This window comes from Pseudoalteromonas phenolica, assembly GCF_005886345.1.
Classification (GTDB): Bacteria; Pseudomonadota; Gammaproteobacteria; order Enterobacterales; family Alteromonadaceae; genus Pseudoalteromonas; species Pseudoalteromonas phenolica_A.
This window is the reverse complement of sequence record NZ_PNEC01000031.1, coordinates 1-57,671: the sequence shown is the minus strand read 5'-3', so window position 1 is coordinate 57,671 and position 57,671 is coordinate 1. Positions and strand designations below refer to the sequence as shown.

55 protein-coding genes (1 of these 55 running past the window's edge) are annotated in these 57,671 nt (G+C 38.4%); 23 read left to right on the top strand and 32 right to left on the bottom strand.

Annotation, left to right across the window (positions count from 1 at the left end):
• Both CWB72_RS12195 and CWB72_RS12190 read right to left on the bottom strand, forming a co-directional pair.
• A protein-coding gene (locus tag CWB72_RS12195; protein ID WP_138631722.1) for a TonB-dependent receptor crosses the window boundary here: on the bottom strand, positions 1–100 show its start. 2,144 nt of this gene lie to the left of the window's left edge; 100 of the gene's 2,244 nt are visible here — the first part of the coding sequence; its start codon is at positions 98–100; the stop codon falls past the left edge of the window.
• A gap of 124 nt (positions 101–224) precedes the next feature.
• Positions 225–821: a hypothetical protein gene (locus CWB72_RS12190; protein WP_130257174.1), complete on the bottom strand. Its 597-nt coding sequence runs from the start codon at positions 819–821 to the stop codon at positions 225–227.
• Positions 822–995: 174 nt separating this feature from the next.
• Between CWB72_RS12190 and CWB72_RS12185 the strand changes: the two genes are divergently transcribed.
• Positions 996–1,826 carry a transporter substrate-binding domain-containing protein gene (locus CWB72_RS12185; protein ID WP_138631720.1) on the top strand — a complete coding sequence of 277 codons (831 nt, stop codon included), beginning with the start codon at positions 996–998 and terminating at the stop codon, positions 1,824–1,826.
• Between the two features lie 44 nt (positions 1,827–1,870).
• Here CWB72_RS12185 and ccoG read toward each other — a convergent pair whose 3' ends face one another.
• Positions 1,871–3,253, bottom strand: coding sequence for a cytochrome c oxidase accessory protein CcoG (ccoG, locus tag CWB72_RS12180; protein WP_138631718.1), 1,383 nt, complete (start codon positions 3,251–3,253; stop codon positions 1,871–1,873).
• Between the two features lie 134 nt (positions 3,254–3,387).
• Positions 3,388–4,824 (bottom strand): sigma-54 interaction domain-containing protein, encoded by a 1,437-nt coding sequence (locus CWB72_RS12175; RefSeq protein WP_138631716.1) that lies wholly within the window; start codon positions 4,822–4,824, stop codon positions 3,388–3,390.
• A 111-nt stretch (positions 4,825–4,935) separates the two neighbouring features.
• Between CWB72_RS12175 and soxR the strand changes: the two genes are divergently transcribed.
• Both soxR and CWB72_RS12165 read left to right on the top strand, forming a co-directional pair.
• Positions 4,936–5,439, top strand: a complete 504-nt coding sequence (soxR, locus tag CWB72_RS12170) for a redox-sensitive transcriptional activator SoxR (RefSeq protein WP_171037289.1) — start codon at positions 4,936–4,938, stop codon at positions 5,437–5,439.
• Positions 5,440–5,451: 12 nt separating this feature from the next.
• Positions 5,452–7,224 (top strand): DUF885 domain-containing protein, encoded by a 1,773-nt coding sequence (locus CWB72_RS12165; RefSeq protein WP_138631714.1) that lies wholly within the window; start codon positions 5,452–5,454, stop codon positions 7,222–7,224.
• A 60-nt stretch (positions 7,225–7,284) separates the two neighbouring features.
• Here CWB72_RS12165 and CWB72_RS12160 read toward each other — a convergent pair whose 3' ends face one another.
• The 6 genes from CWB72_RS12160 to pssA all read right to left on the bottom strand — a co-directional run bounded on the left by CWB72_RS12160 (position 7,285) and on the right by pssA (position 15,266).
• Complete coding sequence (locus CWB72_RS12160) at positions 7,285–8,094, bottom strand: methyltransferase domain-containing protein (RefSeq protein ID WP_138631712.1); 810 nt, start codon at positions 8,092–8,094, stop codon at positions 7,285–7,287.
• 9 nt (positions 8,095–8,103) lie between these two features.
• Positions 8,104–8,859 carry a Nif3-like dinuclear metal center hexameric protein gene (locus tag CWB72_RS12155; RefSeq protein WP_138631711.1) on the bottom strand — a complete coding sequence of 252 codons (756 nt, stop codon included), beginning with the start codon at positions 8,857–8,859 and terminating at the stop codon, positions 8,104–8,106.
• Positions 8,860–8,947: 88 nt separating this feature from the next.
• Positions 8,948–9,289 carry a DUF1294 domain-containing protein gene (locus tag CWB72_RS21145; RefSeq protein WP_354384666.1) on the bottom strand — a complete coding sequence of 114 codons (342 nt, stop codon included), beginning with the start codon at positions 9,287–9,289 and terminating at the stop codon, positions 8,948–8,950.
• A 33-nt stretch (positions 9,290–9,322) separates the two neighbouring features.
• Complete coding sequence (locus CWB72_RS12145) at positions 9,323–12,607, bottom strand: response regulator (protein ID WP_171037288.1); 3,285 nt, start codon at positions 12,605–12,607, stop codon at positions 9,323–9,325.
• Between the two features lie 21 nt (positions 12,608–12,628).
• Complete coding sequence (locus tag CWB72_RS12140) at positions 12,629–13,834, bottom strand: ABC transporter substrate-binding protein (protein ID WP_252371546.1); 1,206 nt, start codon at positions 13,832–13,834, stop codon at positions 12,629–12,631.
• A gap of 106 nt (positions 13,835–13,940) precedes the next feature.
• Complete coding sequence (pssA, locus tag CWB72_RS12135) at positions 13,941–15,266, bottom strand: CDP-diacylglycerol--serine O-phosphatidyltransferase (protein ID WP_138631707.1); 1,326 nt, start codon at positions 15,264–15,266, stop codon at positions 13,941–13,943.
• Between the two features lie 252 nt (positions 15,267–15,518).
• Here pssA and trxB point away from each other — a divergent pair, with 252 nt between their 5' ends.
• The 4 genes from trxB (at position 15,519) to infA (ending at position 18,283) form a co-directional block, all read left to right on the top strand.
• A complete protein-coding gene (gene trxB, locus CWB72_RS12130; RefSeq protein ID WP_138567435.1) occupies positions 15,519–16,469 on the top strand; it encodes a thioredoxin-disulfide reductase in 951 nt (316 codons plus the stop codon).
• 79 nt (positions 16,470–16,548) lie between these two features.
• On the top strand, positions 16,549–17,268 hold the full coding sequence (aat, locus tag CWB72_RS12125; protein WP_138631705.1) for a leucyl/phenylalanyl-tRNA--protein transferase: 720 nt from the start codon (positions 16,549–16,551) through the stop codon (positions 17,266–17,268).
• A complete protein-coding gene (locus tag CWB72_RS12120) occupies positions 17,261–17,968 on the top strand; it encodes an arginyltransferase (protein WP_138631703.1) in 708 nt (235 codons plus the stop codon). The genes aat and CWB72_RS12120 overlap by 8 nt, the downstream gene beginning before the upstream one ends.
• A gap of 96 nt (positions 17,969–18,064) precedes the next feature.
• A complete protein-coding gene (gene infA / locus CWB72_RS12115) occupies positions 18,065–18,283 on the top strand; it encodes a translation initiation factor IF-1 (RefSeq protein WP_058029687.1) in 219 nt (72 codons plus the stop codon).
• A 151-nt stretch (positions 18,284–18,434) separates the two neighbouring features.
• Here infA and clpA read toward each other — a convergent pair whose 3' ends face one another.
• Both clpA and clpS read right to left on the bottom strand, forming a co-directional pair.
• The gene (gene clpA / locus CWB72_RS12110; RefSeq protein ID WP_138631701.1) at positions 18,435–20,702 is read right to left on the bottom strand and encodes an ATP-dependent Clp protease ATP-binding subunit ClpA; all 2,268 of its coding nucleotides are present in this window, start codon (positions 20,700–20,702) and stop codon (positions 18,435–18,437) included.
• Positions 20,703–20,731: 29 nt separating this feature from the next.
• Positions 20,732–21,049: an ATP-dependent Clp protease adapter ClpS gene (gene clpS / locus CWB72_RS12105; RefSeq protein WP_130257159.1), complete on the bottom strand. Its 318-nt coding sequence runs from the start codon at positions 21,047–21,049 to the stop codon at positions 20,732–20,734.
• A gap of 201 nt (positions 21,050–21,250) precedes the next feature.
• On the opposite strand from clpS, the gene cspD reads away from it, so the two are divergent.
• The 8 genes from cspD (at position 21,251) to CWB72_RS12065 (ending at position 29,721) form a co-directional block, all read left to right on the top strand.
• A complete protein-coding gene (gene cspD, locus CWB72_RS12100) occupies positions 21,251–21,469 on the top strand; it encodes a cold shock domain-containing protein CspD (protein ID WP_138567431.1) in 219 nt (72 codons plus the stop codon).
• Between the two features lie 311 nt (positions 21,470–21,780).
• Positions 21,781–24,003 (top strand): NADP-dependent isocitrate dehydrogenase, encoded by a 2,223-nt coding sequence (locus tag CWB72_RS12095; protein WP_138631699.1) that lies wholly within the window; start codon positions 21,781–21,783, stop codon positions 24,001–24,003.
• 117 nt (positions 24,004–24,120) lie between these two features.
• Complete coding sequence (locus tag CWB72_RS12090; protein WP_138631697.1) at positions 24,121–24,762, top strand: pseudouridine synthase; 642 nt, start codon at positions 24,121–24,123, stop codon at positions 24,760–24,762.
• Positions 24,763–24,849: 87 nt separating this feature from the next.
• Positions 24,850–25,950, top strand: coding sequence for a tRNA 2-thiouridine(34) synthase MnmA (mnmA, locus tag CWB72_RS12085; RefSeq protein WP_138631695.1), 1,101 nt, complete (start codon positions 24,850–24,852; stop codon positions 25,948–25,950).
• The gene (gene hflD / locus CWB72_RS12080) at positions 25,950–26,552 is read left to right on the top strand and encodes a high frequency lysogenization protein HflD (RefSeq protein WP_138631693.1); all 603 of its coding nucleotides are present in this window, start codon (positions 25,950–25,952) and stop codon (positions 26,550–26,552) included. The genes mnmA and hflD overlap by 1 nt, the downstream gene beginning before the upstream one ends.
• A 39-nt stretch (positions 26,553–26,591) precedes the next feature.
• Complete coding sequence (gene purB, locus CWB72_RS12075) at positions 26,592–27,962, top strand: adenylosuccinate lyase (protein ID WP_138631691.1); 1,371 nt, start codon at positions 26,592–26,594, stop codon at positions 27,960–27,962.
• 61 nt (positions 27,963–28,023) lie between these two features.
• Positions 28,024–29,175, top strand: a complete 1,152-nt coding sequence (locus CWB72_RS12070; RefSeq protein WP_138631689.1) for a cupin domain-containing protein — start codon at positions 28,024–28,026, stop codon at positions 29,173–29,175.
• An 87-nt stretch (positions 29,176–29,262) separates the two neighbouring features.
• Entirely contained in the window at positions 29,263–29,721 is a 459-nt protein-coding gene (locus CWB72_RS12065) for a GNAT family N-acetyltransferase (RefSeq protein WP_130257152.1), read from the top strand.
• Here the strand turns inward: CWB72_RS12065 and CWB72_RS12060 are convergent.
• The 4 genes from CWB72_RS12060 to CWB72_RS12045 form a co-directional block, all read right to left on the bottom strand.
• A complete protein-coding gene (locus CWB72_RS12060; RefSeq protein WP_138631687.1) occupies positions 29,705–30,136 on the bottom strand; it encodes a DUF4826 family protein in 432 nt (143 codons plus the stop codon). The two genes, CWB72_RS12065 and CWB72_RS12060, sit on opposite strands and share 17 nt — an antisense overlap.
• A gap of 208 nt (positions 30,137–30,344) precedes the next feature.
• On the bottom strand, positions 30,345–31,571 hold the full coding sequence (locus tag CWB72_RS12055; RefSeq protein WP_138631685.1) for a lipoprotein-releasing ABC transporter permease subunit: 1,227 nt from the start codon (positions 31,569–31,571) through the stop codon (positions 30,345–30,347).
• Positions 31,564–32,253, bottom strand: a complete 690-nt coding sequence (lolD, locus tag CWB72_RS12050; RefSeq protein ID WP_138631683.1) for a lipoprotein-releasing ABC transporter ATP-binding protein LolD — start codon at positions 32,251–32,253, stop codon at positions 31,564–31,566. The genes CWB72_RS12055 and lolD overlap by 8 nt, the downstream gene beginning before the upstream one ends.
• Entirely contained in the window at positions 32,246–33,457 is a 1,212-nt protein-coding gene (locus CWB72_RS12045; protein ID WP_138631681.1) for a lipoprotein-releasing ABC transporter permease subunit, read from the bottom strand. Before CWB72_RS12045 ends, lolD begins: the two co-directional genes overlap by 8 nt.
• A 156-nt stretch (positions 33,458–33,613) precedes the next feature.
• On the opposite strand from CWB72_RS12045, the gene CWB72_RS12040 reads away from it, so the two are divergent.
• The gene (locus CWB72_RS12040) at positions 33,614–35,266 is read left to right on the top strand and encodes a SulP family inorganic anion transporter (protein WP_138631679.1); all 1,653 of its coding nucleotides are present in this window, start codon (positions 33,614–33,616) and stop codon (positions 35,264–35,266) included.
• A gap of 306 nt (positions 35,267–35,572) precedes the next feature.
• Complete coding sequence (locus tag CWB72_RS12035; RefSeq protein ID WP_138631677.1) at positions 35,573–36,772, top strand: DUF642 domain-containing protein; 1,200 nt, start codon at positions 35,573–35,575, stop codon at positions 36,770–36,772.
• Positions 36,773–36,834: 62 nt separating this feature from the next.
• On the opposite strand, the gene CWB72_RS12030 is transcribed toward CWB72_RS12035, so the two are convergent.
• Complete coding sequence (locus CWB72_RS12030; RefSeq protein WP_138631675.1) at positions 36,835–37,674, bottom strand: delta-class carbonic anhydrase; 840 nt, start codon at positions 37,672–37,674, stop codon at positions 36,835–36,837.
• 222 nt (positions 37,675–37,896) lie between these two features.
• On the opposite strand from CWB72_RS12030, the gene CWB72_RS12025 reads away from it, so the two are divergent.
• Positions 37,897–38,649 carry a substrate-binding periplasmic protein gene (locus CWB72_RS12025; protein ID WP_138631673.1) on the top strand — a complete coding sequence of 251 codons (753 nt, stop codon included), beginning with the start codon at positions 37,897–37,899 and terminating at the stop codon, positions 38,647–38,649.
• 22 nt (positions 38,650–38,671) lie between these two features.
• Here the strand turns inward: CWB72_RS12025 and CWB72_RS12020 are convergent, their stop codons facing one another.
• On the bottom strand, positions 38,672–39,721 hold the full coding sequence (locus tag CWB72_RS12020) for a hypothetical protein (protein ID WP_138631671.1): 1,050 nt from the start codon (positions 39,719–39,721) through the stop codon (positions 38,672–38,674).
• A gap of 65 nt (positions 39,722–39,786) precedes the next feature.
• A complete protein-coding gene (locus CWB72_RS12015) occupies positions 39,787–40,848 on the bottom strand; it encodes a hypothetical protein (protein WP_138631669.1) in 1,062 nt (353 codons plus the stop codon).
• 286 nt (positions 40,849–41,134) lie between these two features.
• On the opposite strand from CWB72_RS12015, the gene CWB72_RS12010 reads away from it, so the two are divergent.
• The gene (locus tag CWB72_RS12010) at positions 41,135–41,386 is read left to right on the top strand and encodes a TIGR03643 family protein (protein ID WP_138631667.1); all 252 of its coding nucleotides are present in this window, start codon (positions 41,135–41,137) and stop codon (positions 41,384–41,386) included.
• 45 nt (positions 41,387–41,431) lie between these two features.
• Here the strand turns inward: CWB72_RS12010 and CWB72_RS12005 are convergent, their stop codons facing one another.
• From CWB72_RS12005 to CWB72_RS11975, 9 genes are all read right to left on the bottom strand, one after another.
• Positions 41,432–41,776, bottom strand: a complete 345-nt coding sequence (locus CWB72_RS12005; protein ID WP_138631665.1) for a 5-carboxymethyl-2-hydroxymuconate Delta-isomerase — start codon at positions 41,774–41,776, stop codon at positions 41,432–41,434.
• Positions 41,777–41,836: 60 nt separating this feature from the next.
• The gene (locus CWB72_RS12000) at positions 41,837–43,186 is read right to left on the bottom strand and encodes a leucine-rich repeat-containing protein kinase family protein (RefSeq protein ID WP_252371545.1); all 1,350 of its coding nucleotides are present in this window, start codon (positions 43,184–43,186) and stop codon (positions 41,837–41,839) included.
• A gap of 143 nt (positions 43,187–43,329) precedes the next feature.
• Complete coding sequence (locus tag CWB72_RS11995; protein ID WP_138631663.1) at positions 43,330–43,866, bottom strand: DUF924 family protein; 537 nt, start codon at positions 43,864–43,866, stop codon at positions 43,330–43,332.
• Positions 43,867–43,900: 34 nt separating this feature from the next.
• On the bottom strand, positions 43,901–44,152 hold the full coding sequence (locus CWB72_RS20890) for a hypothetical protein (protein ID WP_252371544.1): 252 nt from the start codon (positions 44,150–44,152) through the stop codon (positions 43,901–43,903).
• An 81-nt stretch (positions 44,153–44,233) separates the two neighbouring features.
• Complete coding sequence (locus tag CWB72_RS20885) at positions 44,234–44,596, bottom strand: class I SAM-dependent methyltransferase (RefSeq protein ID WP_252371543.1); 363 nt, start codon at positions 44,594–44,596, stop codon at positions 44,234–44,236.
• 141 nt (positions 44,597–44,737) lie between these two features.
• Positions 44,738–45,076 carry a MerR family transcriptional regulator gene (locus CWB72_RS20880; RefSeq protein WP_252371542.1) on the bottom strand — a complete coding sequence of 113 codons (339 nt, stop codon included), beginning with the start codon at positions 45,074–45,076 and terminating at the stop codon, positions 44,738–44,740.
• Positions 45,077–45,214: 138 nt separating this feature from the next.
• Positions 45,215–47,182 carry a pre-peptidase C-terminal domain-containing protein gene (locus tag CWB72_RS11985; protein ID WP_138631661.1) on the bottom strand — a complete coding sequence of 656 codons (1,968 nt, stop codon included), beginning with the start codon at positions 47,180–47,182 and terminating at the stop codon, positions 45,215–45,217.
• Between the two features lie 99 nt (positions 47,183–47,281).
• Positions 47,282–47,932, bottom strand: coding sequence for an Lcl domain-containing protein (locus CWB72_RS11980; protein ID WP_252371541.1), 651 nt, complete (start codon positions 47,930–47,932; stop codon positions 47,282–47,284).
• Positions 47,929–49,398 carry an ethylbenzene dehydrogenase-related protein gene (locus CWB72_RS11975; RefSeq protein ID WP_252371540.1) on the bottom strand — a complete coding sequence of 490 codons (1,470 nt, stop codon included), beginning with the start codon at positions 49,396–49,398 and terminating at the stop codon, positions 47,929–47,931. Before CWB72_RS11975 ends, CWB72_RS11980 begins: the two co-directional genes overlap by 4 nt.
• A 337-nt stretch (positions 49,399–49,735) precedes the next feature.
• Between CWB72_RS11975 and CWB72_RS11970 the strand changes: the two genes are divergently transcribed.
• Positions 49,736–51,688 (top strand): methyl-accepting chemotaxis protein, encoded by a 1,953-nt coding sequence (locus CWB72_RS11970; protein ID WP_138631659.1) that lies wholly within the window; start codon positions 49,736–49,738, stop codon positions 51,686–51,688.
• 191 nt (positions 51,689–51,879) lie between these two features.
• Here CWB72_RS11970 and CWB72_RS11965 read toward each other — a convergent pair whose 3' ends face one another.
• Complete coding sequence (locus CWB72_RS11965; RefSeq protein ID WP_289508450.1) at positions 51,880–52,305, bottom strand: FMN-dependent NADH-azoreductase; 426 nt, start codon at positions 52,303–52,305, stop codon at positions 51,880–51,882.
• Positions 52,306–52,690: 385 nt separating this feature from the next.
• Here CWB72_RS11965 and CWB72_RS11960 point away from each other — a divergent pair, with 385 nt between their 5' ends.
• Positions 52,691–53,542, top strand: a complete 852-nt coding sequence (locus tag CWB72_RS11960; RefSeq protein WP_138631657.1) for a pirin family protein — start codon at positions 52,691–52,693, stop codon at positions 53,540–53,542.
• 45 nt (positions 53,543–53,587) lie between these two features.
• On the opposite strand, the gene CWB72_RS11955 is transcribed toward CWB72_RS11960, so the two are convergent.
• Both CWB72_RS11955 and CWB72_RS11950 read right to left on the bottom strand, forming a co-directional pair.
• The gene (locus CWB72_RS11955; protein WP_138631655.1) at positions 53,588–54,640 is read right to left on the bottom strand and encodes a fatty acid desaturase family protein; all 1,053 of its coding nucleotides are present in this window, start codon (positions 54,638–54,640) and stop codon (positions 53,588–53,590) included.
• The gene (locus CWB72_RS11950) at positions 54,637–55,680 is read right to left on the bottom strand and encodes a flavin reductase family protein (protein WP_138631653.1); all 1,044 of its coding nucleotides are present in this window, start codon (positions 55,678–55,680) and stop codon (positions 54,637–54,639) included. Before CWB72_RS11950 ends, CWB72_RS11955 begins: the two co-directional genes overlap by 4 nt.
• A 245-nt stretch (positions 55,681–55,925) precedes the next feature.
• Between CWB72_RS11950 and CWB72_RS11945 the strand changes: the two genes are divergently transcribed.
• On the top strand, positions 55,926–56,285 hold the full coding sequence (locus CWB72_RS11945) for a hypothetical protein (RefSeq protein WP_138569107.1): 360 nt from the start codon (positions 55,926–55,928) through the stop codon (positions 56,283–56,285).
• Here the strand turns inward: CWB72_RS11945 and CWB72_RS11940 are convergent.
• Positions 56,282–57,022: an amino acid ABC transporter substrate-binding protein gene (locus tag CWB72_RS11940; protein ID WP_138631651.1), complete on the bottom strand. Its 741-nt coding sequence runs from the start codon at positions 57,020–57,022 to the stop codon at positions 56,282–56,284. The two genes, CWB72_RS11945 and CWB72_RS11940, sit on opposite strands and share 4 nt — an antisense overlap.
• A gap of 176 nt (positions 57,023–57,198) precedes the next feature.
• Between CWB72_RS11940 and CWB72_RS11935 the strand changes: the two genes are divergently transcribed.
• Entirely contained in the window at positions 57,199–57,525 is a 327-nt protein-coding gene (locus tag CWB72_RS11935; RefSeq protein ID WP_171037286.1) for a hypothetical protein, read from the top strand.
• Positions 57,526–57,671 lie beyond the last annotated feature (146 nt).

Genomic DNA, 57,671 nt, shown 5'->3' with positions numbered 1-57,671 from the left:
CAATAACTTCTATTTCAGATGCGGTTGCATTTGACCAAATTTGTGATGATGAAAGCGCTAGCAATGCAGGTAGAAATTTTTTTATAGATAATTTAGACATGTTCCATACTCTCGAAGCAGCTCAAGATGTGCTAATCAAAAGTATAGTTTATAAGATGTTTGTGACCAAAGCTCTTATTTAACTAAGTTTTTCAGTAAGCTACTTGTAAAATATAAAAATTGCACTACGCAAGGGATGAATTAGTGTGTTTATCAGTCAAATTTACCAATATTTGCTGTTCCAGCTGGCAAATTTGGCTGTAATGCTGGTATGCGTCGTGATTATAGCCCTCTGACATTTGATTCATAAAGCCATGGTAATAACGAGATTTTACTACTGACAAACAAGGGATTGTTTTTAAAATCGAAATAACTGGATTTAATTCGAAGTGTTTTTCATATTCAGGAAAATAAATATCTACATGGCAATTAGGATTTAAGTCGGTGAAATTCCTAATTTGGCCCGGATAAAAAGCGATCATTTTTTGAACTCTTTTAAGTGGCGTTCTTGCAAGGGCTCGCCATGATGCTGTTGCCCCTGCACTAAAAGAGATAATAAACTCAGGACTAAAACGAATCAAAGATTCTTGGACCTTATCAGCATAAGCATCATGGCCTAAGTGTTGTATAAAATAATCATAAGCATGCTGCTCTTGAAGACTTTGCTTATATTCTCCATCATCATATGGAGATACAATTTCAATCTCTCCATCAAATTGATTACTAAATTCAATTAAGCTTTTTGTACAGCCAAAAATATCAGTCACTATCAATGTACGCATACACATGGTCCTTGCCAGACTCTTATTGATAAATTTACAAAATCTAGTTCACACTTTCTACCGAGCTAGATTTCAATTTACCACTGGATAATAAATTGTAAACAATTTGTTTTAAACAAATTTGTTATTTATGATTTGCTACACTTGTTTTAATCAGCGGCAACAAGTTTTTTTATGTTCAAATCTATTACTACAACCATGATGCTCACTTTCAGTTGTACGCTTTACGCGAATAGCATTACTTGGCTTCAAGTAGATTTTGCGCCTTACTACATACTTCAAGGGGATAACAAGGGACAAGGTAGAGATGAAGGTGTAATTAATTTATTAAAAAATGTCATGCCAAATTATCAATTTAATATTCAGCATGTTCCTTCAAGTCGCGCATTACACGAACTTAAAATCAATGATGCACCAACTTGCATGCTGTCATTGTATAAAACTGAACAAAGAAAAAAAGATTATTTTTTCTCATCAAATAGTTCCACAGTAGGTTTGGCACCTACAATTGCGCTACATTCTGAAGTTACTCAATCACTTAATGTTGGTTCAAATAATTCAATTTATTTGAAAGATTTAGTTTTTAAACATCAATTAATGCTAGGCAAGTCAATGAGGCGATCTTATGGAGAGCAAGTTGATGGTATTATTAACAACATCCCTTCAGACAGAATCATTGTCAGAGCAGGTAAAGATTCCTTAAAAAGTTTAACCTATATGCTTGTTAAACGACGCATCGATCTTATTATTGGCTACCCCGGTGAGCATGTTTATCTTCAGTCTAAATTTCCAAATGCACATAACTTAATTCAATTACAAATTAAAGAAGCTTCTAAAACAGTCAAAGGCTATATAGGCTGCAATAAAATAGATGGCACAGGCGTTTTCCTAGAGCATGCCGATGAGGCATTAATGAAGATTAAGCAATCAGAAGATTACCAATCTCTGATGTTAAGGTGGGTACCTGAGAACTTAAAAGCCGCATTAATTGAAAGGATTAAGTAATTCCAATTAATGAAGGAAGTCATACTTCCCTCATTTAATTAAAGTTAATTTTTATAAAAGTAACTTTCTTTCGTTATTTTTATGTCTGCTCTTTGCTTAGACTCAATTGTAAAACTAATGGGGGTTGCTTTAAGCTTTAGATCATAACCGTCTTTAATAACAGTAACAGGTATTTGCAACATTTCTCCCCCTTCAATTTCAATCATATCAGGGACACTCAGCTCAGCATCTTCTAACCCCTCAAGACTAATCGTGTAACTCATGGTGTTTTGCGTTTTATTGATCACGCTTAATGTATAAGGGTTTTCAACTAAACCTTCATAGTTAACACGATATAATGTATTGCGATCTCGGATAACCGATGCTTCAATTGGCGTACGATTAAATGCCCACACCACCATAGTTAAAATAATCAACGCTGTAAGGGTTGCATAGCCAACTAGCTTTAGTCTAAACGGATTGGTTTTTTTACCAGATGTTTCGTGTTCACTTTGATATTTAATGAGCCCTTTGGCATAACCGAACTTATCCATGGTGTCATCACAGGCATCAATACACAAACCACAGTTTATACATTCATATTGCAGACCATTTCGAATATCAATACCTGCTGGGCAAACTTCTACACACAAGTTACAGTCTACGCAGTCGCCAAGTCCGAGCTCTTTTGGATCCTGTTTACGTTTACGTTTACCTCGTGATTCGCCGCGTTGTGCATCGTAGGTGACTAATAATGTGTCTTTATCAAACATCACTGATTGAAAACGTGAATATGGGCAAGCAACCGTACACATTTTTTCTCTTAAAAACCCTGCATTCCCATAGGTACAGAAAGCAAATAAGAAGACCCAAAAACTCACTAGGCCTGACCATTCTAGTGTGAACATGTCGATATATAATTTTTGTGCAGGTATAAAATAAGCCATAAATGACGTAGCAGTGAAGAGAGAGATAGCTAACCAAGCACTGTGCTTTGCTGTTTTTAATGCAATTTTCTTTGCATCCCAAGGGTTTTTATCTAACTTTATGCGTTTATTGCGACTGCCTTCAATACGGTGCTCAACCCATGTAAACATCAGCATCCAAATAGTTTGTGGACAAACATAACCACACCATACACGGCCCAGCCAATTGGTCACAAAGAAAAGCGCAAATGCCCCCGCCATAAATACCCAAGCCAGGATCATAAAGTCTTGTGGCAAAAATGTGAGGCTGAAAATTCTAAAATGTTGGCTGCCTACATCAAACAATACAGCCTGCTGGCCGTTATATTGCAGCCAAGGAATAGCAATAAAGGTCAGCATTAATAACCAACCCAAGTTACGGCGGATTTTTTGGAAAAAACCTTTTTGCTCGCGCACATAAATCGGGCCCTCCGATTTATGCGGCTTAATGATCATGTCTTCTTCTTTAATATCAAACTTCATATTACTTGCTCTACTAACATTGGTTAATATCTACAGAGCAAGTTTCAGTCCAATCTGAAAGTTTATAACATTCTGTTTTTATTGCATTTTAAATAATAGCAAAAACCAATACTCATGAAATATCGCGAAGCTCGTTATATGTCGCGATTTTTAGTTATTTTCAGCTTTTTCATTTTAGAGCGTAGTGTGCTCTCGGGAAGCCCTAATTTAACTGCAGCACCTTTTGGACCTGCTATTCGCCAGTTAGTTAGCTCAAGTACATGCTCAATATGATGTTTCTCAGCCTCATCAAGCCTTAAACTTTGACCTTCAAGCATTTGTTCATCAGTCATATTCAGTGGCTGAGTAATTGACACTAATCGCCCTTTAGACAAGATAGCTTCTCGCTCTAATATATTTTGTAACTCTCTGATGTTGCCTGGCCAATCATAAGCTTGAAGCTTGTCTATCGCTGACTTTGTCAGCCCCATTAAGTGTTTACCTAGCCTTTTATTCAGCTGATTAATGAGGTTTATGCACAATAATGGAATGTCTTCTTTTCGCTCTTTTAGGCTCGGTACTCTGATAGGAAAGACATTAAGGCGATAATAAAGGTCCATCCTAAACTCACCTTTTCCAACCATTTGCCACAAATCTTTATTGGTTGCCGCTATAATACGAATATCCACTTTTAGCGTTTTACTGCCGCCTACACGTTCAAACTCTTGCTCTTGGAGAACGCGCAAAAGTTTACTTTGTGCCTCAAGTGATAGCTCCGCAATTTCATCTAAAAATAGAGTGCCTGTATCGGCGAGTTCAAAGCGCCCTTTTCGTCTCTCATTGGCGCCTGTGAATGCCCCCTTTTCATGCCCAAATAATTCCGACTCTAATAAACTAGGCGTAAAAGCTGCACAATTTACTTTCACAAATGGTTTCGTATTTCGATTACTCAATCTATGTAGGTTTCTGGCAACAAGTTCTTTACCCGTACCATTTTCTCCCAAGATCAATACAGTACTACTTGTTTTTGCAACAAGATTGATTTGTTCAAGCATGGCTTTAAATATATGACTTTGCCCGACTAGCCCAGAACCTTGCCAATCTGCATTTAGTTCTTCCAACAAGTAAGAGTTTTCTTCTTTTAATTGCTCAGTTAAAGTTTGGACTTGCTCTAGTGCGGCTCTTAGTGCACTTTCTGCTTCGTGCTGCTTTGTTACGTCGCGAAATATCGCGACCGCTCCGATAATTTGTCCATCTTTGAATACTGGCGTAGAGGTATATTCCACAGGGAAACTACTGCCATCTTTTCTCCAGAACACTTCATCGGATATTTGCCTTACTTTGCCATCAAACATAGTGCAGTAGATGTTGCATTCATCTGCGGGATACGGTGAACCGTCAGCATGGCTATGGTGATGGTATTGATGTATTTTTTTACCTATTAACTCTTCGGCTTTCCAACCTGTCATACGTTCAGCTGCGGGGTTTATAAATACTGCATTACCTAATAAATCGAAACCGTAAATGCCTTCGCCAACAGAGTTGAGTAGTAGTTCAGGGTCATTTAGCAAGCGTTTAAGTAAATGAGACATAGCATTCCTCGTGAAATATCACGAAAACTGTAACATATTGACACGTTATACTATTAGCAAATTCTGACATATGTGTTTAAAGTCACTAAAACATGTTTTTATGAGATTATAATGAGCAAACCACTTCAAGACGCTACCTTGTCTGTCGGATATATTGCCAAACGTGCCGGCGTAAAAGTCTCAACCCTGCATTTTTATGAAACCAAAGGGCTGATCAGAAGTTGGCGAAATCAAGGAAATCAACGTCGATATAAACCCGATGTGCTCAGGCGAATTGCCGTGATCAAAGCAGCACAGCATATGGGCGTCACATTACAAGACATCAAAGAGACTCTTGATGCGTTGCCTGATAATAGAACCCCAACTAAAAAAGATTGGGCAAATTTATCTCAGCGATGGCGCACTCAACTGACCAAGCAAATTGAGTATTTAGAGCAGATCAGAGACAAAGTCGATGGCTGTATTGGCTGTGGCTGTTTATCTATGACGCAATGCCCTATGTATAACCCAGATGATATCTGTGGCAAATCGCAATCCGGCGCAGCTTTTTTGCCTTCTAACCCTGATGCACAATTAAATCATGAAAAAACTGATAAAATAGGCGAGAATCACTAACAAGGAACACCCATGAAAAAAACTGCACTCTCGCTCGCACTTATCGCAGCGCTTGGATTGACTGCTTGTTCGCAAACAGTTACCCAACAAACTGAAAATAACAGCGTTCAAGTACAACAAAATTTCGCTAACTTCTCTGAACAGTTTATCCATGATTATTGGAAACAGTTCCCTGAGCATTCTGCATGGGCAGGCTATGGTGAATACGATGATATTATCAGTATTCCAAATCAAGTCTATCGTGACACTACATTGGCTTTTGCTAACGCAAAATTAAACGAACTAGAAAAATTCGATTTAGCCTCATTGCCAACAGCACAAAAAACAGATTATTACCTGATCGAAAATGCTTTAAAACGGACCATTTGGCACTTAGAAACCTTCAAAAGCTGGCAATGGAACCCATCTAACTACAATGTTTCTGGCGGCTTTGCGACAATTTTAAATAGCCGTTTTAAAACTGATGACGAAAAGTTTGCTACTGTTTTAAAACGTCTTCAATACGTGCCTGCATATTACGATGCTGCAAAAGCAAACATTGATAACCCAACTTTAGAATATACCCAGCTTGCAATCGGCCAAAACAAAGGCGCTTTTAGTGTGCTAAAAGATGAGCTATTAACGCAAGTTGAAGCTTCAAATTTATCTTCAAGTGATAAAGTACTTTTTGTTAAGCGTTTCAATGCTGCAAAAGACGCAATCAATGGCTACATCGACTTTCTAACTGAACTTGAAAAGTCTCTTGTAGAAAATGATAACGCCCGTTCATTTAGAATTGGCGAAAAGCTTTATGAAGAGAAGTTCGCACTAGATATTCAATCGGGTTATAGCGCAAAAGAGATGTATCACAAAGCAGTTGCTGACAAAGATCGTGTAACAGCTGAGATGGTAAAGATCACACATGAACTGTGGCCTATGTATTTCCCTAACACTAAGCGTCCATCTAAAGACAGAGATGCTGTAGCGAAACTCATCAAGCACCTTTCGGTCAAACATGTTGCTCGTGACGAATTCGTGCCTGAAATTAAGCGCCAAATTCCAGATTTAGAAGCATTCGTCAGAGAAAAAGATCTGATCACGCTTGATCCTGAAAAGCCGCTAGTTGTTCGTGAAACACCAGAGTATATGCGTGGTTTTGCTGGTGCATCTATTAGTGCACCCGGCCCATACGATAAAAAAGAAAACACTTATTATAATGTAACGCCATTAGATAACATGTCTGTTGAGCAAGCTGAGTCATATTTAAGAGAATATAACCACTGGATTTTACAGATCTTAAATATTCATGAAGCGATCCCTGGCCACTATACGCAATTAGTTTACTCAAACGAGTCTCCTTCTTTAATTAAAAGTATTTTTGCGAATGGCGCGATGATTGAAGGTTGGGCTGTGTATACTGAACGTATGATGCTAGAAGAAGGCTATGGTGATTTTGAGCCAGAGATGTGGCTTATGTACTATAAGTGGAATCTTCGTGTCATCTGTAACACTATTCTAGATTATGCTATTCAAGTAAAAGGGATCAGCAAAGAAGAAGGCCTAGATCTATTAATGAACGGTGCTTTCCAAGAAAAAACGGAAGCTGAAGGTAAATGGCGTCGTGCGACATTGAGCCAAGTCCAGTTAACTAGTTACTACAGCGGCTATAGAGAGATTTATGATTTTAGAGAGTCGTTAAAAGCCACTCAAGGTGATGACTTTAACTTAAAAGCGTTCCATGAGGAGTTTTTAAGCTATGGCAGTACCCCGGTAAAATACGTCAAGGCGTTAATGACTGATAAATAGAATCAAAATAAATTGAAAAAGCCCTTGTTTAAGGGCTTATTATTTTGGTTAAGAGAATCACTAATTTGCTTGCAGCAATAAATGCGTATAGCGACCGAGTGACGCATAAGGCTCTTGTTGGTTATATTTAAGCTCTAATGCAAGTAAGTCATCAAATTGCGCTTTACCTTTTTCAAGCTCTCGCAAATAATCATGAAAACAACGTACACCCGTTTTACAGAGACGCTCAAAATTTTCGCAACTTAAAGCATTATATACAACTTCAGGTTCTACAGGATGATTAGGACTTAAACCAACCTTCTGTTTCACATGCAAACCTTGATTTATATAATCAAAGTTTCCATAGACCATATTTGCAAATAAATGCGCATCTTTATTGAAGTACATTAAAGACAAATAACCCGAATCGTTGACGAGCTTTGTCAAAACTGTAATCGCCTCAACTTGGTCAACTAACCATTCAAGTACAGCATGACATAGAACAAAATCAAAAGTACCTAACTTTAATTCAGGCAATGCCTGTAATGGCGCGTGAATAAATTCAAATTGAGAACTTAAGTCCGCTTGCTCCACGTGCTCTTTTGCAAGTTTTAGCATCTCTTCCGATATGTCCACCAGCGTGATGTGATGGCCTAAACTTGCTAAATAAACAGCTAACTGACCTTGCCCACCGCCAATATCGATTATTCGTTTTGGTGCAGTGGCATTATCTAGCCATGGAATATGCTGAGAAAAGTCACGCTTTAAAACAGCTTCTCGTATTTTGCCTTTGGGTGTGCCGTAAATATTTTTCTTAAATTTTTGCGAGATAGCATTAAAGCTTCTATCTCGCGCTAATTTATCTTTATAGCTTTTGCCTTTTTTACTCATATTCAACGGTTAAACCGGATTATTGATATCAATAAACTCAACGTCTAAATCATAAGTTGTAGCAAGGTATTCACCTAAAGCTTTGGCACCATAACGTTCAGTAGCATGATGGCCTGCTGCTATAAAGTGAATGTTTTGTTCATTTGAGCTATGGATTGTCTGCTCAGAAGCCTCACCTGTTAAGTAGGCATCAATGCCTTGGCTTGCGGCCATATCGATAAAACTTTGGCCTCCACCAGTACACCAAGCGATGGTTTTAATTAGGTGATCTCCCGCTTGATTTACTAATGGTTTTCTATCAAGTTTCTGTTCTATCAATTGCGAAAATGCATCTAAGCTCATTGGTGTTTTGAGTTTGCCTTTCACTGCCACACAGTTTTTATTCCAAGGCTCCAGAGGCCTTTCGTAAGTTATATCGAGTAACTCAGCCAATTGCGCATTGTTGCCAAGTTCAGGATGAACATCTAGAGGCAAATGATATGCAAGTAAATTGATGTTGTTTTCTAATAAAGCTTTAATACGCCTTTGCTTCATGCCCGTAATAGTTTGGTCTTCACCTTTCCAGAAGAAACCATGATGAACCAAAATCGTGTCTGCTCCAGCTTCTATGGCAGCATCGATCAGCGCCTGACTGGCAGTAACACCCGTCACAATTTTTTTAACTTCTTCAGCCCCTTCAACTTGTAAACCATTCGGGCAATAATCACTAATAGAAAATGGTTTTAAGAGTTCGGTTAATTGATTAACAAGTTTTGTTCTTTTCATTTGATTTCTCGGCCCTTTAAATTTAGGGCGTATTTTAACAGCTTAGTCATGATGATAAAGCACAACAATAAACGGTGCTTTAGATCTTTTAAAAGGTTTGAAGAGAAAAATAAAAGAGTAGAAGTATGTTTTGAATTACAAATGTAATAAAAAGCTTACCGTTGAACTGCCATTTTATGGTCTTATGACGTATTAACTCTTGCATCAATAAAGTTGAAAAGTTGAACGATAGCAGTGCCGTGACACTTAAACATAACTCACTGATCCTTTGCCCATCCACTTTTGCCCGCTTTTTATCAAGTAAGAATAAAAAACAAAAGATCGAATTGGTTATGAATAAATAGGTTAAAACAAGCGGTAAAAGTTTGTCATTAGTGACGATAAAAATCGTGACTAAAAAAAGGGTTAGTATAAGCAGGGAGTGGTTCACACTTCGAAAAAATAAGTTCAAGCTCTTTTAATCTCAGGAGTCTATTTCTTTGAATGGCAGCCATTGCAACAAACGTTCAAATAAAACTTCGGGTTTTATTGGTTTAGAAATATAGTCATCCATACCAGCTTCTATGCATTTATCTTTATCACCAACCATCGCATTTGCCGTCATCGCAATGATCGGAATATCTTTATTAAGCTCCCCTGCTTTTCCATTTCTAACGGCTTGTGAAGCTTCATACCCATCCATTTCTGGCATTTGGCAATCCATAAGAATGGCTGTGTATTTAGTCTCTCTTGTTGTATTTAATAAGTTTTGAATGACTTCTTCACCATTTGCCACTATATCGATATGCGTTAAGTTAAGCTTTGCCAACATACTTTGTGCAACAATTTGATTTACTCTATTATCTTCGGCTAAAAGAATACGAATACCTTCTCCCCAGCTTATCTCTTCAGGTTTTAAAGCTGATTGAGCTTTAAGCGACTTTATGTAATGAGTCGTCACTAAAGGCTTAGCGCCTTTGAGAGCTTCTCCGTCTTCTGCGACGATCGAAAGCGCAGCAAATAAATCGAATGTTGTAGCTGGCTTGGGAAAATATCCATCAAACCCCAAGTTGGCAAAAAACTTAGCATCGCCTTTGTCGCACATCGAAGTCATCATAATTAGCTTCATATCTTTTAGATGTTCATGTGCTTTTATGTGCTCACCCAATTGTGCACCGTCCATGACAGGCATTTGCATATCTAAAAGCGCAATATCAAAACATACATTATACTTGTTATAATAAGCTTCGCATACTGTCAGTGCTTCAATACCCGAACGGGCTTCAGTCACGTTAGCCCCCCAATGCTCCAACTGTGCTTTGAGCACTTCTCGATTGGTTTTATTATCATCGACTATAAGTAAATTTAAATCATCCATTCTAACGTCTGGAATGACATGGAATGAAGATTTGCTTTTACCTAATAACACAGTAAAACTAAAGCAAGCCCCCTCTCCCTCTTTACTAGATACCGACACCTCACCTTGCATCAAACGACAAAGCTTTTGTACTATCGCAAGACCAAGACCAGAGCCACCATATTTCCTTGTTGTAGAAGCATCAACCTGGCTAAATGACTTAAATAATTTTTCTTGCTGCTTAGCTGAGATACCTATACCGGTGTCTTTTATATGGCAAATCAATTGCCAATTATCATGATTATAATCTTGCAAGCTTGCTTCGATTAATACTTCTCCATCTTTTGTAAATTTTATAGCGTTTCCGACCAAATTATTGAGTATTTGTCTAAATCTTCCTGGGTCACCAATAACAACAGATTCGTCAATGTTCGCCACATCAAGGATCAACTCAATATTTTTATTATGAGCTTGAATGGCTGAAGATTCAGCAAAGTCACCTAATAATCCTCTTAAATCAAATTCCAAAAATTCTAATTCAAGCTTTCCAGCATCTACTTTAGAAAAGTCCAATATATCATTGATTAAATTAAGTAATGCATTTGCACTACTCATGGCAACATTAATACGATGTAACTGCTCTGAACTCAAATTACTATTAAGTAAGAGATTAAGCATACCCAGAACCCCATTCATTGGCGTTCTGATCTCATGACTCATAGATGCTAAAAACTCACTTTTAGCTTGGCTTGCTTGTTCAGCCATTTTTGTTGCTTTTTTTAAGGCTTTTTCAGACTCAACTCTATCGGTAATGTCTTGTTGTATTCCAACAAAAGCCGTTAGCTTACCTTTGTCATTGTGCACTGGAAATATTTGCAAACTGTTCCAAAATGATTGTCCATTTTTTTTATAATTTAGAAGCTCTACTTTAACAACTTCTTGAGCGTGTAAGCCTTCTATAATTTGCGTAATTGTTTCTTTGGAAGTACCTTCACCCTGTAGGAATTTGCAATTGCTTCCTAACACTTCTTCACCATACCCCGTAATATTCGTAAATGCTTGATTAATATATATTAAGGGTAAATTAGGCTCTTCTACTGAACTAATTGTCACACCTAAATTACTTGCATCAACTGAAAGGGCGAGTAAGTCATTTTCTTCTTTAGCTTTTTTCAGTGCTTTTTGTGATGCTATTTGTTCTGTCACATCAGTCATTGAACCAGCCATTCTTATTGCTTTATTTTGCTGATCAAAAAGTGCTTCCCCTTTCACTCTAAAAACTCTGAATTCGCCGGTTTTGGTCTGAAACCTATGTTTTACGTCATAAATTGAATCTTTTTGCAGGTGAGCTTTTAGGCTACTTTTCACAAAATCTCTATCGTCGACATGTACCATTCTTTCTAATACCGTGTACTCAATAGGGAAATCATCTCCCTCTTGATAGCCTAAAAGCTCTTTAAAACGTTCAGAGCAAAACACTTTTCCGGTTGAAATATCCCAGTCCCAAATGCCATCTAAACTTCCGTTGATTGCAAGTTTGAACCTTTCTTCGCTTATTTTTGTTGCTTTTTGCGATTGCTCCAACTTTCTATAAGGGTTTAGCAGTAATTTCTGCCCAACTACCAATAAAAATAAAGAAGAAAGAAATAAACTAACAATTATTGAGCTTGCTATGTTAAGTATCACTTTATCGACTTGACTGGTGACTATTGTAGGTTCAATGAGATATTGCAGCTTCACACCTGTATTACCTAGGTGTGCCTTTAAGATTGGTTCGTGTTCTTTAACTGAGTTAAAACTGGAATAGCTTAACCAAGGACCTGTTAGCTTGATACCATGTGCCTGAGACTGAATCACTTCAGACAGCAAGAACGCCATTGTAGCCTGAAATTTCACGACTAAGGCACCTTCTGTGAAGCCATTATATGTAATTGGGACTGCTAGTTTAAAAAAGTATTGGCCTTCAAGCTCTTCAATTAAGACTATGTGCTGAATTTCTCCATTTAAAAGTCTTTCGAGCCACTTACTTGGTGTTTTTTGAGTCGCTTCTTGCGTAGTATTTTTATAAACATAATCACCTAAGACATTATAAATCCATAACTTTTCTTTAATCCCTAAGATTTTAAACTCTGATAAATAGTCATTTAAAGAAGCTTCTGAAGCAGATGCCCCCATCACACCATTTGTGATTAAAGGTTGACTAGCAAGATCTTTAAGCAGCAATATTCTTGTTTCTAGAAAGTTCTCAATGTATCTAGCACTTAATTTTGCCTCAGTTTTAGATGCTTGTTGCGTATAACTATTTAAAACAGCTGAAGCTTCTCTGCCAACCAGCAGCACACTTATCATTACAGATAAGAGTAAGCTCATAATAACAAAAACAACAAATGCTTTATTTGCATCTAATTGCATTCGCAACATGTGAGATTTCACTTAGACTCCTTCGTTAAGAATTATCTCTATAGCGCCATTATTTTTATAAGTCGCCATACAAAAATCACTTAAGCCTAATGCTTCATGCGCATCTACACCTTCTCTTTTAAAAGGTCTGCTATACACTTTAATTAGGCCTTCAATAGGTAATTCTATATTCTCTAATGCATCTCTTAGCCTTGAACGTACAATTTTAATTTCTCTGTCCATTTTTATTTGTGTCATTGCTTGGGCAAATAACAAACCAAGGTCATAACCATGAATGAAACCTGCAGGAGCCTGAAGAGTTGCCAAGTCAAATTCTGTTTTAAATAATCTATTTGCTGATTTTATGGCCTTTTTGGCAACTTTGCTTGAAGAGCTATGTGTAAAAGAAAAACAAGACTGAATAAAATGAAGACTGATGTTATTTAAAAAGTGTCTCGCATTTTCGTAGAAATCACCTCCAGTGATCCCCCAGTGACTGATAATGGGTTTTTGCAGTGATTCGTCAATTTCAGACATAGCTTGTATGAAGTACTTTCCTTCAACAGAATTACCAACAAAAATAACGCAATCTGCGTTGGCCTCTAAAATACCTCTAATTTGTAACTTTGCTTGTTTAAGTCTTGTATTCCAACTAAACCAAGAAATCTCAGGTATCGTTTTACCTAATGCATCTTTCATTGTTCTTTCATTCGATTTACCCCAAGGGGTGTCCTCTAATAATAAGTGGGGATTCGAGCAAGCCATGATGTCATTGGCAAACTGTATGATTCTATATCCAGCCTTAGTATCATCTATTGATAGTCTAAAAACCCAATTAGTACCATGTTCATAGCGAGTGATTGGTCCACCAGCAGCCCATGGAACTAATAATAAAATCCCCTCTTTATTAATATATGTTCTGTTTTTTATATAAGGAGGGGAATGCAGTCCGCCAAGCATAAAAAGTGCATTTGGGTCTTTTAAGAATTTTTTCATGTGTAATAGACTTCTATTACTATTACCTCTGTGATCCAACTCCATAAACTCAAAATCAAAATTCTGTAATCTTTCTTTTTCAGTTTCGAGCGCTGATAAAAAGCCCATTTTCATCGCGTTTGCTGAAGAGAAGTGGGTTGAATAATCAGAATCGTGGTAAATATTAAACTTGTACTTTTCTGCCCAAGAGAGTTGACTAAAAAAGCATAGGGCAAACAGAAAAGTAAGAATGTAGCCTTTCATAGTTTCTTCTAGTCGATTTTGTTTAATTAACCTTAGTCTAAAAATCGTCTTTATTGAAATTACACAACTTTTCAGCCATAAAAAAAGGCCCCTGCAGGCCTTTAATCTATATGAATCGTTTGATAATAAAGTCGACTTTAACTCTTTTGGCTTGGCCCAATAATTTTCTTACCGGTTGAGGATAATCTTGAACTGACTCAAGATCTTCATGACTAGATAATAATCTGCAGTGTTGAAGAATGTCTTGCTTTTCAGTTATTAACAATTTGTCGAGCTTGTGCGATTTGTCTTGGATAAAAATACCATTTTCGATATCTAACCCCCAAGCCCTAGGGTTAAGGTTATGACCACTCAGTAGATGAAGCTGACCATCTTTGCTCACACCTTTCAAATGAAAAGAGTTATTTTCATGTTTCCAGATGTATACTTTTAATAACCCTGACTGAATGAACCTTTTATTAGATTTTAAAAATTTAAATAAAATTGTTTCATAAAGATAAGGCAAAGCACCTATTTTACTAAATGGCTGTTCTGGAGAAATATAAAAATCATTAGCCGTTTTGTCACCAACAACAATAGTAACTTCTTTACCTTGCTTTAATAAACGGCGTAAAGACCGAAGTAATGGCGCGGGAAAGTTAAAATAAGGTGTATACAGTAGTAGCTCTTTCTCTGTTGTGTCAAACAAGGTTTTAATTAACCTATTCAACTTATTTGCACGCCTACCAAACCCTAAGAATGGCCTAACATTCAAGGTAGAATCAGTGTTAGTTGATTCTACATTGTAACGCCCTCTTCTCAACTCTTTCATCAGTTGGCGCTGAGCAGCCTTAATCTGATTGTATTTAGGCACAGGACGAACATCTATTCTAGGTACTGCTTCTGACGACAACAAAAAGTCATTAATGAAATTACAAAAAGAATTCGCTAGGCCTGGCTGTTTTAGAATGAAATATCTATCAAGTCGATACTTTTCACCCACATTCATGTAAACATTATTTATGCTAGCACCGCTATAGAGCAAAGTATCGTCTATAACGATGCCTTTTAAATGTAGAACACCAAAAAGCTCTTTCCCTTTTACTGGTACACCGAAGACTTTTACATTGCTTTGATGCTTTTCTAGCTCATCACAGTATAAAGCCGCGTTTCCTTCTGATTTCGCTGCTCCAATTAAGCCTCGCTGGGCTCGATGAAAATCAACTAATACATTAACTTCTAGTGTGGGATTTGCAAGTGAGGCTTTATGAAGTGCTGAAAGTACTTCTCTTCCCGCTTCATCATCCTGCAAATACAAAGCGGTAATATAAATACGTGATTTAGCGTGCTCAATTAGACGTATTAGCCTCTGATAATATTGCTTTGCACTTCTAAGTATTTCAACGTCTTCACCAACCAAATCAAAGCTTGGAATGTCCTGCCAAAATGCCATAACAACCTATAATAAAAGGTGACTCAATCCAGAGTCTCACACAAAATTAGTAAGAACATATCAAAAAAATATTATTAGGTCATGAATTTCTGATAAAACAGCGATTTTTGGATGCTTTTTTCAACAAGTACAGATTATTTGACACCTTTTAAATTTATTAATTTTCAATATTGCTAATTTATTTTACTTCTCACTTGTTTTACATAGAATCGTCCTCACTTCGTTAAAATGATAATTGATTAGGAATACCTCATGAGTGATGCAAAACACTGTAAACTATTAATTTTAGGCTCAGGCCCTGCTGGTTATACCGCTGCTGTTTACGCTGCGCGTGCAAATTTAAACCCTGTGCTAATTACTGGTATGCAGCAAGGTGGTCAGCTTACAACAACAACTGAAGTTGAGAATTGGCCTGGTGACGCTCACGGCTTAACAGGTCCTGCATTGATGGATCGTATGAAAGAACATGCAGAACGTTTTGAAACTGAGATTGTTTTCGACCATATCAACAAAGTAGACGTTACAAAACGCCCATTTACGCTAACAGGCGATCAAGGCACATACACTTGTGATGCGCTTATCATTGCTACTGGCGCTTCTGCTAAGTATTTAGGCCTTGAATCTGAAACAGCTTTCCAAGGTCGTGGTGTTTCTGCATGTGCTACATGTGACGGTTTCTTCTACCGAGGCCAAAAAGTGGCCGTTGTTGGTGGTGGCAACACAGCCGTTGAAGAAGCTCTGTACCTTTCTAATATCGCAGATGAAGTTCATGTGATTCACCGTCGCGATTCATTCCGCAGTGAAAAAATTCTATCTGATCGCTTAATGGAAAAAGCTAAAAACGGTAATGTTAAACTTCATTTCAATCGTACTTTAGATGAAGTCGTTGGCGATGAAATGGGCGTAACTGGCATTAAAATCAAAGACACTGACTCAGATAACGTTGAGCAACTTGACCTAGCTGGCGTATTCATCGCAATCGGTCACAAACCTAACACTGATATGTTTGAAGGCCAACTTGAAATGAAAGATGGTTACCTAGTTGTTCAATCAGGCCTAAATGGTAATGCAACACAAACCTCTGTTGAAGGTGTGTTTGCAGCTGGTGATGTGTCTGATCACATCTATCGTCAGGCAATTACGTCTGCAGGTACAGGTTGTATGGCAGCACTTGATGCCGAACGCTTTTTAGACAACCAATAAATCTTATACCGGGAGGGTTGTTTAACCCTCCACTTTCACTTTAAGATGTTTTTCATTAAAAAAGCGATTAATTTCTTAAATGACACCACGCCTATACCAGCTATCAACTGAAACAATCGATTTTCCTTCACCAACCTTGGCATTAAAAGAACCTGACGGCTTACTTGCTATCGGAGGCTGCCTTACACCTGAAAGACTCAACCTTGCGTATAAGTCAGGCATTTTCCCTTGGTTTAATGAAAAAGAGCCCATCATGTGGTGGTCACCAAGTGATAGAGGTGTGATCGAGATTAATGATTTCCATGTTAGTCGTTCATTAAAAAAAGTGGCAAGAAGAACAAAACCGATAGTCACTGTTAATAAAGCATTTGAAACTGTCATCAATGCCTGCCGAGAGCAAAGACTACATGCTGAAGGCACTTGGATAAACCATCAGATGTTAGCTGCCTACACCGAACTCCATACATTAGGTTTTGCACATAGCCTCGAGGTCTGGGATCAAAACAATAATCTGATGGGCGGTCTTTATGGAGTTATGAACTCTGGGGTTTTCTGTGGTGAGTCTATGTTTTATAAACAAGCAAACGGCTCAAAGTTAGCCATGTGGGCGCTGGTAAATTGGCTTAAAAGTCACAATGCTCATTTTGTAGATTGTCAGTTGGAAAACCCCTATTTAACGACTTTAGGTGCAAAATTAATTTCAAGATCTGAGTTTTTAACTAAACTTAAGTTAGCTCAGAGATTTGAAATACCCAGTTCGATGTGGAAACCACAGGTATTGGAAGAGATTTATGACTGAACATTTTCCTTCAAAGATTGGCTTAAGCCAACAGTTTGATTGTAGTTATTTGCCTGACAAACAAGAGCAGTTACTCGTCATTCTTGATAGTCAATGCTACAACGCGGCACGTTTTCAAGACTTGTTAGAGTTAGGTTTTAGACGCAGTGGTGATCAAATTTATCGCCCTCATTGTCCTAGTTGTAATGCTTGTGAGTCAATGCGCCTTCCTGTTAAAGATTTTGTGCTATCAAAATCACAAAAGCGAAAGCTAAAAACAGCTAAAAACAATTTCTATATTAAGGTAAGTGATATAGAACAATCCAATTATTACGCACTATATGAAAACTATATAAGTAAAAAGCATCATGATGGCACAATGTTCCCCCCTAATCGCTTACAATATGAAAGCTTTTTATTTTGTAATTGGTTACCTGTTACCTTCATTGAGCTATGGGATCAAGATGAACTCATTGCTGTTGCAGTGACAGACACTATGCCAAATTCATTGTCAGCAATTTATACCTTTTATCACCCTGATTACGATAAATTTAGCCTAGGGAATGTAATGATCTTGCTGCAAATTGAGTATGCAAAAACTTCTGGTCTAGATTACGTGTATTTAGGCTATCAAATTGACGAATGCAGAAAGATGTCTTATAAGTCTCAATTTAAACCTGCAGAGCGTTTTATTTCAGATGTTTGGCAACTCAAGCTGTAATTAAATTAACTAATTTCCCCCCCTTACCTTTACTTATTGTGTGGTTTTCGGCAAAATCTGCTGCGTTAATCTAATCAAAGAGGTGTTACGCTACACATGGCGAAAGAAGACGTAATTGAAATGCAAGGCACAGTCCTTGATACTTTACCAAACACAATGTTCCGCGTTGAACTTGAAAACGGCCACGTAGTGGTTGCTCATATTTCTGGTAAAATGCGCAAAAACTACATTCGTATTTTAACAGGCGATAAAGTAACTGTTGAAATGACGCCATACGATTTAACTAAAGGTCGTATCGTTTTCCGCGCGCGTTAATTACGCCGTGATTGTAAAGCGTACTGGTTAAGTTCATTCGTTTTACTTTTGACTCATCAAATTGATTTCACTTGATGTGTTAAATAAAAAAGCCTAGCATAGCTAGGCTTTTCTAATGGTTTCATAAAAGGTGATTTAACACCTTCTCATTTTAAGCCTCAGCCATTTCAACGGCATATTGGAAATTAAGCTTATTACTCTTAAGGCCCACTTTAACTGTGCCACCTTCGGCTAATTTGCCAAACAAGATTTCATTTGCAAGCGGTTTTTTCAATTGCTCTTGAATAACACGTGACATTGGTCTTGCACCCATTGCCTTATCGTAACCTAGTTCAGCTAACCACTCTCTAGCTGCAGCTGTAAGCTCAAGGTTCACAGATTTACGGTCAAGTTGCGCTTGAAGTTCAACTAAGAATTTATCTACAACTTGTAAAATGACCTCTTTATCTAAATGGTTGAACCAAATGATATTGTCTAAGCGGTTTCTAAATTCTGGAGTGAATACCTTATTAATCTCAACCATAGCGTCGTGTGAATGATCTTGTTGAGCAAATCCAATTGACTGACGAATGGTTTCTTGTACACCCGCATTAGTGGTCATGACAAGTACAACGTTTCTAAAGTCTGCTTTACGGCCATTGTTATCTGTTAATGTGCCGTGGTCCATTACTTGTAGCAAAATATTGTAAATATCTGGATGCGCTTTTTCAATCTCATCTAAAAGCACAACTGCATGAGGGTGCTTAATCACAGAATCAGTTAGCAACCCACCCTGCTCATAACCTACATAGCCTGGAGGCGCGCCGATTAAGCGGCTGACCGCATGACGTTCAGAATATTCTGACATATCAAAACGGATGAACTCGACACCCATACATTTTGCTAGTTGTTTAGTTACTTCAGTTTTACCAACACCTGTTGGACCTGCAAATAAGAAAGAACCAATTGGTTTGTCTTCATTTGAAAGGCCTGAGCGAGATAATCTAATTGCAGACGATAATGCATCTATTGATTGGTCTTGACCAAACACCAACATTTTTAAGTTTCTGTCTAAGTTTTTGAGTGTTTCTTTATCGCTTGAGGACACACTCTGCTGCGGAATACGCGCAATTTTAGATACGATCTGCTCAATGTCGCCAACATTAATGGTTTTCTTACGCTTAGATACTGGCAGTAAACGTTGATTTGCTCCTGCTTCATCTATTACATCAATGGCTTTATCTGGTAAGTGACGCTCGTTGATATACTTAGCACTTAATTCTGCAGCAGCACGAAGTGCTTTTTGGGTATAACGAATGCCATGGTGGTCTTCGTAACGGTCTTTCAAGCCCATGAGAATCTTTGTGGTGTCTTCAACACTTGGCTCAAGTACATCTATCTTTTGGAAACGACGAACAAGTGCTCTGTCTTTTTCAAAGATATTTTTAAACTCGTTATAAGTTGTTGAACCCATACATCTTAATTGACCACTAGATAGTAGAGGTTTAATTAAATTCGAGGCATCCATCACACCACCAGACGCAGCACCTGCACCTATGATTGTATGGATCTCATCAATAAATAAAATTGAATGCGGTTTTGCTTGTAGCTCTTTTAAAAGTGCTTTAAAACGCTTTTCGAAATCTCCGCGATATTTCGTACCCGCTAACAAAGCGCCCATATCAAGTGAGTAGACTACAGCATCTGCAATCACATCAGGTACTTGTTCATTAACGATTCTATAGGCAAGGCCTTCCGCAATCGCTGTTTTACCAACGCCCGCTTCGCCAACAAGCAAAGGGTTATTCTTTTTACGACGACATAAAACCTGTACTGTACGTTCTACTTCTTGGTCTCGGCCAACTAACGGGTCTAACTGACCAGCTTGAGCCATTGTGTTCAGATTAGTAGTGAAGTTTTCTAGTTTAGTCTGCTCTTCACCTTGTATATCATTTGAATCATCACTATTGATATCTTCGTGATCATCTTCATGATGCTCGTCGTCAGACTTAGCAACGCCATGAGAAATAAAGTTCACAATATCTAGACGGCTAATATCACTCTTCTTAAGCAGGTAAACTGCTTGACTTTCTTGTTCAGAAAAAATCGCTACCAAAACATTTACACCTGTAACTTCGGTTCGCCCTGAAGACTGAACATGAAATACAGCTCTTTGTAGAACTCGCTGAAAGCCAAGTGTTGGTTGTGTTTCTCTATCATTTTCACTTTCTGGTAATAACGGTGTTGTTTCATCGATGAACTCAGAAAGCTCACGTTTAAGCGTTTCTGTATCAACACCGCATGCGCCTAACGCCTCACCAGCTGATGGGTTATCTATTAATGCAAGTAATAAATGCTCAACAGTCATAAACTCGTGACGACGTGTTCTCGCCTCACGAAACGCTGCATTTAAGGTAATTTCAAGATCTTTGTTTAGCATAAGCAACCCCCAAACGAGATTTATATCGGTTATTCCTGCTCACAACTACATAGCAGAGGATGTTCATGGTCGCGAGCGTAACGATTTACTTGTTCCGCCTTAGTATGTGCAATATCAGAAGTATATAAACCACATACTGCCTTTCCCTCGTGATGCACGCGCAGCATCACGTCAGTTGCTTTTTCGCTGTCCATATTAAAAAACGTCATTAATACTTCGATTACAAAGTCCATTGGAGTGTAATCATCATTATTTAAAATGACTTTATACTTGCGAGGTGGGCTTAGCTTTTGCTTTTGCTTCTCTCGAACTGTATCGATTACACCAGAATCTTTAATACCACTCATAATAAAATATAGTCTTGTGTTGTTAACTCAAGCAAACTTGAATTGAAAAAATAAATTATTTGTTAAAAAAATGTCTAAAAGTCTTGACTGATTGCTCATTTAAACTACAGTCGTTATTAGATTGTCTAATCTATGGGCAGTCTAGCAAATTATAAAGTTTAGATTAACTAAATTAGTCAACTTATAGAAGGATGTGGAAGTATGGCTTGCGGAAAAGTCAAATGGTTCAATAACGCCAAAGGGTTTGGTTTCATCGTAGAAGACGGCAGTGAAGAAGATATCTTCGCCCATTACTCGACGATTGTGATGGATGGATACAAAACACTTAAAGCCGGTCAAGATGTAACCTTCGAGTTGCAACAAGGTCCTAAAGGACTTCATGCAACGAACATCGCTCCTAGAGAAGCTGAACTCGCTTGATGCTATTATCTCATTAATAAAGCGGGTTTATACTCGCTTCACCCCCTTTAAAATTAATTACATTTCCCGTCTTTAATTTTTTCAATTAGCCCATATATAAATTGCTTGTTAAACTAGCGCGATTTCAGTCTTGTTAGCTATGTCTATTTTTTAGTCTATTTTAATTAACCTTTACTTCTAACCACTGAGTGTGGCTATAGACTTTTAGAGTAGTTATAACTATCAAACTTGCTATATAAAGTTGCCTTAGGCAACATAGCATTCCCATTGCGTTTTGATAGGCACTATTTGCCCCTGATCTAGGAATGATAATGACATCTAAAATTATATATACAAAAACTGACGAAGCACCGGCTCTAGCTACATACTCGCTGCTTCCAATCATTCAAGCTTACACTAATGCTGCAGGCGTTGAAGTTGAAACTCGTGATATTTCACTTGCAGGTCGTGTAATTGCAAACTTCCCTGAGTTTTTAACTGAAGAGCAGCGCATTGGCGATGCACTAGCAGAATTAGGTGAATTAGCAAAAACACCAGAAGCTAATATCATCAAGCTACCAAACATCTCTGCGTCAGTACCTCAATTAAAAGCGACAATCAAAGAGCTTCAAGATAAAGGTTACGCACTGCCTAACTACCCTGAAGAACCAAAATCTGATGAAGAAGCTGCAATCAAAGCAACTTACGACAAAATCAAAGGTTCTGCAGTAAACCCTGTTTTACGTGAAGGTAACTCTGACCGTCGTGCGCCTGCTTCTGTAAAAGCATATGCACGTAAAAACCCACACTCAATGGGTGCATGGGCTTCAGACTCACAATCATATGTTGCTAGTATGACTGATGGTGATTTCTTTGGTTCTGAGCAATCTACAACTGTAGAAAATGCAACTGACGTTCGCATTGAGCACGTTGCAGAAAATGGCGACGTAACTGTACTTAAATCAAGTACACCTCTACTTGCTGGTGAAATTATTGATGCATCACGCATGCGCGCAGCTGACTTACAAGCTTTCCTAGAACAAGAAATCAATGCTGCTAAAGAGAAAGGTGTACTTTTCTCTCTGCATATGAAAGCAACAATGATGAAAGTGTCTGATCCAATCATCTTTGGTCACGCTGTAAAAGTATTCTACAAAGATGTATTTGCTAAGCATGGCGAATTATTTGCTGAGCTAGGTGTTGACGTTAACAATGGTCTTGGTGACGTTTACGCTAAAATAGCACAATTAGACGAAGCAAAACGTGCTGAAGTTGAAGCGGACATCCAAGCGGTATACGCTGAGCGCCCTAGCATTGCTATGGTTGATTCTGATCGTGGTATCACAAACCTACATGTACCAAGTGATGTGATCATCGATGCATCTATGCCAGCTGCTATCCGTACAAGCGGTCAGATGTGGAATGCTGAAGGTAAGCAACAAGACACTAGCTTTGTTATCCCAGATCGTTGTTACTCTGGTGTTTACCAAGCAACTATCGACTTCTGTAAGAAAAATGGTGCTTTCGACCCTCGTACTATGGGTACAATTCCTAACGTTGGTCTTATGGCTCAAAAAGCAGAAGAGTATGGTTCACATGATAAGACATTTGAAGCGGCTTCAGCTGGTACTATCCGAGTTGTTGACACTGACGGCAATGTACTTCTTCAACATGACGTTGCACAAGGTGACATCTGGCGTATGTGTCAGGTTAAAGATGCGCCAATTAAAGATTGGGTAAAACTTGCTGTTAACCGTGCTCGCGCTACAAACACACCTGCTGTTTTCTGGTTGAATGAAGCGCGTGCGCACGATGCTCAGCTTATCAAAAAGGTAAATACATACCTTGCTGACCACGATATAGCTGGCCTTGAAATTCTTATTAAAGCACCAGTTGAAGCAACTGAATACTCTCTTGCTCGCATGAAAGATGGTCAAGATACGATTTCAGTAACAGGTAACGTATTACGTGACTACCTAACTGACTTATTCCCAATTCTTGAACTAGGCACAAGTGCGAAAATGCTTTCAATCGTTCCTCTAATGAACGGTGGTGGCTTATTCGAAACAGGTGCTGGTGGTTCTGCACCTAAGCACGTTCAACAGTTCGAAAAAGAAAACCACTTACGTTGGGACTCTTTAGGTGAATTCTTAGCACTTGCAGCATCACTAGAGCACTTAAGCCAAGTAAATGGCAATGCTAAAGCACAAGTTCTTGCTGATACATTAGACGCAGCGACTGGTAAATTCCTAGATGAAAACAAGTCACCTTCTCGTAAAGTAAATGAACTTGATAACCGTGGTAGTCACTTCTACCTATCTCTTTACTGGGCACAAGCACTTGCATCTCAATCAGACGATGCTGAACTACAATCGCTATTCGCGCCAATCGCAGAAGAGTTAACAGCACAAGAGCAAACGATTGTTGCAGAACTTAACTCTGCTCAAGGTGTAAGCAAAGATGTTGGCGGTTATTTCCAGCCAAATGACGACCTTGCTTTTGCAGCTATGCGTCCTAGTGAAACTTTCAATGCCGTATTAGCTAAACTAGCTTAATGCTAATTTGAATGATTAAGGGCATCGTTTGATGCCCTTTTTTATGTTTCTTTTACTTATTAGCAAACTCATAATTTGCTAATATGCACACACCAACGTTTTTATCTCATATAAGTAATGCAAAATCGCGCTCCTAATCGCAACTACAATACACTCAAAAAGAAACCACATAACAGAAAACCATTTAATAAAAAACGTGTGGTTAAGGAAGCGCTTCCTGCAGATCAAGTTAAAATTGTCCTTTTTAATAAACCTTTTGATGTACTTTGCCAATTTACCGATGATCAAAACCGTGCAACTTTGGCAGACTTCGTAAAAGAAAAAGGCGTATATGCTGCAGGTCGGTTAGACCGAGACAGTGAAGGGTTATTACTTTTAACAAACTGCGGTAAATTACAACACACTTTAACGAATCCGAAAAAAGACACAGATAAAACCTACTGGGTACAAGTTGAAGGTGTGCCAAGTGATGAGTCAATTTATGCACTTAATAAAGGCGTTGAATTAAAAGATGGCCTTACTAAGCCTGCAAAAGTCAGAATTATTGAAGAACCAAATGTTTGGCCTCGTAACCCACCAATCCGAGAGCGCAAAAATATTCCAACTACTTGGCTCGAAATTACCATTTCTGAAGGTAAAAACCGCCAGGTTCGCAGAATGACAGCCCACATTGGTCACCCTACACTGCGCTTAATACGCTATCGTATTGGAAAATACACCCTTGATGGCATTAACAATGGCGAATATAAAGTGCTTTAGCGTTAAACGCTAACTTTGGATTCAGCCTCTTAAAATATCGTGCTATACTCACGCCTTTCAAAATCATAGAGATTAACAGCAAAAAATATGAGCGATAATAGTCAGATTAAAGTCATCGTTGGTATGTCCGGCGGTGTAGATTCTTCAGTTTCAGCCTACTTATTAAAACAACAAGGCTATCAGGTAGAAGGCCTGTTCATGAAGAACTGGGAAGAAGATGACAATGACGAATATTGTGCTGCTGCTGAAGATCTTAAAGATGCACAAGCTGTCTGCGATAAGTTAGGTATTGAACTCCATACCGTAAACTTTGCAGCTGAGTACTGGGACAACGTTTTTGAGTATTTCTTAGAGGAATACAAAGCGGGCCGCACGCCAAACCCAGACATCATGTGTAATAAAGAAATCAAATTCAAAGCTTTCTTAGAATTCGCTGCACAAGCACTCGGTGCAGATTACATTGCAACAGGTCACTATGTTCGTCGTGAAGAGCGCGATGGTAAATGTGTGATGCAACGTGGCCTTGATGACAACAAAGATCAAAGCTACTTCCTTTATACACTTAGCCATGAGCATATTGCACAAACACTATTCCCTGTAGGTCAAGTTGAAAAGCCTGAAGTACGTCGTATTGCTGAAGAGCAAGGTTTAATTACACACGATAAAAAAGACAGTACCGGTATTTGCTTTATTGGTGAGCGCAAGTTCAAAGACTTCTTACAAAAATTCTTACCAGCACAACCAGGTAAAATTGAAGACACTGACGGTCATGAAGTGGGTGAACATGAAGGTTTAATGTACCACACGCTTGGTCAGAGAAAAGGCCTATTAATCGGTGGTATGAAAGAAGGCAGTGGCGAGCCTTGGTATGTCGTTGATAAAGACGTAGAGCGTAACGTGTTAATTGTCGGCCAAGGCAAAAACCACCCTCGCCTATTTAGTAACGGCCTTAACGCAAATCAATTACACTGGGTTGATCGAGTTGGACCGCAAGGCACAACACGTTGCACAGTAAAAACCCGTTATAGACAAACTGACATTCCATGTACTTTGCTGGTTGGCGAAGACGGGATGGCACGGGTTTTATTTGATGAGCCCCAAAAAGCAGTAACCCCTGGTCAATCAGCTGTATTCTACGCTGACGACGTCTGCTTAGGTGGCGGTATAATCGACTCGGTGATCAAATAATGTCAACAAGTTATGTTTTACCGCTGGCGGCTATGTGCCAGATCAGCAAACTTGTCCAAAAAACAGCAAAATACGGCCAGTTTAATGAAGCGGAAGTCAGTACTTTTCTAAAAAGTATTGTTAACCTCAGTCCTGCTCAGCCAGAAGATGTTTATGACGACAAGTGGGTTATCAAAGACGGTTATAAAACGCTTGTTCAGCAGCTCTCTCCTGAAGGCGAGAAAGATGTTGAACTGGTTAAATATGTTGGCAGTTTGATGCAGCTAGAGCGCGCTCTTTCAGCAAACCCAAAAGCATTAGATGAGCTTGCAAACCGTTTGAACCAAGTGGAAAGACAACTATTACATTTTGATATTTGCGATAGCACCATAGTTGCTGCTTTAGCTGATATCTACAGCCAAGTACTCAGTCCACTTGGACAAAAAATTCAAGTATTTGGCCAACCAGATTTATTAAAACAACCAAGTTACCAACATAAGATCCGAGCGCTTTTATTAGCAGGCATACGCAGTGCTGTGCTATGGCGACAACTTGGTGGTAAGCGACGTCAATTTTTCTTTGGCAAAAAGAAAATTATCGAAATCGCCAAAAAAAGTATTTAAAGAAATCGTTCAAACAAACCAATTAGTTTAGGAGAAATTATGGAGCTTTCAGCGTTAACCGCTATCTCTCCAGTGGATGGCCGCTATGGTAGTAAAACTACTGAGTTGCGTGGCATTTTCAGTGAGTTCGGCCTTATCAAGTACCGCGTAACTGTAGAAGTTCGTTGGTTACAAGCCCTAGCTAAAGCACAAGGTATTGATGAAGTACCAGCTTTCAGTGACGAAGCCAATGCGCTTTTAGACAGCATTGTTGACAACTTTAGCGAAGCAGATGCTGCACGCGTTAAAGAAATCGAGCGCACAACGAACCATGACGTTAAAGCGGTTGAGTATCTTCTAAAAGAGAAAGTTGCAGATAATGCAGAGTTAAATGCAATCAATGAATTCATTCACTTTGCATGTACGTCTGAAGACATCAATAATCTATCTCACGGTTTAATGTTAGCAGAAGCACGTGACAAAGTACTTTTACCGTACTGTGATGAGCTACTTGCTGCAATCAAAGCAAAAGCGGTTGAGTACAAAAGCGTACCTATGATGACTCGTACTCACGGTCAGCCTGCTTCTCCTTCAACAATGGGTAAAGAGTTTGCTAACGTGTATGTTCGTTTACAACGTCAACGTCAGCAAATCGCAAACGTAGAATTACTTGGTAAAATCAATGGTGCTGTTGGTAACTACAATGCGCACTTGAGCGCGTACCGTGATTACGACTGGCATGCACATGCAGAGCAATTCGTAACTAGCCTTGGCTTAACTTGGAATGCATTCACGACGCAAATCGAACCACACGATTACATTGCTGAGCTATTCGATGCAATCGCGCGTTTCAACACTATCTTATTAGACTTCGACCGTGACGTTTGGGGTTACATTGCACTAAATCACTTCAAGCAAAAAACAGTTGCTGGTGAAATTGGTTCATCAACTATGCCGCACAAAGTTAACCCTATCGACTTTGAAAACTCAGAAGGTAACCTAGGCCTAGCTAATGCAATTTTTGCACACTTAGCACAAAAACTTCCAGTATCTCGCTGGCAGCGTGACCTAACTGATTCAACAGTTCTTCGTAACCTTGGCGTTGGTATGGGCTATACACTAATTGCGTACCAAGCAACATTAAAAGGTGTAAGCAAATTAGAAGTAAACGCTGATCGTCTTCTAGAAGAGCTAGATCAAAACTGGGAACTGCTTGCAGAACCAATTCAAACAGTTATGCGTAAATACGGTATCGAAAAGCCTTACGAGAAACTTAAAGAGCTAACACGAGGTAAACGCGTAAACCAAGAAATCATGGCTGATTTCATTGATGGGTTAGAATTACCAGATACTGTAAAAGCTGAAATGAAACTAATGACTCCGGCTAACTACATCGGCCGTGCTGAAGCATTCATTGACGAATTAGTGTAATTACACACAAATTTAGTTTATAAAGCGAAAGGTAACCCTTTCGCTTTTTTTATGGAAAAATATGTTTGATTTGAAAATTAACGCATTAACTCACGCCGAGTTTCTAAAAGAATATTGGCAAAAACAGCCGTTATTAATCAAAGGTGGTTTTACTGATTTCGAAGATCCGATTGAGCCAGAAGAATTAGCGGGTCTTGCCATGGAAGATGACATTGAATCTCGTCTAATCACAAATCATGACGATAAATGGGAATCTTACCACGGTCCATTCGAAGACTTTTCACAATTAACAGAAACTAATAGTACCCTGCTCGTTCAAGCAGTCGATCACTGGCATCCTGTTGCAACTGAATTGTTAGAGCCATTTCGATTCATTCCTAACTGGCGAATTGATGACTTAATGATTAGCTATTCAACCCCTGGCGGAGGTGTTGGGCCTCATCTAGATCAGTATGATGTGTTCATCATACAGGGTGAAGGTAAAAGACATTGGCGAGTTGGTTTGCCTGACTCAAGTCTAAAAGAGTTTGCACAAAATAAGAGCTTACTCCAAGTTGAGCAATTCAATGCTATCATTGATGAAGTTCTTGAACCTGGTGATATTCTTTATATTCCACCAGGCTGCCCACACGAAGGTTATGCGGTTGAGAATGCATTAAACTACTCAGTTGGTTTTAGAGCGCCTGACACGAAAGATTTCTTAAGCAATTTTGCCGATTACTTAATTGATAATGAGCTCGGTAAAACACGCTATTCAGACAAAACACTTACACTCAGAGAATCATCTGGCGAGCTTAAGAATGAGGAAGTCGAAAAGATCCAGAGCTTAATGCTAGATGCAATTCAAGACAAAGCTGTTATTAAACGTTGGCTTGGAAATTATTTAAGTCAACCAAAGCATGATATGGATTTATTACCACTTGAGGAACCAATCTCATCAAATGAGTTAGCTAACTACATATCATCACAAGTAATTAACAGAGCAGGTGGTGTTAGAACCTTTTATCAACTGTTTGAAAACTCGATACTTCTAAGTGTAAATAGTGAGACTTTCTCACTGCCAATCAATATGTTAGATGCTACCAAGTTACTTACAGATTTAACTTATTTTGAAGCTAACGAAATTATTCCTTCAGTTTCATGTTTGGAGTTTGCTGAAATGTTAACTAAGCTTATTAATGAAGGTTACTACTTTATCCAACAAGAAGAATAAAGATCCTGTATGTGCAAGCAAGCCTGATTATTAATTACTTTGAGTGCCAAGGCTTGCACATTTGATTTGAATCTTACTGGAGGACACATGGTTTACCATGTAACTAGAGTTAATTGGTTTGAACAACAAACGTTATTAACTGAGCTAAGAGAAAAAGTGTTTGTTTATGAACTAAACTTACCAAAAAAAGTTGAGTTCGACTCACTCGATAGACAATCTGAGCATGCAATAATTTATGATAACTTCAATACGCCAGTCGGCACCGGTAGACTGACTCCAAATGGCTTGATTAGTCGCGTTGCCATTGAAAGAAAACATAGAAATAAAACTGCATATTGTTCCATTCTCAATTATTTGGTTGTAATAGCAAAAGAAAAAGGGTTGAACAACATATTCATCAACTCTGTTCTTGATGAAGTACCTACATTTGTTCAATACGGATTCTGTAAAAAAGGAAGTGTATTCATGGAAGCAGGTATAGCAAGGCAGCAACTGTACTGCCCTGTTAGTGACTTTAATGCCGAGCCATTTACGATGCTTCATTAGCCCATAGCTGTTCGTTTTCATACATTTCATAAAGGCCATGTGCCCTGTTTACTAATAGATTAGCAAAATCAACTTGCGTTTTATCAATAAACTTATTTGCCATAATTGCATCAGCTTTAACTTGCCATTGAAATGAAAAATGTCGCATAACATCACGTGCATTTGAAGCAGCAGTTACTTCAACAGCATCTGTAGGTAAACGCCCAGTGATGACCCAATAGGTTTTTCCATCGTTACCTTTAATTTTCCAGATAGCACATAAAGGAGGCAAAATACGGCACTCTTTGTCTAGTATACTGACAGGTAAAATTCCCTTATCAGCTAAAAATTTTTGCGCATTACCCAAACACTCTCTTTGCCATGCTTCTACTTGCTCGTTTGTAATCTCTACCGGTGCTTTCTTTTCTTCAGACATTTATCTTTCTCATAATTTTTGTTGCTGTCACTCTACTTTCTTACAACACCTTGTCAACATGCGCACGTTCAAAAATTTATTTATTGATTAATTTGCACAAGAAACATTCTTCATTAATCATAAACTACATAACTGATTGTACATATGACTTTATAAATAAGGTTAATTTCTTGTCAGATGAGGAGTCAAACTTTCTTCATTTTGATTCTTAACCGTTGCCTAACACCTTCGCTGGATCAGTTTTTGTTGCTTGCCAAGCAGGATAAATACTGGCTAAAAGTGCGAGTACTAAAGTTACACCTAAAGTGATGGCGATATCTGTCCAGATCAGTTTTGATGGAAGAAATTCAACAAAATAGACGCCTGAAAGTGGGTTTTGTGTACCCTCACCATAAAACCAGACAAATAATTCAGGTAAATAAAGAGATATTACAACACCCAGCGCACTGCCAACTAATGAACCAAGTAACGCATTACCAACACCTTTGAAGGCAAAAGTAGAAAAAATAGTACTGTCTTTGGCGCCCATAGTTTTGAGTATTGCGATATCAGACTGCTTATCTTTAACTTCCATCACCATAGACGAAACAATGTTAAAACTTGCTACAGCAATAATCAAAATAACCACTAGAAACACAATGGTACGAACCATTTGAATATCTTGGTACAAGCTGCCTTGCGTTCTAAACCAACTATTTACATACACTAGATCGGGTAAGCTTCTGCCTGCAGACATAGCAATATTATGAGCTTCAAATACATCCGTCACTTTGACTCTCAAGCTTGTGACTTGATCTGGTTTTAGGCTTAACGAAGTTTGTAAAGACTCCAGGTTAATAAGTGCCATAGATTGATCTATCGGGCCGCCCATTTTAACCAAACCGACTAATGTTACTTTTATTCGTTTAGGCGCTGATAACATTGATTTCGCATTTTTATTGGCAATTAATAAAGTAAAATTATCACCAATAGAAAGGTTCAAACTTTCAGCAATTTGAGCTCCTAAAATCACTTCATTTTGTGCCAAGCTCTTTATGCTGACATCTTTAATAAACTCACCGACGCTCGATACCTCTTCATGTGAATGAATATCAACCCCCTTTATTTGGGCGGCCTTTAATTTCCCCTTAAATTGCACCATACCAGTCACATTTATTTCTGGTACAGCAGCAAGAACACCTTGTTGTTTCTCTAGTATATATACTTTTGATTGCCAATCATTGATTGGTTCATATGGCGCATCATAGGTGACATGAGAAACAACAGATAAAAGCCGCTTTTCAAGTTGCTCTTCAAAACCATTAATAACTGACAAGGCCACGATTAATACACTAACCCCGAGTAAAACGCCTAAAGTAGAGGCTTTGTTTAAGATTGAAGCGAATCCTTTTTGTCGTGATTGACTGAATCGCTTAGATAAAAATAGGCTAAGCATGACTAACCTCAGTCAACACGCCATCATCGAGTTGCACACTTCGCCCAAGCTTTTCTGCAAGTTCTAAGTCATGAGTGACAATGACAAAACTGGTCTGAAGTTGCTGGTTGAGCTCATTTAATAAATCATAAATTTTAATAGCATTTTGCTTATCTAGATTACCAGTTGGCTCATCAGCTAAAACTAATGCAGGTTTTGTAACGAGTGCGCGAGCGATAGCCACGCGTTGACGCTCACCACCTGATAACTCAGATGGTTTATGTTCAGCCCTATGCCCCAAACCCACCTTTTCTAGCATACTTAGCGCTTCAGAATGCGCACGATTTACTTTTTCACCTTGAATGAGTAGCGGCATAGCGACATTTTCAAGTGCAGTAAATTCCATTAATAGATGGTGAAATTGGTAGATAAACCCCATATGTTTATTTCTAAATTCAGCCTGCTGATTTCTTGATAACTCCGCAACATTTGTACTTTTAATTTTGGCATGCCCAGTTGTTGCATGATCTAGCGTACCAAGAATATGTAATAAGGTACTTTTACCTGAACCAGAGCTGCCAACTATTGCAAGCATTTGTCCTTGCTCTAACTGTAAGTTTACACCTTTCAACACTTCAACTTTGTTCTTTCCATCTTGGTAAACTTTGCCTAAGTTTTGACAATCAATTACTAAATTACTCATATCTTAAAACCTCAGCAGGCATTACTTTGGCAGCTTGTTTAGCTGGATAAAGGGTAGCTATAAAACTTAATAAAACACTCAATGTGGCCATGATTATTAGACCTGTAAATTCAAACTTTACGGGTAAGGCCATCCCTCCCAGTAAAGACAAGCCGACCAATGACATCACTTCATTGATATAATTTGCCAGTAGCAAACCAGCAAATAGCCCCAATAAAGTACCGATAACTCCATTGTAAAGTCCTTGAACCATAAACACTTTCGATATCATCACAGGTGTGAAACCTAAAGTTTGTAATATGGCTACTTCACCTTGTTTCTCTTTGACCATCATTGAAAGACCCGAAATAATATTGAAAATCGCGACTAAGACAATCAGTCCTAGCAATAGAGACATCACTCTTTTTTCCATTGCAACGGCTGCAAACAAAGCCCCCTGCTGTACTTGCCAGTCAATGCTTATGTAATTAGAGGTATCTATACTAGAAAGCTCTTCATAAAAGTCTTCAAGAGAAAAAGCATCATGTAGTGAAATACTAATATCTAAATGAGATTGCGACTTTTTCCGCATTAATCTTGCAAGGCTTTGACCATTTGCGAAGGCAAGTTGTGTATCAGCTTCACTTCTTGAATTATAAATAAGGGCCACAGTAAATAGTCTTTGCGCAGGAACCCTGCCCATAGGCGAGTAAGTTGTAATCTCAGGCATAATCACTCGAATTTGACTACCGACCTGAACTTTCAAACTATTTGCCAGATAACGACTGATGGCTAATTGATACTTACCCGATTGGAATTGCTTTATACTGCCAGACTCTATATGACTCTCTAATTGCGTAGTCCCGCCTTCAAAAACACCCTGCAACCTAACACCTAAAAGTTCTTCATTGGTTTGCAAAATAACATCTGAGGTGAGATAAGATTGCACACGTTTGACCGTGCTTAAATCGGCTAATTGCGTCTTTAAATTATTAGATGATTTTACTTCCCTTTCAGGTTTTAGCTGCACATGAGGGATCATATCAAGCATCGCGTTTTTTAGTGTTTGCTCAAAGCCATTCATCACAGAGCTCACTGTGATCAAGGACATAAGTCCTAATGCGATACCTGCGATAGAAAAAAAAGAAATGAATGAAATAAACGCATTTCCTTTGCTCGCTTTGGCATACCGAAGCCCAACAAAAAGGCTAACTGGTTGAAACATATATAATAAATTAAAATTTCATTTTCTACATGCTTGCATACTACCACAAAGTCACATTACATATATAAATACTAACTTGTAAAAAAGTTTGTAAATCCGATAGTTAAAAAGAAAATTTGGTGTAAAATGCGTGAAATCTCGCGGTATGGAAGTTCTATGTTATCTCTTTCTCGATATAAGCATATGAATTTAAAGGGCGATTTATTTGGTGGTGTGACCACTGCCATAATATCTCTCCCGCTCGCCCTCGCGTTTGGTGTTGCTTCAGGAGCCGGTGCTGAAGCAGGTATGTGGGGTGCAATTTTAGTCGGTCTTTTCGCTGCCTTGTTTGGTGGTTCCACTTCCTTGATTTCTGAACCAACTGGTCCAATGACGGTTATTATGACCGCGGTTTTGACTGGAATGATGGCTAAATATCCTGAGTCTGGCCTGGCTATGGGTTTCACCGTCGTGATGATGGCTGGTGCCTTTCAAGTGTTAATTGGTACCTTAAAGCTCGGTAAATACGTAACACTAATGCCCTACTCGGTTATTTCCGGATTTATGTCCGGTATTGGCGTGATACTCATCATTTTACAGCTTGCACCTTTATTAGGCCATCAAGCACCTGCAGGAGGAGTTGCAGGCACTTTAGGTCAACTCCCAGAGCTTTTATTAAATATTAAGTTTTCAGAGGTGTTGTTAGGCGCAGCTACATTAGCAATATTGTTTTATTTTCCTAAGAAATATCGCCAATATGTCCCTGCTCAATTAGTCGCACTTGTTGCTGTGACCTTAGTTTCGATTATCATTTTTGACACTGATAGCATTCGAAGGATCGGTGAGATACCAAGTGGCCTACCTTCTATTGTTATCCCGACTTTTACTGCTGACCAATTTCAATCAATGGTAATCGATGCTTTGGTGCTTGGTACGCTGGGTTGTATTGATACCTTATTAACTGCTGTTATAGGCGACAGCTTAACCCGAACTGAGCACGATTCTGATAAAGAGTTAAGAGGCCAAGGTGTTGCAAATATCATCTCTGGCTTATTCGGTGCATTACCTGGTGCAGGTGCGACCATGGGCACAGTGGTAAATATTCAAGTCGGTGCGCGTTCTCCGTTGGCGGGTATTTTCCGAGCACTGATTTTAATGGCGGTTGTATTTGTAGCCGGAAGCTTAACAGAACCAATTCCATTGGCTGTTTTAGCGGGTATTGCCGTATATGTTGGTATCAACATTCTTGATTGGAGCTTTATTCAAAGAGCGCACAAATTAAGTATATCTCAAATGGCAATTATGTATGGTGTAATGTTACTCACTGTATTTGTAGATCTCATTGCAGCTGTGGGCTTAGGTGTATTTATTTCTAATATTATGGTTATAGAGCGATTGAGCCGAGTTCAATCAGAACAAGTTAAAGCCATTAGTGACTCCGATGATGATGTGCCGATGAATGAAACTGAGCAACTATTATTCGAAAAAGCTAATGGCCAACTCTTATACTTCTATTTATCTGGGCCAATGATATTTAGTGTGTCTAAAGCCATTGCGCGCCAACACCGTGACATTAGCAAGTATAAAGCAATGGTCTTAGATTTAAGTGATGTACCAATGTTAGATGTAACTGTGAGTTTAGCTTTAGAAAACGCAATGACAGACGCACTTGATGCAAACTGCAAAGTGTTTATCTATTCTCCAAATGATGACACTAGCGAACAACTTCATCGTTTTCAAATCAATGAAAAACTCGGTGAAAGCGCCTTTTGTAATTCGAGAATAGATGCTTTAGAGCGAGCTTTAATTGCAATGAAACCTAATAGCTAATTTTGACCTTATAAGCACTCTAACATAGAAAGTGTTTAGAGTGCTTTTACTTTATAAATTTACACTCCTTTGTTCTAAAATTAGATCCTCCCTCCACCCATAATCAACCTTATAAACTTTTGAGCATAATTTTTGCTTATACAAATATTTATCTGCTTTTATTGTGTTGATAAACACATTTTACTACTCTAATTTCTGATCAAATGTTATTTAATTGTTGACGGAAACAGAATAATACTAGAAAATAGGGTTAGTTTTTACTTTTTAAGTTTGTTGTAGCAGTTTCTAAACTTGGAGAACAACCATATGAAGTTATCTTTAATCGCAATGTCTTCGCTTTTTGCTTCGCAATTTGCATTTGCTGACAATCTAATTACCAATGGCTCATTCGAGCAGGACGTAGTAAATTCAAAATGGACGTTGTTGAACACTGTAACTGGTTGGCAAAATGATGGAGCTAGATTCGAGATCCAAACATCTCGTTTAGGGATCATCAATGCACAAGATGGAAATCAATATATTGAACTAGATTCAACAGCAAATCACAGTGTATATCAAAATATTGCAACGCAAAGCGGCAAAACTTATGAAGTTTCATTCTACTACTCTCCACGAGTTAATGGTAATGAAGAAACCAATAAAGTAGATGTAAAGTGGGATGGTGTTACCGTTTTAAATCTAAATGCCACTCAAAGAGGTTGGCAGTCTTTCTCTATTACTGTTGAAGCATCATCAGAGTCTTCCGAACTTCGTTTTACTGGTGCTGGAAAAAATGATAGCTATGGTGGCTTTATCGATAATGTCAGCGTAACTGAGAACCTAGTATGTCATACAGGTATTTTTGGTATTAACAATAGTGGTTCTACTGAATCAGGTTACGTATATAAATTTGACTTAGAAAATAATACTTACAGTGTTGTCGCCGGTGTTCAAAACACAGCGTCTAACCTTGCAAGTCATAACGGTAAACTCTATTTCATGGAGCAATTAGATTCTAAAACTAAAGCTTCTAAACTTTGGTCTTTAGACTTAGAGACAGGTGTTCAAACCACTGAAGCTGATGCAACTTCATGGCCTATTTATCGCTCAGCTGTAAGCGCTGATGGTCAATCTTTAAGAGCAACAAGTAAAACATATATGTATGACTACGACCTACAAACTGGCGAGAAAACAGTTTTAGGTAAAATGCGTTATTCTGGTGATAGATTCTCACACGGCGATGTAGCCTATTCTCCCGATAGCAATACGCTTTACGTGTTAACTGGTAAGTCTCTTTACACAATTGATGATAGCAACATGGAGCTTACTTTAATTGGTCACCATGGAATTAACTGGGCATCTGGTTTAGCAATTTCAGACGACGGTACTTTGTATGTATCAGGCAGAATTTCAGGTGAGAATGCCAAAATTTACAGTGTAAACCCTCAAACAGCGGTTGCCACATATGTAATGGACGCACCTGAGCACATTAATGACTTAACGTTCGTAGACAACTATTGTAACTAAGTTCTGATTTGAATAACAAAAGGAGTACAGATTTGTACTCCTTTTTTATGGAGAAAAAATATTTAGTTAATATCTGAAATAAGCTTAGGGTTTATAACTAAATTACGCACACCATGAGCGTGATCTTCGTCGAACTCATTACCTTTACACCACTCACCTACCGTTTCAATATTAACTTTCGCGACACGTGGGCGAACGCTCCAGCTTACTTGTAAAGGTGAACCTTTTTCATTGTAACTAGGGCCAGTTGTTGAACCCGCATATTGTACTGGTGCACCGGTAAAGTTAGGAATATTCAGCGCTTGATAGTAGCCGTTTTGTTTACCAAACTTTGTCAGTTCAGCAAAATCTAATGCATTTTTGTCATTTACAAGTACATACACTTGCGCTTCTACTCGTAATTGCGGGTTAGCAATTGGGTCACTTAAACAAGCACCCAGTGTTGGACCTGGTTTCACTTGCGCTGTTGTATGAACATAGTGAAGTTCAATGGTGTCGCCCGGGAATAGACTACCCGTTTTAGAAGGGCAATTTTGGCCTTTAACTGCTTTTAGCTCTTTCTTTGAAAGCTCACCGTTAAAAACGAATCCAGTTTCAGAGCCTTTGCCATTTCCATTGCCAGCATATCTAGTAAACTCGCCACCTTTATGCTCTGCGTTTTTATGGAAGTGGATGTTACACAAGTTCATTTCTTTATGAGAAGGTGCAGCATTAAAAGCGATGTTGTTTTCGCCCTCTAGAGTATCAATATCACGCGGAGATTGCGGGCCAAAACCTTTACCCTCAGTATTTTTAGCAAGGTTAGCACGCTGATCTGCGATCACTTTGTCAGATACATCTGCCATGACAGCAAATGAAGTAGATGTGATGATGCCCATTGCACATAGTGTTTTTAATTTCATATTTCTCTCAGTTATTAATGATTAAGAATTTCGCAATAAAATTATTAGCAATATAAATAATGACTTATGAGAGAATTATATCTAAAAGCAATTAAAAAATACCTTTTTAGGTATGAAAACACATATAAAAAACAACAAATTAGGAACTAAGATAGTTAGATTCCACAATCATTCGGTGTTTTTTGCTCTATGCTTAAATAAAATTTGATGATGGTGTTCTCAATGAGGCGAATTACGTTTCTACTTTCTTTTGCTTGCCTGATTTTTTCACAAACTATACTTGCACAAAACTGTAAAAAGATTGGTGTAGTAGCTAGCTGGCCTCCTCTAACCGTTTTCGATAGTACTGGTGCAACAGGTCTTGATGTTGAGATTGTAAAAGCAATATTTGATCAAGCCGGTTTGTGCTACAAATTTGTGCGGCTTCCCTCCAGTGCAAGAACTTTTGAAGAAATGGGCAAAGCTATCATTGATGTTTCCACCATGACAAGCTTTACAGTTGAAAGGCAAAAATATGGTGTTTTCTCCGTAAGCTATCGAGATGAGAAGATGAGATTAATATCTCTGTTTAAACCAAGGCCTATACAAAACCTCAAGGCAATTCTCAGAAAAGATCATACCATTGGTTTAAGCATCGGGTCTTACTATGGAAAGGAATTAAAAAAACTACTCGAACACAAAAAATTCAAAGAGCAGTTTGTGAGTTTGGCAAGTGCTAACAGCCGCATCTCAATGCTGGTTAAAAACCGCGTCGATTTTATTATTGATGACATTATCAGTGCGCATTACTATAAGACAACACTCGGCCACGACAACATTAAAATATGGCCTTACATAGTGCATGATAACCCCGTCCACCTTCTACTTAGCCATAAATCTTTCACACCATACGAAGTTAAAATAATTAATAGAGCAATAAACGAGTCACAACCTAAGATTGATGCCATTATTATGAGTTATTTAGTTAACAATTAAGTTATGATTACGGGTAAACTGGTTAATCCTGATTTGCCATGCCTTTCAAAAACATCAAACGCTTTCTTTCGTTTTCATTTGGTTGGTAGTGAGTTTTGTCTATGCCTGACAGGTCAACATCATCGAATACCAATTTTTCAATCTCAGAGTTACCAAATCGAGATGGCTCTGCGGGGTGTGTAGAGCGCCTCTCAATAGTAAAAGTGGCCAGCTCAAATTCACTTGTGTTTGGCAGTACACTTTGATGTGCTCGCAACAAAATATGTTTTTGCCCTACCTCTAATTTGGTTTCAGAGACTAAAGAGGCGATGGGTTGCGCACCTGAAAACAAATTTGCTCTCACTCTATAAAGACCTGCTTTCTCAACTTTAATATCAATAGGAAAAACTAGGTCGGCGCTTTCAACAAATGGTTTGGTTCCTCCGACAATTGTCGCACTTTTTTGGTTGTAACTAATTTGCGCAACCATAGGCACTTCATCGCCGTTTACATTGGCTATTGCCGTGATTTGTAAGTTAGCTGGGTAATCAGTGTTTCCTTTTATTTGTGCTAAGTATGCATCTTGTGAAGGGTGCATCGTATAACTAGATAATAGCTTGCGCGTATCAGCATCCTGCACTTTTAGTTCCACACCATAAATATCGATACCCTTTACTTGAACTATAATGGCTTCTGGCGAAACAAAATGATATTTCTCAAGCATCATTGATATTTTCACATTGCTATCTTGAGTAACCATAGTTACTGGTTCGAAATAATTTGGATTTAAAATACTAAAGTCATTTAAAGAAAGTGGCTGCGAATAAGGCGGATAATTCAAAGTTTGCTCATATTTAGTTGCGATGACTTTTGCCGAATCAACCGTTGATTGATTAAAGCTTATAGGCATAGGTGTCTTAGTTTCTTGAATGATTTCTTTCGAAGACTTCATTTCATCAACTTGATTGCTTCCAAGTGCTGTTTTTCTATCAGTATCTAATTCATTATCGCTATTTTGTTTTGTACCAAGAAAATAGCAAATGCTTATAAAGCTAATGGCAACTAATCCAATGATGATTTTGTTCTTTTTCATAGTATCTACCATACAAGGCCGTAAAAAGTTTTTACGGCCTTAGTAACATTACTCAGATTGAAAATTTATAGTGTGTTATAGATTAATTTAGACATACTTTGAGAGTCAGACTGACTTACATATTTATAATGTGTCTTAAAGATCCAGAACCCATAATCTTTTTGGTAGGTAGAAAATGAAATTGTGTCGCCATTATCCAACCTTACAGTGTCATTAGCCGCTGTCACTTTGCCTTTTGGCTTATTCAAAATGATTGATAAGTGATCATAGTTATCAGACATCAACATTGGATAGTGATTTGGCATGAAACTTTTCACAGCATCACCTTGTGATGAGATCTTGCCGTTAAATGCAACGCTTGAAGAACAACTACCAAAGTTCCCTGCTTTGCTTGATCCACAGCTTGAATGAGAAGCCACTACACTGTCATCTTTGCCTTTTAAAAATAGCTTTGTTGCCCCCAGGAATAGATCGCCCTCACCAACAAATCTTAATCTTGGGGCTCTATCACTGGGTAATGCTGCCAATTGACGAGCATTATTAACTTTGAGGTCGTTTAGAACCCCAAGCTTATCGGTCAATGGTCCTCCCAACCAGGCTTGTAAGGCCAACTCTATAAGTGGGTTCCAAGATGTTGCGCCTTGAGTCACATTCACTGCCAAATCCGCTAACTCACTGCCGCCACCAGCGCCTGCTATATCAAATGTTGCAATGATATTGAGCGGCTTAAGTCCTGCTGCACTTAACCAGTTTGCTTGGTTATCAATAATGTAACGTGCGACTAAATCACCTGTTGAGTGTGTAACAAGTATACAGCCTTGGTCGCATACACCACGCTCACTCATAGACTTTAATTTCGGCCATACATAATCTGTCGCGATTTTACCTTTAACGCGCTCAAATGAAGGCCAATCAATCCTTTCATCTGCCAAAGCGCCCCAATAGTCAGCCCAATAGCTCTCCCCATCACTACTAACTGTATTTGGCGAACCAAATAATAGCTGTTGTGGTTGAAAACCATGAATCAATACTGTTTTATAATCCGTTGCACTTACAACGCTTGATTGTGCTAAAGCCCATACTGCAAAAACTAAGCTTGTTATTTTCATTGTATTCAGATTGCCCATCGCAACCTCCAAGTTTATTGCAAAAATAATCTTATTCTCATTACTAGGAATAAGGTTTCCCGTGCGGAATCTGGTATGACATCAGTCCAGATGCAGTTAGAGTTTTAGATCGAATTGTGAACAATTGCAATATTTTGTTTACAAATATTTCTATATTGTTTCTGAAAACTACAATTTTATCCCGGATAATTGGATTTAACTATTTCATAAAAATACAGAAAATTTATAAATCTAAAGCTTAGAATTTTCCGTAATAACAGAATAAGTATCTCAGTACATAAAAAATATGGACCTATTAGAGCACGAAGTTTCACGCATAATCGAAATGGCGTGGGAAGACAGAACACCATTTGAAGCAATTAATACCTTATATGGCTTAAATGAAACGCAAGTCGTTAATTTAATGCGTAAAGAAATGAAACCAAGCAGTTTCAAAATGTGGCGAAAACGCATGTCTGGACGAGAGACCAAACATCTTAAATTACGAAACCCTGACATTTCACGAGGATATTGTAAAACACAGTACAAGCACCGCTAGGGATAGCAATGCATAGGCTACTTGGGAAGTTCAAAGCTAAAAAATTTATAACTTCCCAAGATTACAATAAGTTGCTTTCTCAAAATCGCTGACGTTCATCGCGATATTCTCAATATTTGGAAATAGTTCAGCGAGTTTAGAAACAATAATCTTTGAAAGCATGGCTTTCTGTTCGGTAGTCCTGCCCTGCATGATGTGTGCAAATACATGAATGAAATCAGCACTTTTATTACCAACTAAGTATTTTTGATAAGGGTTAATCCTTACCTTAATTTCATTTTCAACAAATAAGTCAGAAGAATTCGCTGCGTGATGAATGCTTGCCATCAAATCTTCTTCTGTATAATTATCAAGGATAGAATCTGAACAATCTAATATAAAGTGAGGCATGAATAATCCTTATAACTTCATCTATGAATTCAGCAAGTGCTGTTGACTCAAAAAGCCTGTTTAGTTTTGAGTCATCAATTTCTTAATATCAGTAAAGCTTGGCCTGTGTGATATGTCATCATTCAAACACGAATTTCGAATATTTGAAACTTTTTCAAACAATGCTAAGTCCTCGAGCTTTGACCTTTCTTCTGTTTCTATTACTTCATAATGATTCAATAAATCGTCTAGCAAATTACCAAACGCTCTGACTTCAATGCGTTCAAATTGCTGTTGCTGTACTTCAGACAAGTTATGTAATTGCGTCGCGGCACCAAAGTCACCAAACATCACATGCCCTTGAGCATTAATCATCGTATTATGCGCGTAGAAATCACCATGACTGACTTGCTGGTTATGTAAATGCGATAATACATCTGCTAACTGTTTAGCAATATTGTTTATTGTTTCAATAGAAAATTGCGTGCCTTCGACAAATGTGTCTCTTGTACAGGTTTCATAGTTTGGAGGAAGGCCAAGATTTTCATAACCTGCTGGAATTAAATCCATAAGAAGCGCCAAAAAGTCTTGGTCTGAAATATGCGCAAATGTTTTGATCAAGTTCTCATGCTGACCTGCAGTTAAACAAGCATTTAACTCATCTTCTGGATAACCATCACTGGTTTTACCGCCTTTAAACACCTTAATGGCAATGTCTGTGTCAGCATTATTTAATTTTCCTCTGTAAATTACACCCGATGCGCCCTGACCTATTTGCTCATTGAGAACAATATCTTGCTGTTCATACTGGGCAATACCTGAATGTGCTTTATGCTCGCCAACCAATGGATTACCTGATAGTGCCAGCCAAGCCAATTTTGGCAGTTTGAATAAACCCGCTGGGACTAAAGTTAGTTCATTCGCTGAAAGCCTAATTAACTCTAATTGCTTGCACTGTGTAAAACTTTCTGGAATTGCAGAAAGTTTATTCCCGGCTAATGCTAACTTCTTTAACTGACTTAATTGACCAAAGCTGTGTGGTAATTGAGTTAGACGATTGTCGGTTAAAATCAACCAGCGTAAGTTTATTGGGAGTGCCGTCTCGCTAATTGACTCGATTTGATTCGATTTAAACCCAACCATGTCTAAATTGATGCATTCCCCTAACACGTCAGGGAAAACTTTAAACTGATTAAACGATAAAAATAATACTTTTAAGTTTTTTAATTGAACAAAACTGTCTGGTAATTCTGATAGCAGATTATTTGAGAGATCTAACACTTCAAGTGTGTTTGATAAAGAAAGGATTTCTTCAGGGAATTCAGATAAGCCTTCGACTAATTGCAGCCTTTTATAACCTTGGTACTTCCCTGCTTTTAAATCATTTAGATTATGACATTGTTGCTCTGCTGCTGTTAGTCCTGAGATCACGCTTGTTCGCCTCCTAAAAATAAAGGCGAGAGTTTAACTTATCTTTATGAATGATTCAGTAATGACTAAGCATATTCTATTTTTTATGTTCAAAGGAAACAAAGCGCGATTTACACGCGCTTTGTGAGTTAGTTTATAAAAGCCTAAAAGCTCGAGTCTGGTTCTTGCAAAAAAGCGATTTCTTGTTGGGTAGATTCTCTGCCTAAAATTTCATTACGATGTGGATAACGGCCAAATCTGTCTATGATCACTTTATGTTTCAGCTCGAATTCTAGATTATTTTCATTGCCATACGCTGTATAGAGCTTTACTGCTTCTTCATGAATGCGTTTTGACTCACTGTGCATGAATGGAAGATAAAAGAAGCTGCGTTTATCAACCTCAACTAATTTATCAAAACCATTTTTAATGGCTTGCTGAGCAAGTGCCAAGGCGAGCGGATCTGCAGCAAAAGCTTGTGGCGTATCTCGATGTATATTCCTGGAAAATTGATCGAGTACAAGCACTTCTGCAAGACTAGACTCTGCATTCTCTCGCCATTCAAACAACTCTCCTAGAACCGCTTGTTGATGTAATGCGCCAAAGCGTCGAACAATTTCAGTATCAAACGCTAAATCTTTTTGCCACCACATCTTTGGTGAGATTTCATTAAACCAAAAATCGAGTACTTGCGGGTACATAACGAACATCCTAACTAACTATTTATGCTTAACTTTATAACTCTTTTCTTCTTAGCACAAAGAAATGATAACCGAACTGCGACCCATCATGTGATTGATAAATATCGAGCTCTCTTTGAATATCTTTGATTGCCTGTGACTCTGGCATACTGGCTTTTAGCGCATTCACCCTTGCTTGCAAGGGCTGCCAATAGTTTTGCCAAGCTTTGTCACTAATTGTGAAGTCATCTAACACCTCAAAAGCCTGTTTTTTAGCTTGCATAAAACGCGTATCAACATTTGTCATAGCTGGATATTCAGTTGACCAAAATGATTGATACTTTTCACTTGGCTTAGAAGTTAACCAAACTAAATCACTGACAATAATCTAACCATTAGTCTTGAGCACAGTTTGCCAGTGCTTTAGAGCTTCTTCAAAACCCATAATATAGACACAGTTTTCTGCCAAAATTGCATCAAAACTATTTGCCTTAAATGGCAGTTCAGACATACTCGCACACATGGGGGTAACCTGTTTTGTGAAACCCTTACTATCTATCAACTCTGCTAAGTTTGTTACTGCAATGGGTTCGTTATCAATGGCTGTGTTCTGAGCGTTAAAATACTCTGCCAATAAACAAGTCGATAAACCTTTACCACTGCCGATTTCTAAAATGCTATCAGCTTTACTCGGAATATGTGCAATCGCTTTGAGCGTATCAATGTCGTCTCCGGGCCCCCAACGAGTCAAAGGTTCAAAACGGTTAGGAAGTCTTGCATATATTGGTCGTGTGTATTCATATCTTTTGATAACTACCTGATTCTTTGCGCTTCTTTTTCAGTAAACCCTGCTGTAATAACCATTCATAGTCCGCTTGTGGAGCAAGTTCATTTAATTGCGCATGAAAGTCACGATTAGAACTTTCCCCCAGTAAACCAGAAAGTAATTTCTCGCTTTCTGTTTTTGCACTATTTCTTCATCTAACAAGCGCAGTCTTTCACTTAAAATATCTTTCTCTAATTTGCCATTCAGACAGGCAATACACTCTTTAAGTGATAATCCACCAGCTTGTAACTGCATGGTTAAAATTAAACGCTGAGCATCCAATTCGGTGTAAACCCGATAACCATTGTCTAAACGTTGACCTCTAATGACACCTAATTTCTCGAAGTACAACACGGTCGTTCTTGATACACCTACACGTTTTGCAAGTTCGGAGATTAAAAACATATAGCCCATTCTGAGTGTATAAATTAAAGCGTAATTAAGATTAGCTTGTTTCGATGATGAAAGCATAAAGTGTAAAGTAGTAGACAGGTCAAACAAAAAAGCCAAGCGAAGCTTGGCTTTTTCAATTATCACGCAAATTTATTCATAACTATAACTTAACGTCACACCCGAATAGGCTTTATAGGCTTTTACGCCAAAGTGCCACTCGCCTGCTTTTGGGTTTATGAGCGTGCATGTCTCACTGTTGCCATCTTTATAAGGACGACATTCATAACTGGAACTATTGGGTGCAGAACCACTTTTAACATATAGGTCCGCGTCGCCAGTGCCACCAGAAATAGTGACCGTCATTTTGCTTACACCACTGGGTAAAGTTGCACTTCGATATTGCCATTTACCGGTACTCGCAGACAGGTTTGTAAAGGTATCAGACCCGCCATTACCTCCGCTGCCATTATTGCTATAGGTTGCTTTTAAGCTCACACCACTAAATGCGCTGTAACCTTTAACGACCACGTAGTATTTACCCGTTTTCACAGCATCAATACTGCAAGTTTCATTATTGCCATTTTTATAAGGGCGGCAGTCGTATGAACTCGACGTTGGTTTGCTGCCATAACGCACATACATATCGGCATCACCAGCTCCACCAGACATTTCAACTAATAAAGCATTTTGACCAGCTGGCACGTCAATATAAAAACCTAGCTCTTGCGATTTATTACCGCTGATATTTGTTGCAGCAACACCACTTGTTAACTCCGTATCACCCACAGGTTGATCTATCACACCAGTATCAATTTTAGTTAATCCGTTAGTCGCTTTAACTAAGTTAAGTACATCACCTGCCCCTGAGGCATACCACCAATTAACATTATTGGGTAGCAAGGTTGGATTTGCATCTCGATCAGCTTTTGAAAGTGTGTTTGCAGTAGAGTTAAATTGTGCAGTTCTCACATCAAGCTTATCACTTGATACCGTGAGCACTTTGAATTGTTGAATACTGGCAAGATCAATCGTCCAAGATTTAGGTTCGTTGGCACTACGGGCAGGCGCCCCCCAACTTCCTTCCCCTACAAACACAGTACCGCCACTGGTTGTACTCGTAAAATTGTTACCACTTGGTTTCAGTGCTTGTGTCACTTTGTTGATGTGCGTATCAGATTCAACCACCAAATTCATTTTATGGTTATAGAAATGATTTGCCCACCAAGTATGCAAAATGGTGTTGTCTGATTTACCTGAATAATGCGGGAACATTGGCTTATGGTATTGTGCTACGCGCCAACTTACTGAGCCACCAGAGCTTTGCAGATCTTGTTGCAACCAATTATTCATTGCTGTTGCATAACTCGACCAGCCCGAGTTTTTATATTGAGAATTTAACGTATATACACGTAATAATGGCGAAACGTTAAATGCACCATAGGTATCTTTCGCGTCACAGACATTATTGTTGTCGTAATCCACACCAAACACCTGGCACAGTGTTTTGTAGTTATCATCTTCATGATTACCATGTGTGGCAACAAACGGGTAGATCCGTTTGTAACTCAGCCCGTCAATGCTATCTGACGAGAAAGTAAGCTGCCAATCATTGAGGTAACTGCTCATTTCAGAAGCGGTGTTTGCATTGGTATAGTCGCCGCCATGCATAATAAACAGTGGACGGATCTTAGCGACTAACTTATTACCATTTTGTCGATTCGTCCATCCAGTGCGTGTATCTCCACCAGCGATTGCAATAAAGGGGGAGCTGTCATTCGGAGCTGTTTTGAACCACAGACGCTGCCCACACCCCGAATCATCACAGACGCGATAATACACGGCTTTATTCGCAGATAACCCTGTGAGCTTTACAAATTTACTTTGTAAAGAACCATCGAAGGTATGGCTAGCTGTCACGTTCTTTCTTTGCCATAAAGACTCATCTGTCGATACGCCATATTTGACATAATGATTTGAGCTGCCATTAGGTGTAAAGCCGATAGTCGCTTGACTCTGTGGGGCGTTATCCCAAATGAGACGATGATATTTACTGCCTGCTTGCGCGTTAAACGCACCAAGCAAAGCAAATGATATAGCGACCTTGCTATAAGTTTTCATAGTTGTTCCTTAGTACTGATGTTGCTGTTAAAAAATCGTCTTATATCAATCCTCTTAATTAAATGATCTATTTTGAGTATTGGTATTAAATTGACGGGTTTAATGTACATTAGCCTCCTTAATCGAATTGGGTAATTCGGAAGTTACTAACATCACAAATGCAGCATTTCTGTAGGGAAGAGTATGAAAACGCCCTTGATAAAAATCGACAGCAATCGCACCTTTATCTAGATGGCGATAATGCCCACCTAAAGGTCGCTCTGCGTCTTGAGTCCAATAATCGCCCGCTTTTATATGACGAAAATAATCTGTAGAAAGCATTGCTTGCTGAGGTTTATCTTGAGTTTGTAAGATTGCTTCTACTTCTTGTTTTGTCGGTAAGCGCCAACCTGTTACTTTACAAAGCTCAATTTGATTTGCTTTACGGATCAAGTCTTGGGTATCGCATCGGTTCGGCTCAAAATAGCAATCGCCGCTATCTTTTACGCCTATTTGGTCGTTTAACCACGAATAACTCCAGTAACCATCATGGATGGATTCATCGTCACGCTTCACTTCCCATAACAGATTTTGTTTTTCATCGTAAACGCAAGCCCAAGGGCCCTTCCACGCAGCCATCAACTGACCATCTTTATCAACTTTATAAAATTTATTATCTAGGGGTATACTCGGCGCTCTCTGAGTTAGATGCCCAACAGCTAAGCAAACCGAAAAAAAAACAATAGAAAGTAATAATCGTTTAAGCATCATAACTTTCCTTTTTGACTGAGCGCCGAGTAATCCAATTTCAAAGGCCTCTGGTGACGAGTATGTGCGATTTGTGCGTGGTCAAAAGCGGCAACCCACAAACAAACGCCCTGCTCTAACGCTACGTCATATTCAGAACCTGTTTTGTTCCTTCTCGCAACTTCTAATGTCCAATACCCGTCTTGCCAATGACCTTTTGCTGTGACATCGCCTCGGTCTCCTTCAAAGCGATTCGAACGATAAAGTACCGAACTTAATAAAGTGCCTTCAGGGAAGGTATCTAGCAATGGTTTATAAGGTTTACTTGAGAACCAAGGTAAAACGGCTTGTTCAATATGTTGGTTATCAACTCTATACATGTGCTGATATTCAGGTAATGGCAAACGCTTGGGGATGACTTTGTTTTTGTCGTACCAAAGCCAATTCATTACATACGCACCACTTTCTTTACCATCTGCAAAGTAACCTGCGGTATAACGCCTATCTCCAGATTTAGCAATTCTTGGCGCGGCAATGACATTGTCATCCATTTGTACCATGTCGTTGGTGCGTAGAGCTTTCCAATGCCAAAGGTCACGTACTCTGCCATCGAGTGCACCATGGTAGCCTTTGCCATGCCAATTGGCAGGTTTGCCTTTGATGGGTGACTTTCCTAAATGCGCTGTGCCATCGCCGCCATGGTCACAACTCTGACTAAGCAAAACTGCAAATTTATCTTCGTAATAGCGAGTTTCATTGAATATATGGAAGCCTTGTTGCTTCACTTGCCACTGTTGATTTAATTTAACCAATGGCAGGTGGGTTAGACTTTTAGTCTCATCTTGCCAACGAAATAAGAAATAGCTCTCGACATCGTTGCTGGCAATCTTTATTTGTACGGGTGTATAACCGTTATTGAAGTTTGCCCCGCCGTAGGTGTTAATTGTTTTCCATTCGATATTTTGCCAAAAAGGCTCTGAATCTTGTCCATCGATTGCAATAAAGTCTGAATGTTCAAGTGGTAACACCTGAAAGCTTAGAGATTTATTTTGCTCAAAAATAAATAAGCCTGTACCTGCCAGCAAGCCAAAACTAATGAGATGCCATTTAAATCTCACTATCGCTTTTATTTGGAAGAGTTTACTTACTAATTTTTTGCCTAATGTTAAGAAGTAAACGTAACTATGCAATATCAAGAAGAGTATGATCGCTAAAGCACTCAGGTAATGAACTGTTGAGATCCATACATTGGCTAAGTCTAACCATCGGATAAAGCCCGAGATTAAACTAACAAGAAGAACGATATAACCAAACCAGTTTACTGATCGATGATACTTATTATTTGTTGTTTTATGCTCAAACGTTAAGCGGTAAAGAATAAAACAGACACTCGCTAAAGCAAGTGTAATCCCAGAATAATAGTGAACGGTATGCATTTTACCTTGCGGCAAAACATGGGCTAGAAATGAAAAGTGATCATACTGTAACAAGCTGACTCTCAAACCTGTTATCAAGGAGAGTGTTACAGTAATCATAACGATTAAATGCAGAATAATAAAAAGGTGTCGATTGGCTCTTTTCACTTGCAAACTGTTTATCCACTTGGCTGTATCAAAATTGGAGCCACACCCTAAATGAATTAATTTACAAAAAAATTACATTTCTCTTATGTTTTTATGTGTAAGAATTAAATCACAACTAAACTAAAAGGAATAAGTAACAAAAAAATAGTTAAATAATCGTTAACTGTTGCCAAATACCCCTAATTCCCCATAGTATTCAAATAAATCATCTACAATAAAAACAATAACCCGGGAGGTGATATTTATGAGAATGCGCCAAAAGCTGATAGCTAGCTTTGTATTAACTGTGATTGTCCCTATCTTAGCAATTTCAATTGTGAGCATTTCACAAACCAAAACCGAATCTTTAGAGCGCTTTATCGATAGCTCAAGTAGTGAGATACGGCAGGTCGAAAACACATTCAATTTATTCTTTGATCAAATGAAGAATAATACTCGCTTTTTAGCGCAAAGCAGCACAGTCACTTCGGTTTCAGAAAACACCTCGACTTACTTTGGTACTGAAAAAATGATGGACCCGCGTTCAGCAGGAAAAGAAGAAGCTGAAATTTTTGAGTTGTTTGAATCGTTCGGACAAACTCATGAAGAACTCCTATTTGTATACTTAGGCACTCAATATGGTGGTTTCATTCAATACCCTGCCGAACCCTTAGGAAATTACGATCCGCGTAAACGTCCTTGGTACAAACAAGTTACGCAAAATCCGAGTGAAGTCATTGTAACTGAGCCGTATCAAGGTGTAACAGGTCAAGCCATGGTGAGTGTGGCAACGGCGATTAAAAAGTCAGGGCAAACGATAGGTGTACAGTCGCTCGATGTTACCTTATCTACTCTAACTGATATTGTGAGCAACATTCGTTTAGGTGAAACTGGGTATTTAATGTTATTGGATGGTCAAGGTACAGTCCTAGCAGATCCTAAAAATCCTGATAACAACTTTAAATCAATTAACAAATTAAACTCGCCTATTTTCAATGCGATCAAAGCGAATAAAAATCAGCCTTTGATCAATATTGAAGGAAGCAATAAAACCATGGTTGCTCAGTTGTACCATTCAGATGAATTGAATTGGACATTTGTCGCCATCATTGATGAAGACGAAATTCTGTCTTCTGCCTACAACATGTCTTATAGCATCAGTGTGATTGCAGTGCTCATGTTAATCGTCTTTGTCATTATCGCGGTGGTGTTAGCAAATAAAATTGTTTACCCAATCGAAATGGTATCTGAAGGCTTGAAAGAAATAGCGCAAGGCGAAGGTAATTTGTCGAAACGCCTTAAAGTCATAGGTAACGATGAAATCAGCGAACTTGCCTCTTGGTTCAACCAATTCTTAAATTCAATTAATGAATTAGTTAAAGACATTCAAAACAACGCAGCTACGTTAAATGATGAAGCGCAAAGCTCAAAATCACGTATCAGTGAGATTCGACAACGCTGCCAAACGCAACTAGACCAAGCGCAACAAGCAACATACACTACCGAGTCAGTTGAGAGCATGGCCATAACCATTAGCCAAAACTGTGGTGATGCTTTAAATGCGATTGAAACGACTGATTCTCATGCTCAAAATGGTAATGATTTAATTAAGCAGACGGTTTCACAAGTTGCACAACTTCATGGTTCTTTGGGCGAATCAGCCGGCGCTATGAGTGACCTTGAGAAGCAATCAAATAACATCACCAATATTCTAGAAGTAATTAGAAATATCGCAGAACAGACTAACTTACTAGCACTTAATGCCGCTATCGAAGCTGCCCGTGCAGGAGAACAAGGTCGAGGCTTTGCTGTTGTTGCTGACGAAGTTAGAACACTGGCACAACGCTCTCATGATGCGACGCAAGATATTGAAAAAGTACTTACCGAATTAATTGATCAAACGCGCAGTGTTTCTCAACAAATGACGTCCAGTGTCGCTGACTCAGAGCAAGCCATTGAATGCTCGGAACAGGCACATCAAAGTTTTGACGTAATCGCTGAATCTGTTCGTTTAGTGCAGAATTTTATTGCGCAAATTGCCGAGCAAGCTAAACAGCAAGGTGATACAGCAAGTGAGACCAAACATACCATTTCTGGGGTTAATGACTCAGCTCAGCATGTAGGCGAAGCTGCTTATAACCTCTCTGCTGGTGCAACTCAATTAGTAGAACTTGCAAATAGCCTCAATAGACTAGTTGGTAGATTTGATATAAACTAAGCAAGAAAGTAGAGCTGCAATATAAAGTACGCTGCTCTACTTTTTAATCATAAATTTACGATAATGTCTTCCATATTCTCTCTAGCAAATGCCATCTCCTTATCTTTGTTAGGCATATTCAAACCCTCAGCATAAATGAACTCAATGTCTGTGATCCCTAAAAGCGCAAAAAACGATTTAATATGTGTAGTTTATGAGTCATTATCAGTACATGCATAAATTCCGCCACGTGCAGCTAACACTATCACCTTCTTATTTGCTATCAGGCCAACAGGGCCTTGTTCTGTGAATTTAAACGTCACACCCGCTCTGGCGATCCTATCCATCCAGGCTTTAAACTGTGAAGGCACACCAAAGTTATACATAGGCAAGCCAATCACCAAAACATCGCTTTGCTGCACTTCTTTGATCAAATTATCAGATAAATTAGCCAAAGATTTTTGTTCACTGTTTCTCTGCGCTTCAGGCGTCATCCAAGCAAGCATTTCTGTTTGGTTCAAGTGTTCCAGCGGCTCATTAACTAGATCGCGATGTGTAACTGTTAACTCAAACTTATTTGATAATCTGTCGACAAACTCACTGCTCAAAATATAAGAATTACCAACGTCATGATTAATTGATGTGTTAATTTATAACCTGAGTTTTGGGTAATAAATCTATCACCAGCGGCTACTTTTAATGCTTTCTGCGTTGAATTTACTCGCAATAGACTAGCTATTGACTCGTAAATTCGCCTTGTTAGCCCTAAAAGTTTCCGGCTGCAGAGTTGAACAAATTTACTAATTCAATATCGCTAGACTACTAAATCTCTTAACCAGAGCTCAGGTTAAAACATTTTTCATCTGTATTCACCTTAAGTCATTTCAATAACTCCAGTCTATGTTGGGCAGAAAATGTTAAACAGCTATAAATTTTGAACACTCTAATCAAAATTTTTGAATAGATTAAATGTGTATTTTGCACCTATGCTGTAAATAGCTAATCAACTGACTTGAGTTACTAATGGCATTAAAATTATCCGCAACAGAACATGATATTGGTGGCCTAAACGTAAAACGTTTACTTCCCCACATGAAAAAACGCATGGTTGGGCCATTTATATTTTTTGACCATATGGGCCCGACTACTTTTTCTCAAGGTGAAGGAATTGATGTCAAACCGCATCCGCACATCGGCCTTTCTACTTTGACTTATTTAATTGAAGGTAAAATTTTACATAGAGATTCATTGGGTAATAACTTAGAAATCGCACCAGGTGATGTGAATTGGATGACAGCTGGTTCAGGTATTACCCACTCTGAAAGAGAAAGCGTCGAAACAAGGGCAAGCGAACACGCTCTCAACGGCTTACAATCTTGGATTGCCTTACCAGCACAACATGAAGATATTGTGCCTACATTCACGCATGTGAAGCGAGAAGCCTTGCCAAAAATAGTTAAAGATGGCGTTATGACCCGCCTCATAGCGGGTAATGCCTATGGTTTAAGATCACCAATCAAAACCTATTCAGAAATGTTTTATCTAGATGTAATTGGTGCTGAAGGTAAAACAATTGACGTACCCAACCCAGACTTTGAAACCGCACTCTATGTTTTATATGGTCAAGTCATGGTCAATGACGAGACTATCTATCCAAATGAGCTTGTATTATTAGAAGATACAGAAACAACGATTAAGTTTGCTAAAAACAGCCGTGTTATTTTACTGGGTGGAGAGAAATGGCAGCATGTGCCTTATATTCATTGGAACTTTGTATCGTTTAGTAAAGAAAAAATAGAACAAGCAAAACAAAAATGGATAGATGGTAAATTTCCAGAGATCCCATCTGATAAACTAGAACGTGTGGAGTATTAAAGATAAATCTCCCTCAGCCAAATTTTAACTGAGGGAGCCGCTTTTCTAAGGAAATGAATATCGAATAATACGTTTTAAGACTGAGCCGTATTGGCGCCAAAATCCGCCCGTATTGTAGTGAATACCGTGCTGCTGAAAGATTTGTTGTACTTTCGGGGCTATTTCTGGGTAGCGCTTCGCCGGTAAGTCTGGAAACAAATGATGTTCAATCTGAAAGCTTAAATGCCCTGTTAAAATGTGAAACCATGTGCGACCTTTCAGGTTTGATGAGCCCAAAGCTTGTCGATAATACCACTGCCCTTTACTTTCATTTTTACACTCTTCTTCTGTGAAAGTATGAACATGCTCCGTAAAATGACCGCAAAAAATAATGGTTGAAGTCCATAAGTTTCTTAATAAATTTGCTATCAAGTTACCACAAAAAACCCATAGAAAGAGCGGCCCTGCAAGAAGTGGAAAAATGATATAATCTTTAACCAGTTGCTTAGCCCCTTTACTAAAGAAGCGTTTTTTAAGCTCTGCGTGTGATACTTTATTATCTCGGTTGTCTTTCTTTTTACCAAAGAAAACACGCTCCGCCGCCATTTCATGATATGAAACGCCCCACTGAAAAAGCACACTCAGTAAAACGTAAGTAATAAACTGCCAAAGGTTTTTCACACGCCACCTGAAGTCATTCGATAACCTCAAAAGGCCATAACCAAAGTCTCTGTCTTTACCGATTATATTGGTATAAGTGTGATGTTCGTAGTTATGTACCCTGTTCCAACTACTACCATCACAGGCAATATCCCATTCATAGGCACGAGAATTAATGAACTTGTCGTTCATCCAGTCATATTGACCATGCATCACGTTATGACCAATTTCCATATTGTCTAAAATCTTGCCTATTGCAAGACTTAAGACCCCCACGACCCAAAGTAACGGCTGCCAGAATCCTAACATCAATAAAATTCTGCCGCTCCACTCATATACTCTCTGCCAGACAATGACTTTACGAATATAGTTCGCATCTTCTTGTCCGACTTTTGTTTGCACTTGTTGTTTTACTTCATCAAGTTGCAAAGCAAGCTGGTCAAAATTCACTTGTTTCATAATTCTAACTCCAAATCTGTCACGGCTTGAGTTACACACAATTGGATCAGCTCCTCGCTATTGTCTGACAAACTACCATCACGTATATCTCGGACAATACCTTTCTTTTTTAGACACTGACATTGATGACAAATACCCATTCCACAGCCATATGTCACAGGCTTATTGTGCGATTGAAATTCACTTAATAACGAATCTTGGTTACTGACTTCTAAGTCACCATGATTGAGTTTTACCTTGAATCTTGCAGCTTCATTTACAGATTGAGTTGGCCTAATTGCTTGAAAATGTTCTGCTCTGATGGGTATTTGACGTGACTTACAGAATTTTCCAGCTTCAACGAACATTTCTTCTGGTCCACAGACGAGAAGCTCTTCGGTATGTTCTACTGAAACATATTTGGTAAATGAACCATGTCCACTGCGATGAAGTAGCTCAAAACTAAAATTAGGAAGAGCAGTCATAAACTTCTCTAAAACTTCCACCATTAAATGCCCGTTAGGCTTTGCGTAATACAATAAATGAATGTGATTCTGCGTATTTGCTTGTAAGTCATCCAACATTGCAATGAATGGGGTAATGCCAGAACCGCCCGCTAACAATGTCGTATGATTGCTTTGCTCATCAAATATAAATTCTCCCATTGGCTCGGAAATATTAACCCAGCTGTTCATAGCTAACTCACCAAGATACGGAGTGAAGTTACCCTTATCATGAGTGCGGATCACCAGATCAATCAAACCCGTTTCTTTTAATTTTTTCGCCCCAGACGCAATGGTGAATACCCGTGAAATCAGCCGACCTTGTTGCTCTGTTGTCAAAGAAATGTGCTGGCCGGCTGTGTGTATTGGCCATTTTCTCTCTGGTTTTAGGGTTATTTTGAGTGCATTTTCGCAGAGAACTCGAATGCTTTTAACTTGTGCCCGAAAATAACCGCTTCTCCACGATGGTTTGAAAACTTGTAAAACAGGCTCGAAATAACCTGTTAAATCTTTGTGATGAAATAAATTTTTTGAAATGAATCGTGAGATATTTTGCATGTCAAAACCATTTTAGCTTACACGTGTACGCCCATTGAGCGAACAAGTGTAAGCTGAATATTTTAAAATGCAATTTTTTTTGGTTAATTTCTCTAAAAACTAGTTTTAAGCACCTTAATGCTATTGGTAGCTGAAATTTATAACAACAATAAGCTCACATTGATAATTTTCGATAATTTAATGTTACTGAAATCAATCCAACCGGATTTCCTCTTCGTACATAATTATTCTATTCGGAGTTATACATGTATTTAGATAAACAAATCGTTAATTTACCTATTCCACCTGAAAGTTGCCTAGATGAGAAGCAAAGAATGTTGCTTACAAGAGACCGGAATTCATTTTTTAAAACCGTCGATTTTGTTCATGCCTCAATAAAATACATGGTCGATAATCATGTAGAAAAAATAAATGTGACAAATAAGCAAACGATTTTTATATATGATGATGGTGAACAAGAGTTTTGGATTGAGTGTAATAAAAACAGGAAAAATTTTAAGTTTCAGCTGATCGAAAATTCACCTATGCTTTTAGAAGATGAAGAATACATTACAATTTGTAAGCTTGCTCATTTAGTAAGGCAAGACCAACTTAAGAATTTCTAGTACTTTTCATAAAAAAGTTTGTGATTTATTTGTATTAATTTGTCCCACATTCTCTCAGACAGCCTTGGGTACAAATCGTAAAATTGATGACTAAACACTAAGTAACCATAATTCTCGACAATCGGTGTTTTATTTTCTACAAAGCCAACCGGCAGTTTTTTATGGTTACAATCACTCAATGAAACGCCTACTCTGCCATTAAATAGCAATTCATGCGCTTTTTTTACTGATGTTGTTTCATAAATTTGGAAACCTTTGCTTTTTAAGTCTTCGACTAGAGAATAACCTCTTGGTACAGCTATGCCTTGCCGTTGTTTTGTTTTCAACTCTTGCCCATCCCACTCAAGTAAGACATTGTTACTATGTATAAAGCATGTGCTTGTATTAGAAAATGATCTGCTAGTGTCTATTGCCCCATTGTTTTGTTTAGGGTATTTGGCAAATTTAGCCCTTGCTTCTGAATAACGTGCAATTAGGGCATCCACTTTCCCTAGCTTAAGGTCGTTTAAACAACGATTCCAAGGCTCTCTAACAAATCTAATTTGAACATTGTGAAAATTGCTATCTAAATGCTGCAACATCTCTATAGCAGCACCTGGCTTTTTATCAGGAACATGAACACCTTCACCAATATAATGCGGAAATAGCTCTTTGCTTTCGTAACAGAAATTGAGTGTTGTGGCCTCTGATAAAAAGCTGATAAAAAAGCATACAAATAAAAAGCGTTTCTTAAACATGATCGTTCTTGTTTAATCTTTACCCTTAATTCTAGTCGTTTAACGACTAAAAGCTAAAATTTAAACCTCTGAGAAACAGGGATTTAAATAAGGTAGTTCGCAAAACAATTATTTTATAAATTTTTTATGTATACTAATGCAATAATATATTTGGTTATCTCATCAAAGATGAACCAATGGCATTAACTTTTCGAAAATGTTTTAACTCTTTGGCACTTTTTATTACCTTTCTTTTCTCTGTGCTCTCTTTTGCAGTACTTGCAAACAAGACATTCACAATAGCAGTCATCGGTAAAACCAAAAATGACTCTTTTGATGAACAGTCATTTAAAGGCTGCTTGCACTTTGCTGAGAAAAACAGCAACGTTAAATGTATTTATGATGGTGCGGATTACTATCAGGACGTTAGAACACAATCAATCATTATAAATGAGTTAGCCAATGAGAATGTCGATGCTTTTTTAATTTCAACCACTGACTCGGAGTATTTAGTTCCCCATTAATTAAAGCAATTAAAAATAAAGAATATTCCTGTAATCACCTTTGACTCTGAATTATTACCTCAACATGCTTCATACAGATTAGCTTACATCGGCACTAATAATTTTGATTTTGCCGTTGCTTTAGGTAACCTCAGATCTGTATAAGA

What these genes read in the sequence shown, in the direction of transcription:
- CWB72_RS12070 (WP_138631689.1), top strand. Translation starts at nt 28,024, where the DNA reads ATGTTTGATTTGAAAATTAACGCATTAACTCACGCCGAGTTTCTAAAA.
- CWB72_RS12005 (WP_138631665.1), bottom strand. Translation starts at nt 41,776, where the DNA reads ATGCCTCACTTTATATTAGATTGTTCAGATTCTATCCTTGATAATTAT.
- CWB72_RS11980 (WP_252371541.1), bottom strand. Translation starts at nt 47,932, where the DNA reads ATGATGCTTAAACGATTATTACTTTCTATTGTTTTTTTTTCGGTTTGC.
- CWB72_RS12190 (WP_130257174.1), bottom strand. Translation starts at nt 821, where the DNA reads ATGCGTACATTGATAGTGACTGATATTTTTGGCTGTACAAAAAGCTTA.
- CWB72_RS12030 (WP_138631675.1), bottom strand. Translation starts at nt 37,674, where the DNA reads ATGAAATTAAAAACACTATGTGCAATGGGCATCATCACATCTACTTCA.
- mnmA (WP_138631695.1), top strand. Translation starts at nt 24,850, where the DNA reads ATGAGCGATAATAGTCAGATTAAAGTCATCGTTGGTATGTCCGGCGGT.
- CWB72_RS11960 (WP_138631657.1), top strand. Translation starts at nt 52,691, where the DNA reads ATGGCATTAAAATTATCCGCAACAGAACATGATATTGGTGGCCTAAAC.
- purB (WP_138631691.1), top strand. Translation starts at nt 26,592, where the DNA reads ATGGAGCTTTCAGCGTTAACCGCTATCTCTCCAGTGGATGGCCGCTAT.
- clpS (WP_130257159.1), bottom strand. Translation starts at nt 21,049, where the DNA reads ATGAGTGGTATTAAAGATTCTGGTGTAATCGATACAGTTCGAGAGAAG.
- CWB72_RS11940 (WP_138631651.1), bottom strand. Translation starts at nt 57,022, where the DNA reads ATGTTTAAGAAACGCTTTTTATTTGTATGCTTTTTTATCAGCTTTTTA.
- CWB72_RS11935 (WP_171037286.1), top strand. Translation starts at nt 57,199, where the DNA reads ATGGCATTAACTTTTCGAAAATGTTTTAACTCTTTGGCACTTTTTATT.
- CWB72_RS12185 (WP_138631720.1), top strand. Translation starts at nt 996, where the DNA reads ATGTTCAAATCTATTACTACAACCATGATGCTCACTTTCAGTTGTACG.
- pssA (WP_138631707.1), bottom strand. Translation starts at nt 15,266, where the DNA reads ATGGCATTTTGGCAGGACATTCCAAGCTTTGATTTGGTTGGTGAAGAC.
- infA (WP_058029687.1), top strand. Translation starts at nt 18,065, where the DNA reads ATGGCGAAAGAAGACGTAATTGAAATGCAAGGCACAGTCCTTGATACT.
- CWB72_RS12155 (WP_138631711.1), bottom strand. Translation starts at nt 8,859, where the DNA reads ATGAAAAGAACAAAACTTGTTAATCAATTAACCGAACTCTTAAAACCA.
- CWB72_RS11950 (WP_138631653.1), bottom strand. Translation starts at nt 55,680, where the DNA reads ATGCAAAATATCTCACGATTCATTTCAAAAAATTTATTTCATCACAAA.
- CWB72_RS11985 (WP_138631661.1), bottom strand. Translation starts at nt 47,182, where the DNA reads ATGAAAACTTATAGCAAGGTCGCTATATCATTTGCTTTGCTTGGTGCG.
- CWB72_RS12025 (WP_138631673.1), top strand. Translation starts at nt 37,897, where the DNA reads ATGAGGCGAATTACGTTTCTACTTTCTTTTGCTTGCCTGATTTTTTCA.
- CWB72_RS12040 (WP_138631679.1), top strand. Translation starts at nt 33,614, where the DNA reads ATGTTATCTCTTTCTCGATATAAGCATATGAATTTAAAGGGCGATTTA.
- CWB72_RS20890 (WP_252371544.1), bottom strand. Translation starts at nt 44,152, where the DNA reads ATGACAAATGTTGATACGCGTTTTATGCAAGCTAAAAAACAGGCTTTT.
- trxB (WP_138567435.1), top strand. Translation starts at nt 15,519, where the DNA reads ATGAGTGATGCAAAACACTGTAAACTATTAATTTTAGGCTCAGGCCCT.
- CWB72_RS11995 (WP_138631663.1), bottom strand. Translation starts at nt 43,866, where the DNA reads ATGTACCCGCAAGTACTCGATTTTTGGTTTAATGAAATCTCACCAAAG.
- CWB72_RS11945 (WP_138569107.1), top strand. Translation starts at nt 55,926, where the DNA reads ATGTATTTAGATAAACAAATCGTTAATTTACCTATTCCACCTGAAAGT.
- hflD (WP_138631693.1), top strand. Translation starts at nt 25,950, where the DNA reads ATGTCAACAAGTTATGTTTTACCGCTGGCGGCTATGTGCCAGATCAGC.
- CWB72_RS12065 (WP_130257152.1), top strand. Translation starts at nt 29,263, where the DNA reads ATGGTTTACCATGTAACTAGAGTTAATTGGTTTGAACAACAAACGTTA.
- CWB72_RS12095 (WP_138631699.1), top strand. Translation starts at nt 21,781, where the DNA reads ATGACATCTAAAATTATATATACAAAAACTGACGAAGCACCGGCTCTA.
- CWB72_RS12140 (WP_252371546.1), bottom strand. Translation starts at nt 13,834, where the DNA reads ATGAAAGGCTACATTCTTACTTTTCTGTTTGCCCTATGCTTTTTTAGT.
- CWB72_RS12035 (WP_138631677.1), top strand. Translation starts at nt 35,573, where the DNA reads ATGAAGTTATCTTTAATCGCAATGTCTTCGCTTTTTGCTTCGCAATTT.
- CWB72_RS12120 (WP_138631703.1), top strand. Translation starts at nt 17,261, where the DNA reads ATGACTGAACATTTTCCTTCAAAGATTGGCTTAAGCCAACAGTTTGAT.
- CWB72_RS12090 (WP_138631697.1), top strand. Translation starts at nt 24,121, where the DNA reads ATGCAAAATCGCGCTCCTAATCGCAACTACAATACACTCAAAAAGAAA.
- CWB72_RS11970 (WP_138631659.1), top strand. Translation starts at nt 49,736, where the DNA reads ATGAGAATGCGCCAAAAGCTGATAGCTAGCTTTGTATTAACTGTGATT.
- CWB72_RS12010 (WP_138631667.1), top strand. Translation starts at nt 41,135, where the DNA reads ATGGACCTATTAGAGCACGAAGTTTCACGCATAATCGAAATGGCGTGG.
- CWB72_RS12055 (WP_138631685.1), bottom strand. Translation starts at nt 31,571, where the DNA reads ATGCTTAGCCTATTTTTATCTAAGCGATTCAGTCAATCACGACAAAAA.
- CWB72_RS12020 (WP_138631671.1), bottom strand. Translation starts at nt 39,721, where the DNA reads ATGAAAAAGAACAAAATCATCATTGGATTAGTTGCCATTAGCTTTATA.
- CWB72_RS12060 (WP_138631687.1), bottom strand. Translation starts at nt 30,136, where the DNA reads ATGTCTGAAGAAAAGAAAGCACCGGTAGAGATTACAAACGAGCAAGTA.
- aat (WP_138631705.1), top strand. Translation starts at nt 16,549, where the DNA reads ATGACACCACGCCTATACCAGCTATCAACTGAAACAATCGATTTTCCT.
- clpA (WP_138631701.1), bottom strand. Translation starts at nt 20,702, where the DNA reads ATGCTAAACAAAGATCTTGAAATTACCTTAAATGCAGCGTTTCGTGAG.
- CWB72_RS12165 (WP_138631714.1), top strand. Translation starts at nt 5,452, where the DNA reads ATGAAAAAAACTGCACTCTCGCTCGCACTTATCGCAGCGCTTGGATTG.
- ccoG (WP_138631718.1), bottom strand. Translation starts at nt 3,253, where the DNA reads ATGAAGTTTGATATTAAAGAAGAAGACATGATCATTAAGCCGCATAAA.
- soxR (WP_171037289.1), top strand. Translation starts at nt 4,936, where the DNA reads ATGAGCAAACCACTTCAAGACGCTACCTTGTCTGTCGGATATATTGCC.
- CWB72_RS12015 (WP_138631669.1), bottom strand. Translation starts at nt 40,848, where the DNA reads ATGGGCAATCTGAATACAATGAAAATAACAAGCTTAGTTTTTGCAGTA.
- CWB72_RS20880 (WP_252371542.1), bottom strand. Translation starts at nt 45,076, where the DNA reads ATGTTTTTAATCTCCGAACTTGCAAAACGTGTAGGTGTATCAAGAACG.
- CWB72_RS12145 (WP_171037288.1), bottom strand. Translation starts at nt 12,607, where the DNA reads ATGCAATTAGATGCAAATAAAGCATTTGTTGTTTTTGTTATTATGAGC.
- cspD (WP_138567431.1), top strand. Translation starts at nt 21,251, where the DNA reads ATGGCTTGCGGAAAAGTCAAATGGTTCAATAACGCCAAAGGGTTTGGT.
- CWB72_RS11955 (WP_138631655.1), bottom strand. Translation starts at nt 54,640, where the DNA reads ATGAAACAAGTGAATTTTGACCAGCTTGCTTTGCAACTTGATGAAGTA.
- CWB72_RS12045 (WP_138631681.1), bottom strand. Translation starts at nt 33,457, where the DNA reads ATGTTTCAACCAGTTAGCCTTTTTGTTGGGCTTCGGTATGCCAAAGCG.
- CWB72_RS12160 (WP_138631712.1), bottom strand. Translation starts at nt 8,094, where the DNA reads ATGAGTAAAAAAGGCAAAAGCTATAAAGATAAATTAGCGCGAGATAGA.
- lolD (WP_138631683.1), bottom strand. Translation starts at nt 32,253, where the DNA reads ATGAGTAATTTAGTAATTGATTGTCAAAACTTAGGCAAAGTTTACCAA.
- CWB72_RS12175 (WP_138631716.1), bottom strand. Translation starts at nt 4,824, where the DNA reads ATGTCTCATTTACTTAAACGCTTGCTAAATGACCCTGAACTACTACTC.